A 56,791-nucleotide genomic window follows, 5' to 3' on the forward strand; every position below is an offset into this window, starting at 1 on the left:
CCGGATGCCGCTCACGCGAGTAGCTGTCGAGCAGATCCGCCGGTGCGTCGCCGCGGATCGTGGCCGCGAGCTTCCAGCCGAGGTTCATCGCATCGCCAAGCCCGAGATTGAGCCCCTGGCCGCCGAGCGGAGAATGAATGTGCGCGGCATCGCCCGCGAGCAGCACGCGCCCCTTGCGGTAATCCGTCGCCTGACAGGCGCGATCGGTCCAGGTGGTGGCAAGCCGGAGCGCCGTCAACGTGATGTCCGTGCCGGAGACGCGGCGCAGCACCGCCTGCACATGCTCGCGCGTGATCGGCCGGGTTCGGTGGAAGGCGCCGCCGTCGAACTCCACCATCGCGATCGTGCCGGGCCGCGCGTAGGTATACATGCCCGTCGGCGTGTAGTGACGGCCCGCGCGGAGCTGGTCCGGATCTGATATCTCGACCTCGACCGAATAGCCGGTGAACTCGGGATCGGTGCCGACGAATTCAAAGCCGCCGGCCTTGCGCACCATGCTGCGGCCGCCGTCACAGCCGACCAGCCAGCGTCCGTGGAAAGTCGCGCCCCCGGCGCGAACGGTGACGCCGTCGTCCGACTGATCCAGCGCCTCGACGCCGAGGCCGCGCCTGATCTCGACCCCCATCGCGGTTGCGCGCGCGGCGAGGGCGGATTCGAGCGCCTCCATGTCGACCGCCATGCTGGTGGCTGCCGGGCTCGGCAAGCGAAATGGCCAGTTCGACGTGTCGATATCGTCGTGAAAGAACTGGATGCCGGCAAAATGGCCGGCCGGGCGGCGCGGCCGTTGCGTCCAATGCGCGCCATTCGATGCGCTGCTGCCCGAGCCATCTCTTGTGTGTTGCCGTGCCGCGATGTCGTCCAGCATCCCGCGACGATAGAACGCCTCGATGCTGGGTGCCGAAAGGCCGCGCATGCCGAAGGGCAGCCGCTTCAATGACGAGCATGGCTCCGCGGCCTGCTCCAGCACCAGGACCGAGAGGTTTGCGCGCCGCAGCTCGCAGGCAAGCAGCAGGCCGACCGGGCCGGCACCGGCAATCACGACATCATGGGGAAGGGGGCGGCTGGTATGCATGAACTGCTCCTTTGTCGGTGTTCGACCGGAGCGGTTCGTCGGGTTGAGAACCACACGGACGAACATTGGGCGCCTGGATGGCGTCCGGTGTTCGTCGTGGGGATCTCATGCACGAGGCAGGAGACCAGAGCTTTCGTTTTCGAAAGGACTTCGTTTCCGAAAGGACTTTCGTTTTCGAAAGGACTTGGGCTTACCAAACCAAGTCTGCCTTTTCCGACGCGGCGTATATAGCTGCGTGGCGTTCGATCCGCAATGGAAGATGCGCGGCTGCGGATTACTGGAACAATGCGCTGCCGCGATGTCGCGGCGCGACCGCATCGGCGGTGCCCGGTTCGTCGACGCGACGCGAGCCCGGGCGCGGCGCAAGATTGTCTGGCGTCTTGATGTTGCTCGCGAGCCCTGCGGCTTCGAATGCCTTGATCAACCACCAGCCGAGGTCGATCTGACCCGGCAGCAGCCCGAGCTTCGCGGAGCCGGGATAGGCGTGGTGATTGTTGTGCCAGCTTTCGCCCATACTGATCAGGCCCGCGATGCCGACATTGTAGCCCTGGGCCGCGACGCCTTCGATGATCCAGGTCTGTCCGCCCTTGCGATGCGAGTAGTGACCGATCAGCCAGTGACCGGTGACGCAGACGGCGACACGGACGCAGATGCCCCAGACCAGCCAGCTCCACGAGCCGATCGCGAGGAACAGGATCGCCCAGGGCAATTGCTGCCACATCCAGGTTCGCTCGACGAAGGCGTAGAAGCGGTCATCGGCGAGCCGCCGTTCGAGCCGGAATTCGGGCGGGTGTTTCAGCACCAGCGTGCAGTGCAGCTGCCACCACGCATCGCGCCAGAAGCCGGCGCGGTGGCAGGAGTAGTCGTGGCACGCGGTCTGGCGCTGCGCCCAGTCGCGGAAATCGTGCAGCCGCACCATGCCGTAGGGGCCGGCCATCCCGACCAGCGTGCCGAGATAGACGCAGAGCCGCTCCAGCCACAGCGGGCAGTCGAAGCTCGCATGGATCAGGCGGCGGTGCATGCCGACCGAATGCCCGAAGCACAGCGTGATCGCGCTGGTGACGATGAATAATGCGAACGCGCTCCACGTGAACAGCAGCGGCCCAAGGACGATCGCGACCGCGGTCATGCCGCCAAGCCACAGCGACTTCGCCGGCGCCCATCGCACGCGCCCGTCCAGCGGATCGGTGCTGGCGTCCACGAAGATTCGCTCCGAGCCGGGCTGCGGCTTCATTCCGTCACCTGAGGTTGCATCGCAGGTTGCGGTGAAGCGGTCGTCGCTGTCAATCGGCCGCCCACGTCCGTCATGTCGCGGCCCATATTGACGTCTGCGGCGACTTCAGCCAGGCGGCGCCCGGCCGATCCGAAGCGCGCGAAAGCGATGCGGTGAGGTTATTTGTCCTCGGCGTCCATTTCCGGTTCGACAGCCGTTTCCGGTTCGACAGCCGCCGCTGGTGGTTCGACAGTCACGGCTTTCAGCACCTTTCGCTTCGCCGCGCGGACCTCAATCTGCAGCGGCGGCTGATAGGAGCCGCTTGGCGGCACGAAGACGAAGGCATGGTGTCCATCGCCCTTGTTGAGCTTCAGGAGATCGTTGCGGAACTCATCGGCGACGACTTCGCCGACGAGGTTGTTGTTGAAGTAGATATCGATCGCAACCCTTTTGTCGGGGTGCTGGTTGTACAGGGCCCAGCCGGCAATCCTCTTCTCGTTGACCACGTCGACATGGCCGGTGATCTCGCCAAACAGACTCTCGATACCGGCCTCGATCACCTCGAGGTCGCTCCTGTAGATCGATCTCGTCACATCGAAGCTGAAATTCGCGGTATCGACGCATTGGTCGAGCAAACCCTGTCGATGCTCCTTCATTCGTTGCAGCGTGTCCAGTTCGCCCAACTTGACGTACATGCCGACGATACCTTCGATACCAGGATTCATGGTGTCGTTCCCCGCAATGCTACCAGCCAATTCGCCCTCGGCTGCCTTCACAATCGATGCCTCCTTGCGGACAATACTCCGCCAGGACTTGAAGCGCCTCGTTCCGCCAAGGGATGTCATGAAGACCTTCATGACAGGCCTTCATGACATCCCAATCGTCCTGACCTAAAGTCGGCTCGGCCGAACCCGGCCCAACGACAAGGACAGGGAGAGCGAACCGATGGAGCAGATCCGCGTCTGCACGCATGATGGACCTGGAGCCAAGCCGGTAATCCGGACAGTGCCATGGCCGGAAATCGGCAAAAAGGCGGCCTTGATCAAGGTGGGCGCCTGTGGCGTTTGCGGAACCGATCTGCACATCTTGAAGGGACATTGGCCGAAGCCGTTGCCGTGGCCGTTCACGCTCGGCCATGAGCTCGGCGGCGTGATCGTCGAATGCGGCGCGGAGTTCACCGAGGATTTCATGAGCAAGCCGCTGCAGGTGGGATCGAAGGTGATGATCCCGCCCTTGATGCCCTGCGGCCGCTGCTACTACTGCATCCATTATCCCGAGAGCGCCAACAAATGCCTGACGCCGGTCTATTACGGCCGCTATCTCGGCTTCGACAAGGCGCCGCATATGTGGGGCGGCTGGGCTGAATATGTCTATGTCGATCTCGACATGCTGCCCGGCACTAAGATCTACAAATTGCCTGACGACATGTCGCTGCGGCTCGGCGCGCTCTTCGAGCCTCTGACCTCCTGCATCCGCGCCTTCAACCGCGCCACCCGCGCCGGCGGCTTCAGATGGGGCGACACCGTGGTGATCCAGGGTTCGGGGCCGATCGGCATCCTCGCGGTCGCCGCCGCGCAGGAAATGGGCGCGGGGCGCGTGATCTGCGTCGGCGCGCCGGAGACGCCGCGCCTTGCGCTGGCGCGCAAGTTCGGCGCCGAGGCGACTGTCGATATCGAGCAGCTCAAGACGCCGGAACAGCGCATCAAGGCGGTGCGCGACATCGTCGGCGGTTTCGGCGCCGACCTCGTCATGGACTGCTCGGGCCATCCGACCGCCGGCCCCGAGGGCATCGAGATGCTGCGCGACGGCGGCACCTATGTCGAGATGGGGCAGTTCACCGATGCCGGCTCGATCAATACGTCGTGGCACCGCATCTGCACCAAGGACCTCAACGTGCTCGGCTCCTGGGGCTTTACCGGCAACGACCTGCCGCTCGGCGTCGACATGCTCTACCGCACGCGGAACAAATATCCCTGGCTCGACATGCAGACGATCTATCCGTTCACCGAAGATGGCGTCGCCCGCGCGGTTGCCGACGCAATGGCGATGAAGACGGTGAAGTCGACCATCGTGCCGTGGCCGGAACTGGTCGGGTGAAGCTGATGGCGGATGCTGCAAATCCTGCTGCAGTGCTCCCAAGGATTTGTAGCCAGGGTGCGGCCGATTGAGCCGTGATATCGCTCGCCGGGACGACGGCCCGGCGCTAACATCGGAGCATGCATTCGAACCGTGTGCCGCCGAGCGCGACGTTTGCGTGGGGAAACGTGTCCGAGGACTTCGCGCTGTTCAGAACCCTGAGCGCGGAGCAGCGGCTGATTGCCTTTGGCGCAATGACCCGGCGCGACCTCGTGCGCGGCGAGCTGCTGGTCGAGCAGGGCGGTGCCTCCGACGCGCTATTTCTGGTGCTGCACGGCGCGCTCGCGGTGTACCGGACCAGTCATCCCGAACCGATCGCGGAGCTTCGCGCCGGGGAACTGGTCGGCGAGATCGGCTTCTTTGCCAATATCCCGCGCACGGCCAATGTGATTGCGATCCGCGACACCAGCGTGCTGGTGCTGACGCGCGCCGCCTATACGACGCTGGCGCGGGAAACGCCCGAGATCGTCGAGGCGCTGCTGGCTGCGCTCGCGCGGCGGTTTGCCACCGAGACCGCGCGTCTGTTGCCGCTCCGGGCGTCACCGAAGGCGCGCACCGTCGCGCTGATCCCGGGCGGACGGGAACCGGTGCCTGCCGCCTTTGAGCACAGGTTGCGTGAAGGCCTTGCCGCTGCGGGTGCCGAGATCGTCGACCTCGCGCGGGTCCAGGCGATGTTTCCCGGTCGCGCGCTGGATGCATCCGAAGTCGCCGACTGGCTCAACAGGATCGAGTACGACGCGCCGCTGGTGGCCTATTTCGGTGGTCCTGACGCATCGGATTGGGCGCGGAAAACCATCCGCCAGGCCGACCTTGTCGTGTTCGCCTGCCGTGGCCATGCGCCGACGCCCGATCTGACGGAGATCGAACGCTTCGCCTGCGGAGTGCATCCGGCGTCGACGCGACGCCTCGTTCGGGTTCATGACATCAGGCGCCACGAGGTCAGCGGCACCGCGGCGTGGCTGGCGCGGCTGCCCTGCTTCATGCACCATCATGTCGCGCTCGAGGACCAGCTCGACATCGACAGCCTGGTTCGCTTCCTGTGCGGTCGCGCCGTCGGATTTGTCGCCGGCGGCGGCGGCAGTCTCGGCACCGCGCATGTCGGCGTCTACAAGGCGTTTCGCGAGCGCGGCGCGATGTTCGATATCTTTGTTGGAACCAGCGTCGGCTCGGCGATGGCGGCGGGCTTTGCCAAGAACTACGACGCCGAGCATCTCGAGCGCGGCACGCATGAGATTTTCGTCTCCAGCCGCAGCTTCCGCCGCCCGACCTGGCCGCGCTACGCCTTGCTGGACCACAAGGCGTTCGATGCCGCGCTCGCCGATCAGTACGGCCACAATTGCCGGATCGAGGACTGCTGGCGGCCGTTCGCGGCGATCGCGACCAATCTGTCGACGCACAGCCTCGAATTGATCCGCACCGGTCTGCTGTGGCAGGCGGTGCGGGCATCGAGCGCCATCCCCGGTCTGCTGCCGCCGTTCTATACAAGGGAGGGTTCGATGCTGGTCGACGGATGCCTCGTCGACAACGTTCCGCTGGCGCAGATGCACCAGATGAAGAGCGGACCGAATCTGGTGGTCCATTTCGGCGACCCGGCCACCGAGATGTTCGACGTCGACTATGCCGCGCTGCCGGGGCGGCTTGAGCTGCTTGCATCGCTGCTGACGCCGTTCCGCAAGAAATTGCTTCCAGCCGCACCGAGCGCCGTCAACGTGCTGTGGCGAAGCCTCGTCGCGCATCAGCGCTATGATACGCTGCCGACCACGCCGCTCGACATGGTGATGCGTCCGCCGACGCCCGACGGCATCGACGTCACCGATTTCGACCGCCATCAGGAAATCTTCGAATCCTCGTACCGCTGGGCCCGCGAGACCATTGCTGCCTCGGAGGCGGCGCATCACCCGGCCATTGCGGCCATCGTTGCGTCGGCCAATGGAGCGGACAAGGCAACGGACATGGTTGCTGACAAGCGCGCGGATCGCGCGACAGCGACCGCGCCGGTTTCCCAACAGGCCCGTGTCGGTTGAGCGGCTTGCAGGCGCCGGCGAAGTCGACCATCGTGCCGGACCGAATCCGGAGAACACGATGCCTTTCGATTTGATCCTGCGCGGCGGACGGGTGATCGACCCGTCGCAAAAGCTCGATGCCGTGACCGATGTCGGCTTTGCCGCGGGCAAGGTCGCTGCGCTCGGCCGCGAGTTGCAAGCCGATCCCGCCACCGAGGTCCGCGACGTCTCGGGGCTGATCGTCTCACCCGGCATCATCGACCTGCACACCCATGTCTATTGGGGCGGCACCTCGCTCGGCATCGACGCCGAGGAATTTTGCCGCAACTCCGGCGTCACCACCTCGGTCGACACCGGCAGCGCCGGCCCGGGCAACTTTGCCGGCTTCCGCAAGCATGTGATCGAGCCGAGCCAGGTCCGCATCCTCGCCTATCTGCACGTTTCGCACGCCGGCATCTTCGGCTTCTCGGATCGCGTGATGGTCGGCGAGAGCGAGGAGCTGCGGCTGATGAATCCGATCGACGCCGCGCGCGTCGCCGACGAGAACCGCGACCTGATCGTCGGCATCAAGGTGCGGGTCGGCCTGTTCGCCTCGGGCACCTCGGGGCTGGTGCCGCTCGAGATCGCGCTCGAGGTCGCCGAGCAGGTCGGCATGCCCCTGATGGCGCATATCGACCATCCGCCGCCGAGCTATGAGGAGGTGCTCGCGCGCCTGCGTCCGGGCGATGTGCTGACCCATGCGTTCCGTCCGTTCCCCAACACGCCCGCGACCGCGCAGGGCACGGTGAAGAAGGTGGTGCTGGAGGCGCGCGAGCGCGGCGTGCTGTTCGACATCGGCCACGGCAAGGGCTCGTTCGCCTTCAAGACGGCGCGCGCGATGCTCGCCAACGGCTTCTACCCCGACACCATCTCCTCCGACATCCATCAACTCTGCATCGACGGCCCGGCATTCGACCAGGTGACGACGATGTCGAAATTCCTCTGCATGGGGATGCCGCTGCCGGACGTGATCGCGGCGTCCACCGTCAACGCCGCGATGGCGTTGCGGCGGCCGGAGCTCGGCAGCCTGAAGCCGGGCAGCGTCGGCGACGCCACGCTGATCTCGGTCAGGGAAGGGCAGTTCGACTATGTCGATGTGGTCGGCGAGCATCTGACGGGCGATCGCAAGATCGCATCCGAAGGCGTCGTGATCGGCGGACGCTGGTGGCATCCGCGTTAGAATTCATGGACGCGCCGCCAAGGGCATCGAGGTGACTGAGATGGTCTTCTGGATCGCGGGTGTGGCTGGACTGGCGATTGCCTATCTGCTCGGTTCGACGCCGACGGGGTATCTGGCGGGGAAGCTGCTCAGGGGCATCGATATCCGCCAGCATGGCTCCAAATCCACCGGGGCAACGAACGTATTGCGAACCCTCGGGAAGTGGCCCGCATTGGCGGTGCTCGTGGTCGACGTGCTGAAAGGCATGGCGGCCATCCTGTTCGCCCGCTGGTTTTATCCCTGGCTGTACACCTTGCCATCCGTCACGCCGCCGGCAGCGCTTGATCCGCAAACGTGCGTGTCCTGGGCTGTCTGCCTGGCCGGGCTTGCTGCGTTGTTGGGGCACGGCCGTTCGATCTGGCTGAATTTCACCGGCGGCAAATCCGCGGCGACCGGGCTCGGCGTGTTGCTGGCGATGTCGTGGCCGGTAGGGCTCGGCGCTGCGGCGGCCTTTGGCGCTGTGGTGGCCGTCTTTCGGATCGTTTCCCTCGGCTCGATGCTGGCGGCATTGACCGCGATCGTCCTCGTCTGCGGTCTGGGGCAACCATTGCCCTATCGCTTGCTGGTGATCGCCGGCGGCATCTACGTGATCGTGCGTCATCGTGCCAACATTCAGCGGCTGCTGGCCGGCACGGAGGCGCGGCTCGGGCATTGATAAAAGAAAACGCGTTTGAAGCATGGATATGGAATCCCGTTCCGATTCCATCGGAACGGCGCTCGGTCAATTTTGCTTGCTGCGTCCAGTGAGTGACGCCCGTCCAAATACGCTGGTGAACTTATTCTACCTTTTGCCAAACGACAGTGAAGCGCACGACTTTCCCAAAGTCCGGACTCATCACGGGCGCGGTCTCAACGATCAGCCTGTCTCGATCGAGTCTGAAATAGCGCACTTGATCCGTCATGTATCCTTCGTTCCACGCGACATCGGGCTTGGTTGTCCATTTATCGCCTTCGACAGTAAACCTGCCAGCGTAGGCTACCATAGAACGATATGCAGCGGCTCTCTCCTCATCAGTTTGAGCCAATTTACGGCCCTCACTCACGAGAAGCGCCATCATCCGTCCACTTGGGAGCAGTATCAGGTAGCCCTTCGGGTGCTCTCCATAAAGAGGCGCTTTCTCCTTGGTTTGCACGTCTTCCACGACGGCGGAGAGAACCTTCCAAGTGCCGTAGAGCTTGTCTGCTTCATCGGCAAACACGGGCTGCGCAAACGCCACCGATGCACTAAGGACGAGCCACGCAGCGCGCATAGTTGCCTCCAATAGCATCTTGAGTGCCAACAATCGGCTCAACGAGACGAACACTTGAGGTGTCACTAATGCTTCTTCATGAAGGCAAGAACAGCCTGATCGTAGGCGTCGGGGTTCTCCCACTGAACGGAATGTCCGCTTGCAGGGATTGCAACCCGCTCGCGATTGGGCAGGCAGCGCTCCAGCTGATCTATGACCAGATGAAACACAGGAGGGCTTCGTTCGGCGTTGGACAAAAGCGTAGGTGCCGTGATCTTCCTGGCCATGTCGCAGGTGAAAACCGGTCGCGGCCGTTTCGTGGTCGCATCCGCCTGATACGCGCAACGTCGTCGAGGTTCATCTTCTGGTGAGCGTCCGACCGGCGCTCGTAGGCTCCCGGACCGCCGATGGCATTTACGATCATAGGAATGCCCTGGTGCACATCGCCGGCCTTGAGAGCCTCTCTGGCGGGTGCCTGCGTGTTAACGAACTCCTTCAAAATCTCCATGCTGTTTGGTACGCCGTTTAGCAAGCCCATTGCAGGCGGTTCATTCAGCGCGAGGCTAACGACCATATCCGGGTGTGTCGCGGCGAAGAAAAGAGCCGCGTGCGCGCCTGATGAATGCGCCACGACCCTGATCTTGGACAAACCGAGTGCGCGCACGAAGGCGGCGATATCTTCCCCGTGCAGATCCGCCGCGCTATCCGGCATTCCTTCCGGGCTCACTACATTTGGATAGTCGTTCCGGCGACTGTACGCTATGGCACGATAGTGGACCGCAAATTTCGGAAGCTGCTCGCTCCACATGCGATAATCCTGCAAGCCACCGTGAACAAAGATGACCGGCTCACCCTGCCCCTGCTCGACATAGGCAAACTCGTAGCCGTTGACAGATACTTGCTTGACTTCATCGGCCATGGTGGTCGCGTTGCCAATAGTCAAGAATATGATCAAAGCAAAAAACGAACAGACAAAGGTTTTGCAAATCGACATTGCGGCCTCATCGAAAAGTCGATGTGTGTTTCCTGCCTAATTCTGAGATTACCCGATCTCGCGGTACTTGTCTGCTATGGGGCGGTCATTTTGATTGTCGGCTGGTTGATGTCCGCTTCTGCTTGTAAGCGTCCAAGCGAGGCTTGGCCGGAAGTGTTGCGTCTGGTCAGACCCTTATGACTCGAGCTTCCAAACTGGGACTCGAATCATGCGCTACGAACTCGCCGACAATGAATGGATCGCCATAAAGCCCATGCTGCCGAACAAGCCCGTGGCGTCCCCCGGGTGAACGACCGTCGCGTCCTCAATGGCATCTTCTGGGTCTTGCGCTCCGGAGCACCTTGGCGTGATCTGCCCGAGACGTTTGGTCCGTACACTGCTTGCTACAACCGCTTCGTCCGCTGGCGGCGGGCCGGTGTCTGGGGCCGCATCATCGACGCACTTGCCGCTGCCAGTGATGCCGTTGTCCAGATGATCGATACCTCGATTGTCCGCGTGCATCAGCATGGGGCCTGCATTACAAGAAACCAGCGCCAATCGATGGGAAGGTCACGCGGCGGCTTGACCAGCAAAATCCACGCGGTGGTCGATAGCAATGGTCTGCCGGTACGGCTGGCGTTAAGCCCCGGCGAGGCACACGACGTCCGGCTTGCCGGAAAACTGCTGTCTCGTCTGAAGTCCAGGGCAATGCTGCTTGCCGACCGTGGCCATGACGCGGACTGGATCAGGGAGCTTGCCATGACGAAGGGCGCTTGGGCCAATGTTCCGCCGAAAAGCAATCGCAACGATCCGATTTGCTTTAGCCCTTATCTCTACCGCGCTCGCAACCAGGTCGAGCGGTTCTTCAACAGGATCAAACAGTGTCGTCGGGTGGCGACGCGTTACGACAGGCTCGCCGCCAACTACCTTGCCTTCATCCAACTCGCATCTATCCGGCTATGGCTGGCTGCGCGTTATGAGTCCGCGCCCTTAGATCAGCGAATGCAAAGCCATGACCGCGGCCTCACGGCTCTCCACCGGAACAAAGAAGCTTACCGAATGCGATGACAAGACATACTTGTCGGCGATGATTCCGTGACGTTGCAGAATCTGCACCGCCTTGTATGGCAGGTCCGAGGAAATGCCGCCGAAGCAAGTGAGGCTCACCGAACTCAGCGTCTCGCGCTGTTTGCGCAGGTCTTTGCTCCGTTCCAGTGTGCGCAGCAACGCGTCGAGTGTCTCGGAATCGCAAGTCATCATGATGCGGGTTTTTTTGGCGGTGAAAGCCGAGGCGAGGAGCTGCGGCCAAGGCAAGCCATTTTGCTGGAGATGCTGTGCGAACTTCTCAAAGCCTTGATTGAGGTCCGCCGAATCGATCTCCACATGCTCAATGCGAGCCATCGAGTTGACGGCCAGGACTTTTCCGTTCTCCATGTCTGCGACCTCCTTCATCACTTGCGTGCTGTGTCGAGCGCCGCCCCACTGTCTCAGGACCAAAGGCACGTTTTGGCTGTGGGCCAGCTCCACGCTGCGAAAGTGCAGGACTTTGGCGCCCCAGAAGCACATTTCGGATAGGGATGCGAAATCCAGCTGACGCAAGGGTTTTGCGTCCGCGACGATGCGCGGGTCAGCCGAGCAAACTCCGTCGACCTCCTTGATAATCTCGCAGCACTCCGCCTTGAGCGCCGCGGCCATGGCGACCGCGGTGGTATCGCTGCCACCCCGGCCAAGCGTGGTGATTTCCTTGGTCAGCGGGTTCACGCCCTGAAAGCCCGCCAAAACCACGATGCGTCCACGATCGAGTTCTTCGCGCACGCGAATGGGCCGCACGTCCAGAATGCGTGCGGAGGAATGGGACCCGTCGGTCATGACACCGGCCTGACTGCCGGTAAAGCTGATCGCCGGCACGCCGAGATCGGACAGCGCCATGCTCATCAAGGACATGCTGATGCGCTCGCCGGTGGTCAATAGCATATCGAGTTCGCGGCGATTGGGATGCGGGCTGACCTGATAGGCCATCCTGACGAGTTCATCGGTGGTCTTGCCCATCGCTGAAACGATCGCCACGACACGATGACCACGGCCATGCAGATCGGCGACACTGCTCGCGGCCGCGCGGATTTTTGCCGGTGTTTCGAGACAGACGCCGCCGTATTTTTGTACGATGATGGGATTGCTAGGCATTCTTGCCCGCGTCGTGTTGGAAGGCGCAGCCGAACCCGATCAGATCGTTCTCCCCTTCGACGCTTTTGCGGTCTTTGATCGTTTTGCCACGACCCGCACAGCGCCCCGGTCGCGCTTCTTGCGATCCGCGTCCGCGTGCTGAGGTTTCGTCCCGCCGCGGTGAGCGGCGTATTCCTTGCCGTCTATCGGCGCGACATGCGGTGGATCTCGATCGAGATACGGTCGCCCGATTCCAAAATCCGGTCCACGCGCATCGATCCATTTCCAAAGGGCCTCGGTTGTGACCCAACGCTCCGCCCGCGTCGCGCCCTTGACGCTCACGACATCGACGGCAAGCCCGTGGCCATAGCCGCCACGGAAGCTCCCTCCATGGTATGACTTGTCGGACGCCGCCTTCAGGCCGCTCGCGATCGATTGACGATAGTCATCCCGGAACGCGCTGGTGATGCCGGGCGCCAACCCGGCCTGTTCCGCCGCGTAAAGCGCGTGAAACAGCTTGAGCTTGAAGTTCCGATCCACCCCTCCAATCACGTAGTCGATCATCGGCATGCCCATTCGCTCCGCCGCCTTCGGATCCTTCCACGTGAAATCGTTATCGACGCGCCTGGTGAACGTCCTGGTGACAGTCACCGTCTTGCGCTTCTTCTTGACGGTCACTTTCCGCTGCTCTTGTACGCTAATCGTGTCTTGCTTCGGCGTCCGTTCGTAGAGCGCCCACAGGTACCGGTCGATGCAGACATCGACGACGAGGCACTCCTCGAAAATATCCAGGGGTTTCGCGGCCGCCTCGGTGTCGCTCGACACGGGAGGCGGGCTCGCTATCGCCGCTTGCACCGGCGATGTTTCGGCTGGCAGCGTCTGCGACGAATCGGGCAACGCAGCCACGACGATTGGCTTCGGCTCGCTCGAGCTCACCGTCGCATCAGGGGCCGTCGCCGGCACCGATTCAACCGCCATCGCTGCATCGGCGTTAGCGACAGCGTTAACCATGACGCCTGCCTGCGGGGTGGCCATCGTGTCGGACGCCGTCTCCGTTACGGGTTCCGCAGCCATCGCCGCTTCAGCATTCACTTTGGCGGCGTCGCCGACTGCGGTGGCCTGTCGCGTATCAGCCGGTTCGGCGTTGGCGGCGAGAGATGGTGCGAGGTCCTCGATGGACACTGCGCCGCGGTTCCCGATGCCGGCAGAGCCGGCAAGCCAGGCAAGGAGCCAACCTGCGAGAATGACCGTCCCGCACAACTCCGGAGTCGCAATTCGCCGCGGGTTCATCACCCCGTAGCCTCCAAAGGCTCGATCCGAGCCCTGTTGCACCGCCCAGCACGCGACGGCATCGATCATTCGGATCAAAATGGAAATGCGCAATGGGCGGAAGCAGTTGGCGCCACGCTTTTCCAGAAAGTGTTGCCCGACCGCAACGCGCGGCCGCGACCAACCCGGCACGGCGCGTGCTGCTGCGTTCGGTGATTTTCACCAGCGATCGAGCTCTGATTTCCGCTCTGGGTCAAAAGCCGCCCATGGCGACCGAGCCGGGTGACTTCCGGTTCACCTCGAAGAGCCGACGTTCGCGATCGTCATGCAGACCGTCAGCTATGGGCGGCCAGAAGCGGCTCTCGCTTCACTGCGAAATCAAGTCCGCGAGCAATCGACCCATCCGTGTCCGAGTCAGCGGCCAGCTGCAAATCCGACCGCTTATTCTTCATGAGTTGCCTGTGCAGACCCAGCCTGCTTTTCGGCAAAGGAATCCAAGAGCGAACGAAATCGCTTCCTTATCTCGTCGGCCTGGTAGACGTATTTGCGGCTGAAATCCAATGTGAGAACGCCCCATCCGGCTCCGGTCCGACGGGCCGGGTGACTTCCGGTTCACCTCGAAGAGCCGACGTTCGCGATCGTCATGCAACGTCAGCTATGGGCCAGGTCCGGACATCTTGCCGGGGGTTCGGCTACGATCCGAGCGGCGCAAGGGCGTTGCGCAGCGGTGTGCTAGAAATCTGCATCAGTCCGACAAATGGCTGGCTCAACTCCAGGATCAAGAAAAGCGCTGCGGACGCGGAAGTGGCAAACACCAACATTGCAACGATGTTTATCGGGGTAAGGCGCGAGAATAAACTGAAACTCATGAAGATGATTGCCAGCCAGAAGACCAGTATCGCCAGAAAAGGCATGGGAATCGAGGTGTCAGCGTGTTCAAACAGGAGCAGGCGCGTTTGCACCAAGTCAGTGGCTAGCTGTATTGCCCGTTCCTTGAACGAGCGCTGCGCGTCTGTTTTTGGCGAGAGGTTCTGAATCTTTCCATAAGCATCCACCGACAAGGCGGTCCCCCGAAAGGGCGTTCCCTTCGCGGACTCCAAGCTGTCCTCTCGCCAAATCCTCTTAATCAAGGGCTCGACAGCGCCGCGCAGAGTGTCGCGGGCATCGCGGGACTCGGGCCCATATTGCTCAAGGAGATTGTCGAGCAGTATGATGTTGGCGGTCAAATGCCGAACTTGAGTGTTCTGAGCGTCATACGAGCTATTCGCCGAGCCAACCAGCAGACCAAGCACAAGCGCGGCGAGCGTCGTGATGAGCCCGATCCCTAACCGTATGTAATCTTTTGAATCGTCTGCCAGATAGTGGCCCGGCAGGGTGTTGCGAAGCAAAGTGCCGAGGAGCGCGGCAGCTATGATGATCGCTAACGCAATCAAGGACACTGCAATTGGGCTCATTGTAGCTAAGCTCCTGGCGCAGCCGCCTCCCGCTTAGTTGACGATGAGCGAGGACCGGCTGTCTTTCCCGATGTTGCAGCCACGGGAACCCTTTAATTGATCCTCTCCACCGGCGGTGGCTCCCAAGACCCATCTAGGATGGAAGGGGCTTTCTCGTCTGGCCAGTACAGTCGCATAAAGAGCAGGAAGCTATCCTCAGCGAATAGCTGGTGTGGATGTAGTCGATCAGGTCACGCAACGGCCGGGCTGCAGGAGCCTTGCGACTTCCGTGAGCGTGCTGACCATGGGCTCGCAGGCCACTGTCGGCTTACGGCTCTGATTCCACAGCGGCGTCTTGGTGATGCGCGCTTGCGCAGATGGAATACGGATCAGGACCGATGTATCGGCTTGATCGTTCAAGCGCAGAGAAACCGTTTTCGTCTGGACTGCGAACGGCTTGGGGGCAGCAAGATGATCTGCCTTGCCGGCGCGATTGACGATGTCACTTGGTTGTTCAGAGCTCGCCTGCCAGCGGTCTCCGAGGTCGTGACCTGAAGCGAATTGCACGGCACCGATCGTCAATGCGGTCGCGAGAGCGCCTAAAAAAGTTTTGCGAATCTGTGACATGGCCTCGCTCCCCGCCCCACGGCGATCGTTGTTCTTTATGCAGTTCCCCTTTGCCCATCGATTCCAATGCCATTTTTAACCGTCCGACTGTTTCACCATGCCTTCGTGAAGGCCGGAAAATGGTTTCGTCCCGGCGGATTGTGTTTCGTCACCCCGCGAACCGCACTCGGCGGCGGCTATTCCAGAGGTAGCGGCGATCGTCGGCTGAGGTCCGCAACGGGTCAAAAGCAGTCGACGACGATCCGGCACGGCAATTACTGCGTCGCCGTCAGAAGCGGACCTTTGTGAGTCCACGCCCTCGTTATCGGCAAGGCTGGGGTGCTGCGAATGATGCGCAACCGCAGCCATTGGTTCGCGCCGGAGGGGGAGGCGGATTTCGGAATATTGGAAATGTATTCCTGATTTGCCCGACGTGTCAAGTTGCCCGGTCGAACGCCGGCGGCCGTCGGCTCCTTTGCATGGGGTTGTTTTCGATATTTTGCAGCGCCCGCAAGCGAGAGCGGTGAAGCGCCTCGGCGGCTGAAACGATGAACCTTCCGACGTGCCTCAGCTGGTCCAACGTTGATCAGCGGCGCGCGTCGCTCGCGCCGCCGGCCTTATTCGGTCTTGTCGACGTTCCAGAACACCGGCGGCGCCGGGCCTTCCAGCACGCCGGTGAGCGATTTGCGCCAGGCGCTCGGCAAGCGGAACTGGCCGAGCGGGATATAGATCACCTGCTCGTAGGCTTGCTTTTGAATCTCGACCGCAACCTTCTTCTGCTCCTCAGGCGAGGTGGCGCGCGCATAGGCGTCGCGCATCTGCTCGAGCTTGGCGTCTTCGGGCCAGCCGAACCAGGCCCGCTTGCCGTTCGCGGCGATCTGGTTGTTGACGATCGGGTTCATCACCTCGGTCGCGCCGGTGAAGGTGAAGAACAGGTTCCAGCCGCCTTCCTTGGGCGGCTTCTGGCTGGCGCGGCGGCTCACCACGGTCTGCCAGTCCGTCACCTGCGCGTCGACGTTGAAGCCGGCCGCGCGCAACAGCTGCGCCGCGACCGTCGGCGGCCCCTTCAGCGTCTGCACGTCGCCGGGGATCATGATCACGACGGGCGTGCCGTCATAGCCCGAGGCGGCGAGCGCCTTCTTCGCCTCGGCCATGCCGTTGCCCTTGATCAGCGTCTCCGCGCCGGCGTCGCTGGCGAGCGGCGTGTCGCAGGCGAAATAGGAGCCGCAGATCTCGTAATATTTCGCGTTGCCGACGGTAGCGTCAAGCACGTCCTTCTGGTTCATCGCCAGGAATGCGGCGCGGCGGATTTTGGCGTTGTCGAATGGCGGGTGCAGGAAATTCATCCGGCCCTCGATCTGGAAGCCGAACTTGTTCAGCACGGCCACGGTGAGATCGGAGTTCGCCTCCAGCACCGGCAGCAGGTCGACCGACGGCTGTTCCAGGAAGTCGATCTCGCCGGATTGCAGTGCGTTGATCGCGGTCTGCGCGTCGGGCATCGTGACCCATTCCACGCGATCGACCTTCGCGACCTTGCCGCCCGACAGCCAATCCGGCTTGTCCTTGCGCGGCACGTAGTCGGCGTTGCGCTCATAGACGGCCTTCACGCCCGGCTGGAATTCCGCGCTCACGAACTTGAACGGCCCGCAACCGATCTGCTCGCCGATCTGCTTGCCCGGCGGCGTCTCCGCGAGCCGCTTCGGCATCATGAAGGCGACGTAGGAGGATGGCTTTGCCAGCGACTCCAGCACGAGGCCGTACGGCTCCTTGAGCTTGAGCACGATCGTCTTCGGCCCGCTCGCCTCGAGGGAAGCGGTGAATTCGGCCAGCTTCTGCGCCATGCCGTCGACGGCGGTCCAGCGCTTCAGCGAGGCGATGCAGTCCTCCGCGGTGACGGGCGCGCCGTCATGCCATTTCAGGCCGTCGCGCAGCGTGAAGGTGTAGGTGAGCTTGTCGTCCGAGATCGTCCAGTCCGCCATTTGCGGGCGGACCTTGAAGCTCGAATCGATGCCGAGCAGCGTGTCGTAGACCATGTAGCCATGGTCGCGGGTGATGTAGGCGGTGGTGAAACCGGGATCGATGATGCGCAGGTCCGAATGCATCACTGCGGTGATGGTCTTGCCCTTGCCGGCGGCAAAGGCGCGCGATGACAGGATGGCCGGCGTCGCAATCGCCGGCGGCACGCCGGCCGCAAGCTTGAGGAGCGTTCTGCGCGAAACTTCGACCATTCGCCGTCTCCCGATCTGTCATTGCGCCGGCATGCTTCACCAATCCGTTGTTGAAAGCAAGCAAGAGCCGCGCCATCGCGTTCGGTCCGGTTGCGAGGTTGCGCAGCCGTGTGCGCTCACTGCTTGAGCACGTCGCCGAGCAGGCGTTGGTTCCGGGCTTCACGTCTTGACGAGGTTGAGGAGGACTTAACCGGCTGCCGACACTTGTATTGCCTGGGTTAGCCGGGGTTGGACATCTTTCCGGTAGCTTGCTTGACGAGTGTTCGGCGGTCGAACCGCCGCGTCCCCTTGAGAGGCAAGTCGCCATGCGCCGCGGTCTGCTCGTTCTTCTCGTGTTCGTCGGCTTGGCGGTGTCCGGTCAGGACGTGCGCGCCGCGGAGTTCGGCACGCGATACAGCTACCAGCAGCTGCAGGACCTGACCGAGAAGGGTCCCAAAGGCGGAGCCCTCGCGCTTGGCTATGTGAGCCTCACGCACTCCTTCATCCTGCCCTACAAGATGACGGGATACTATGCCCTCATGGTCAAGGGCTCCGGCAAAGACCTCAACGGCCGCCCGCTCAACGTTTACCACGAGCTCTCGCCGGAGAAGATCGAGCAGATGCAGCGTGCAGGCACGCTGCCCAATCCGCTTCCCCCTTACCGGCGCACGATCTTCGAATACATGTTCGGCTATGTGTTGTGGTGGTGCATCCCGGCGGCGCTTCTCATCATCGGAATGTTCTCGATGCTTGGGATCGGCTCCGGCAAGCGCGGTCAGGCCTGACCGGTCTGGTTGACGGCCTCGTCGCGGCGGGTCGCGAGCGCGCCCCAAAGCAAGGGCCGCGCGCCGCCGCCGGCACCGCACAAGTCCGCATCCTGCATAGGAGCCTGCGCTTCCTGCCGCACCTCGCAGGCTGTTCGGACCCCGATCCGCCGTGTAGGCTCGCGATCTGCCGGCCAGCAATCAATAAGGCCACATCCCGCAAATCTTAAGGGAACAAGCAGTCGAGGGAGACCGAAAGAACCGTCATGACCGATATCCGATACGTAGCACCGCGCACGCTTGACGAAGCGATTGGCGCATTTGCTGCCGCCGGGAGTGCCGCCCGCATTATGGCAGGGGGCACCGACTTATTGGTGCAAATGCGCTCCGGCCTGGTGCGGCCGGGACTGATCGTCGACATCAAGAAGATCGGCGAGATGACCGAAATCAGCGAAACCGCCGATGGCGGTTTCCGCGTGGGTGCCGCCGTCTCCGGCGTGGAGCTCGCCGAGCATGCGCGCTTCGGCAAGGTGTGGCCCGGCGTGCTCGAGGCCGTGAACCTGATCGGCTCCAAGCAGGTGCAAGGCCGCGCCTCCGCCGGCGGCAATCTCTGCAACGGCTCGCCGGCCGGCGACAGCGTGCCGGCGATGATCGCGGCGGGCGCCGTCGTCACCCTGCAGGGTCCGAACGGCCGGCGCGACATGAAGGTTGAGGATGTGCCGGCCGGACCTGGCCGCACCAACCTCAAGCCGGGCGAGATTCTGGTCAGCTTCACGTTGCCGCCGCGGCCGAAAGGCTCGAGCGATGCGTACCTGCGGATGATCCCGCGCACCGAGATGGACATCGCGGTGGTCGGCATCGGCGTCAGCCTGACCTTGAAGGACGGCGTCTGTACCGCGGCCCGTGTCGGCCTCGGCGCGGTGGCGCCGATTGCGCTGCTGGTCGCGCCGGCGGCGAAGGCGCTGATCGGCTCGAAGCTCGACGATGTCGCGCTCGAAGCCGCCGCTGCCGCGTGCCGCGCCGCCTGTCGTCCGATCGACGACAAGCGCGGCACCATCGCTTACCGGACCAAAACAGCCGGCGTGCTGCTCAAGCGCACCGCCGCGATCGCCGCCCAGCGCGCGGGAGGACACTAGCACCATGGCGAAACTGCACGTCACCACCTCAGTCAATGGCGAGCCGGTCGAATTCCTGTGCGAGCCGTACGAGACCATGCTCGACGCGCTGCGCGGGCAATTGGGGCTCACCGGCTCCAAGGAAGGCTGCGCGTCCGGCGATTGCGGCGCCTGCTCGATCACGCTCGACGGCCGCCTGGTCTGCTCCTGCCTGATGCTCGCGGCCGAAGCCGAGGGCCACGAGATCCGCACCATCGAGGGCATGGCCAGGGGCGAGAAGCTGCATCCGTTGCAGCAGAAGTTCCTTGAGCATGCCGCGCTTCAGTGCGGCATCTGCACCTCGGGCATGCTGGTCGCCTCCGAGGCGCTGCTCGCCAAAAATTCCAATCCGACCGAAGAGGAAGTCCGCTTCTGGCTCGCCGGCAATCTCTGCCGGTGCACCGGTTACGACAAGATCGTCCGCGCGGTGATGGAGACCGCGGCTGAAATGCGGGAGATGCGCCCATGAACGTCGTCAACAACAAATGGATCGGCCAGCGCACCATCAGGCCCGATGGCGTCGACAAGGTGACCGGCCGCGCGGCGTTTGCCGCCGACACCACCATGCCCGGCATGATCTGGGGCAAGGTGCTGCGCAGCCCGCATCCGCACGCCCGCATCAAGTCGATCAACACCGCCAAGGCCGAGGCGCTGCCCGGCGTTAAGGCGGTGGTCACCTCGCGCGACATCGTCGACTTCACGATCGAGAAGGGTGCCGTGATGCTCGGCATCCAGGACATGCGCTGGATGTGCCGCAACGTGATGGCGCGCGACAAGGCGCTGTTCCCCGGCCATCCCGTCGCCGCCGTGGCCGCGACCACGGAGGCGATCGCGGCCGAGGCCTGCAAGCTGATCGAGGTCGACTACGAGGTGCTGCCCTGGGCGATCGAGATCGACGACGCCTTGAGGCCTGATGCGCCGATCCTGCACGAGTTCAACAGATTCGACGGCAAGCCCTCGAACATCATGGGCCGCATCGAATCCAAGAAGGGCGACATCGCGCAGGGCTTCAAGGATGCTGAAGTCGTCATCGAGCGCTCCTTCACCACGCGCCCGGTGCACCAGGGCTATATCGAGCCGCATGCCTGCCTGATCTCGGTCGCGGCCGACGGCAAGACCACGATCTGGTCGTCGAGCCAGGGCCAGTTCATGGTGCGCGCGATGACCTCGATGCTGACCGGCATCCAGCAGAGCGACATCCGCGCCATCCCCGCCGAGATCGGCGGCGGCTTTGGCGGCAAGACCATCGTCTATCTCGAGCCGCTGGCGACCTTGCTCGCCAAAAAATCCGGCCGCCCGGTCAAGATGGTGATGACCCGCGAGGAGGTGATGCGCGCCACCGGGCCGACCTCGGGCTCGAAGAGCACGGTGAAGATCGGCGCGAAGAAAGACGGCACCATCGTCGCCGCCCATGGCAGCTTCTATCTGCAGGCCGGCGCCTTCCCGGGCTCGCCGATCCGCGGCGCGGTCGGGTGCAGCTTCGCGCCCTACGACATTCCGCATGTGCTGTCGGAGGGGTTCGACGTCTGCTCCAACCGCTCCAAGGTCGCGGCCTATCGCGCGCCGGGCGCGCCGATCGGCGCCTATGCGGTCGAATGCGTGCTCGACGAACTCGCCGAGGCGCTCAAGATGGATCCGCTGGCGCTGCGGCTGAAGAACGCGGCGAAGGAAGGCACCAAGGCCGCCCACGGCCCGGTGTTCCCGCGCATCGGCTATATCGAGACGCTGGAAGCCGCGAAGAACCATCCGCATTATGCCGCGTCGCTCGGCAAGCTGCAGGGCAGGGGCGTCGCTTCCGGCTTCTGGTTCAATGCCGGCGGTGAATCCTCCGCGCAGGTCAACATCACCGAGGACGGCAACGTCGTCGTCACGACAGGGCATCCCGATATCGGCGGCTCGCGCGCCGGCATTGCCAATATCTGCGCCGAGCTGCTCGGCATCGATTACAAGCGCGTCTCCGTCATCATCGGCGACACCCAGACCGTCGGCTTCTCCAACCTCACCGGCGGCAGCCGCGTGCTGTTCGCCTCCTCGATGGTGGTGACGCAGGCGGCCGATAAGGTGATCGCGACCTTGCGCGAGCGCGCGGCGAAGATCTGGGAGATCGACCCGGAAGCCGTGAAGTGGGAGAACGGCGCCGCGCATCCGGTGAGCCCGAACGCCGGCCAGTTCGAGCCGTTGACGCTCGCCGATCTCGCCGAGAAGGCGCCGTCGCAGGGCGGCCCGATCGGCGCCAGCGTGCAGCTCAACACCCAGGGCGCCGAGGGCGGCTTCGGCACCCATATCTGCGACGTCGAGGTCGATGTCGATCTCGGCATCGTCCGCGTCATTCGCTACACCGCGGTGCAGGACGTCGGCCGTGCCGTGCATCCGAGCTATGTCGAAGGCCAGCTGCAAGGCGGCGTCGCGCAGGGCATCGGCTGGGCGCTGAACGAGGAATACATCTACAACAAGGACGGCAAGGTCGATAATCCGGGCTTCCTCGATTATCGGATGCCGGTCTGTTCCGACCTGCCGATGCTCGATTGCGCGCTGGTCGAGGTGCCGAACCCGAAACATCCGCAGGGCGTCAAGGGCGTCGGCGAGGTGCCGCTGGTGCCCGTGATGGCCGCGGTCGCCAACGCCGTCCACAACGCGCTCGGCAAACGCTTCTACAGCCTGCCGATGTCGCCGCCGAAGGTGTCGGAGGTGCTGGATGCACCGACGCAGCAGGCTGCGGAGTAGGGAGCGAGGGGCGGGTTGCGGTTCGCAAGCCGCCCTGCGGTTCTACAGCGGTTGCCGTGTCGCCCGGATGAGCGAAGCGATATCCGGGGAGAGAGCTTCCCGCATGTCGCGGAGCCCGTCATCGGGCGCACGTTCGTGCGACCCGTTGGCTCATGCGGGCTACTCGCCGCATCAGGCTCACCGTGAACGGATGAGGATGACCCACCCCGACGAGCTGTCCGCCTACATGATCTTCGGCCGCGGCGATTGGGCGGCCTTGCGCGCCAGCACGTCGCTGACGCTCTCGGACGCCGATCTCACGGCGTTGCGCGGATTGAACGAGCCGATCAATTCTGCCGAAGTCAGCGACGTGTATCTGCCGCTGACGCGCTTGTTGAACCTGCATTTCGCGGCGGCGCGCAACCTCGCGCATGTCAAGGCGGAGTTTCTCGGCCGGCCGGCACGTCGTTCGCCCTACATCGTTGCATTGGCCGGCAGCGTCGGCGTTGGCAAGAGCACCTTCGCCCGCGTGCTGTGCGCGCTGCTGGCCCGCTGGACGGATCATCCGCGGGTCGAGCTGGTGACGACCGACGGCTTCCTGCATGCCAACGGCGTTCTCGAAGAGCGCGGTCTGATGCGGCGCAAGGGTTTTCCCGAGAGCTATGATCTGCCGCGCATGTTGCGATTTCTGGCGGCGGCGAAGGCGGGCGAACGCGAGCTCGAGCTGCCGGTCTATTCGCACCTGATCGGCGATATCGTGCCGTCGGAACGCCAGGTCATCCAGCAGCCTGACATCCTGGTCTTCGAGGGCCTCAACGTGCTGCTGGCGCGCGGCACGGCGCCGGTGGTGGTGTCGGATTTCTTCGACTTCTCGATCTATCTCGATGCCGACGAGGCCGACATCCAGTCCTGGTATGTCGAACGCTTCCTCAGATTACAGCCGACGGCGTTCCGGAATCCCGCCTCCTATTTCCACCACTACAGGGACCTGCCGCCCAGCGATGCGCGCGAGGTCGCGGAGCGGCTGTGGCGTGAGCATCATCGCGCCAATCTCAGGGAGAACATCTTGCCGACGCGGACGCGGGCCGACGTCGTGCTGCGCAAGCGCTTCGACCACTCGATCGGTGAAGTCTGGCTGCGGGAGACGTAGCAGCGATGATGTAGCCCGGATGGGCCAACGGGTCGCGCGAACGCGCCCGATGACAGGCTCCGCGATATGCGGGACAGGTTTTCCCGCATGTCGCTGCGCTCATGCGGGCTACTTATCGACCGCCCGGTCGTTGCATTAGTTCGTGGAACGAGCCGCGATCCTCGCGCTTCCTATGGCGCTCTCAACTCCTCGGAGTTCAGAACTAAGAACCCTAATCTTATTTGATAGATCATCGATCTCTGCCGGACTTATGGGCTTCGTTTGATAGGGTAGCTTCCCCGCCTCAGGCGTCGCCGTCCTAAGCATAATATAAACTTGGTTTTCCAGGCTTCGGCCAATCGGATTATGCAGCAACTCATTTCGACCTTCTGCCAACCGACGATAATTCTTCAGCGCACTGCGAAGACTCGCTTGCAGGTCCTCGGTCATAAACGGCGCTATCTTCGCGAGCTTGTTCAGCACGTCACATTGGGTACGAGTTGCCTTAAAGAAGCTGAAAACGGTCACCGCGATAGTCAAATTCGTATCCGTGAGGTGACTGAACGTCCAGGCAAGAATCGACTCCACATGGGTCCAATTATTAGAGCATCGTCCTATTGCTGATGCCATGACTGGATCGTCATCTACGGGATGAGACATGAAATTGGCTCGATGAGTTTCAACACTCCGCACTACAAACTAGCGCCGACAATTCTCGGTAAGCAAGCAGCAATGGCAGCGCTAGCGCGGGCTACCCGTTACCGCAACTCCTTCCCCAGCTGCGCAAGCACCGTCTCGCAGGTCATCAGATCGAGATGCCCGCCGCCGGCGTTCTTGAAGAAGGTGATGTCGTCTGCTGACAGCCGGCCGGCGACCTTGCCGCCGGCGAGGTCGTAGTGGTCGCCGAGCACGTCGCTCTCCTTGATCGCGCCGCTGGCGATCGGCTGCAAAATGTCGCCGACGCCGTCGAAGGCGGATTCGCGGCGGTCGACGAAGATGCGCGAACGCCGTGCCGCCTCGTCGTCAGACTCGCGGGTCTCCGGGGTGAAGCCGCCGACCAGATCGAGATGGGTGCCGGGTCGCAAATTGGCGCCCTTGACCAGCGGCTCGCGCGAGCGGGTGCAGGTGGTAATGATATCGGCCTCGCGTGTCGCGGCGTCGAGATCGGTGACGGCTTCCGTGGCGATACCATCGCCTTCCAGCAGCGCGGCGAACTCCTGGGCGCGCTCGACCGTCCGGTTCCAGACCCGCACCCGCTTCAGCTGCGGCCGCACGGTGCGGTGGCCGCGCACCAGCCAGCGCGCCATCTCGCCGGCGCCGACCACCAGCAGCGTCTCGGCATCCGGCCGCGCCAGGTGCTTGGCGCCGAGCGCGGAATCCGCGGCGGTCTTCCAATGGGTGATTTCGGCGGCGTCCATCACCGCGAGCGGACGCCCGTCATTGCCGTCGAACAGCACGCAGACCGCCTGCACCGCCGGCAGCATGCCGTGGGCGAGGTTGCCCGGAAAGCTGGTGTAGAGCTTGGTCATCATGAAGCGGCCGGCGTCGACCGCGCTGCGCGTCACCAGCTGCTGGCCCTTGTCGTCGCCGAGATAGCCGTCGTGCACCGCGATCTTCGGCCGCCGGTGTGCGGTTTCGATCGCCTCGATCAAAACCGGAAAGCTCAGGACGCGGTTGACCTCGCTGTCGTCGACGATATGCACGTGGTTCTCTCCTCAGGCGCCCTTGCGCTGCTCCCAGAACGCGCCAAAGCCTGTCCGGACTGGATAGCGCGTGGGGACGGCTAGTCAACCGGACATGCACCATTGGGCGTCCCTTGCTATCCTGCGGACCTGATTCTCTCGCAGGTTTTCGCAAGCCGTGGTTGCATTCATCGTCGCCGTCCTGATCTTCATCCTGCTCGGCGGCGCCGCGCTTGCGACCATGGCGATCCATGCCCGGCTCGCCGATCATCACCGCAGCGACGAGACCAACACCTCGGTGCGCCTGGTCGCGACGCTGTTCGTCACCATGCCGTCGCTGCTGCTAGGACTGATGATGAACAGTGCCGCCAACACCTATGTGGCGGTCGACCGCAATTTGCATGTCTTCGCCACCGACCTCATCCTGCTCGATCGCGGCCTGCGGCCGCTCGGTCCGAGCGCCGACGAGCCGCGCAAGCGGCTGCTCGCCTATGTCGAGCAGGTGCTCAAGGATGTCCCGATCTCACGAGCGAACGAGGTGTCCGAACGCCTGCTCGACGAGGTCGGCACCAGCCTGCGCGAGCTGCGGTTCGACGACGAGCAGAAGGTCGCGCTATGGAACGACGCCCGCTCGGTCTACCGGCAGGCGGTGCAGCAGCGCTGGACCTTTGTCGAGCAGTCCGACGGTTCGTTTCCGTCGCCGCTGATCTGCATCCTGGTCGGGTGGCTGACGCTGATGTTCGCAACCCTCGGCTTTCGCGCGCCGCGCAACGCGGTGGTGATCTCGACCACCGTCGCCGCCGCGGCGCTGATCTCGGCCGCGATCTACCTGATCCTCGAAATGAGCACGCCGTTCTCCGGCCCGATCCAGCTCTCCGATCGGCCGCTGGTGCGCGCGGTCGAGGAAATCAAACGGTAGCACATTCGGTGTTGTAGCCCGGATGAGCCAACGGGTCGCGCGAACGCGCGCCCGATGACAGGCTCCGCGATATCCGGGGCGGCTCCCGCATGTCGCTCCGCTCATGCGGGCTACGCGACGGTATCGGCACGCGCCTCCGGCTTTATTCCCCTGGCATTGATCGCCGTCCCGAAAATTCTTCGCGCGCCATCAGCGGAATAGTGCGTACCCTCCGGCGTCCTTACGCATGCAAGCCATTTGCATTCGAAAAGGAGACATCATGAAGACATCGATCTCGCTCGCGCTCACCACCGCCATGTCGCTTGCGCTCGCCTCGACCGCCTTTGCCGCGCCACCGACCAAGACCGGAACCACCGCGAAGGGTTCCGTCCTCACCGACACCAAGGGGATGACGCTCTACACCTTCGACAAGGATTCGGAAGGCAAGTCGGCCTGCAACGGCCCGTGCGCGACGAACTGGCCGGTCTTGAAGGCGGATGCCAGCGACAAGGCCGAAGGCGGCTACACCATCATCTCGCGTGACGACGGCTCCAAGCAGTGGGCCTACAAGGGTAAGCCGCTCTATACCTTCGCCAAGGACCAGAAGGCCGGCGACATCACCGGCGACGGTTTCCTCAACGGCGCCTGGCACCTCGCGCAGCCCTGAGCGCTTGCAGGCGGATTGAGCGTAGGGCGGGCTAGCGCAAGCGCAACCCGCCGTCTCTCCGCACGCATACATGCGGCGGGTTACGCGGAACCTGCCATCGGGCCGCCCTGGGGGCGAACCCGTTGGCTAACCCGCCCTGCGAACCTGCCTGAAGCGACGATCGCGCCTCACGCCCTGCGCTTCAGCGCCATGCCCATGCTGATCCAGCTCACGCCGGCGCAGATCAGATCGACGCTGAGGAAGATGCCGAGCACGTAGAGGCTCGACACCGGCCAGCGCGCCAGGATCATGGCGCCGAGCACCAGCGTGATCAGGCCGGAGACCGCAACCATTCCCCACGGCGCTTCCGAGTTCATGCCGAAGGCGAGGAAGATGCGGACGATGCCGGAGACCACGAGCGCGATGCCGAGGAACAGCGTCAGCGTCGCCGCGGCGAGCAGCGGGTTCTCGAAGGTGATGAAGCCCGCCACGACATAGAGCGCGCCGAGCAGCAGCCAGAACAGGAATTTGCCCCAGGTCTTGAACTGGAACGCGTTGATGATCTCGGCGACGCCGGCGACGATCATCATGGCGCCGACGAACAGCACGCTGACGACGGTGGCGAAGAAGACGCTGCCGAAGGCGAGCACGCCGGCGATCAGGTAGATCACGCCGAGGGCGACGATCCAGCCCCACTTGGCGCGGAGGTTGGAAAGCCCGGATCCGAGGCTGTGAGGAGGTGTGGCGGGTGAGCTGGACGCAGTGGACATCGTATCGCTCCCGAATACTTGATGAAACCATGCTACCATAGGTCAAGGCACGGACAAGGGCGGGTGCGCAGCTGGCACGAACTGCATGCTGGCACCAAAGGCGCCGCGACACGTTGATTCAATTCGTCCGGCGTGTTGCCGCGCAGCATTCGTCGGTTTGACGACGGCCGGCCCGCATCGGACGATGGACTGTCCGGACCGCAGCGCAAGCGGTCCGGATCGCGCATCCACAGAGGAGGTCGACATGCCCGCCACGCACGACAAGGATCACGTTTACAAAATCCTGGAACTGGTCGGATCATCGGACAAGAGCATCGAGGCGGCGATCGAGAACGCCGTCAGCCGCGCGTCAAAGACGATCCGGGAAATGAAGTGGTTCGAGGTGGTGCAGACGCGGGGCCATATCGAAGACGGCAAGATCCGGCACTACCAGGTGGCGCTGCGGGTCGGCTTTACGCTGGAGTAGGGCGGCCTCGGTTCGTCACCCACGACAACTGTCATCGCCCGGCTTGACCGGGCGATCCAGTACGCCGCGGCCTCTCGGTTCAAGCGCGGCCGTCTCTGGAATACTGGATCACCCGCTTTCGCGGGTGATGACACCGCGCTGTTTGACGTCCTGAATTGCGACGCATCCTCATCGTCGTCCCGGCGAAGGCCGGGACCCATTACCACCGACGGTGATTGTTGCGCGACGCTGGGGCCGCAGCTTTCCTCACCAACTCAACCCTGTGGTTATGGGTCCCGGCCTTCGCCGGGACGACCAATGGAAAGAGCCCCGATCACCGTCGCGACAGCGGCGCGGGTGGCGGCGGGGCGGTGGCGCCGGCGGCGAGCGAGCGCTGCACCATCACGGTGTCGGACCAGCGGCCATAGCGATAGGCGACGCCGGGCAAATGCCCGACGCGGGCGAAGCCGAAGCGTTCGTGCAGCGCGAGCGAGGCGGCGTTGTCGCTGTCGATGTAGCCGATCATCTGGCGGAAGCCGGCGGCGGCGCAGGTGTCGATCAACTCCTGCAGCAGCCGGCCGCCGACGCGCTGGCCGGTGAAGCGGTGATGCACATAGATCGAATGCTTCACCGTGTAGCGGTAGGCCGGACGCTTGCGGAACAGCACGACATAGGCATAGCCGACCACCTCGCCGTCACAGATCGCGACGAGATGGGGCAGGCGGGTGTTGCGCAGATTCTTGCGGCGGTCGCGCAGATCGTCGGGCTCCGGCGTGCCGCTGTCGTCGACGCTTTCCTCGACGCCGCGGCGGATGTGGTGGCGGTAGATCGACAGCATGGCGTCGACGTCGCTGTCGCGGGACGGGCGGACGGTGATCTTGTGATCATTCTCCATCGTGTTGCGCCCGTTCGCCTATTCGGACACGACATAGGTGTAGAAGCGGACGCGGCCGGAGTCGTCGATCTCCTTGTAGATGCCCTGGACTTCGACCTCGAAGCCCGGGAACGCATTGAAGCTCGCCTCGAACATCTTCAGATAATCGATCATCGGCTTGCTGCGTTCCGACAGCCGCTCGCCGGGCACGATGGTGGCGATGCCGGGCGGGTAGACCACGAACGGCGTCGCGGCGACGCGGCCGAAGATCTGGTCGATCGGCAGGTAGTCGACATCGTTGCGGATGAGATATTGTGCGGCCTGGCGCGGCGACATCGCGATCTCCGGCAGGTGCTCGGGCAGGAATTGCCTGGCCTGCAGCGTGCTGACGCCGCCGTCGCGGAAGAACCGGTGCATGTCGCCGCAGAGGTCGCGCAGCCGCACCCCGCTATAGCGTTGCGGGCGGCGGCGGAAGAATTCGGGGATGACGTCCTCGATCAGCGCGTTGTCGTCGTGCAGCTTCTTGAAGGCGACGAGCCCCGACACCAGCGTGCCGGCCTTGCTTGCCTCGACGCCGGGCGTCAGCAGGAACAGCAGGGAGTTGAGGTCGTTCTTCTCGGCGACGATCTGGTTCTCGCGGAGATATTGCGCCACCACCGGGGCGGGGATGCCGTGATCGGCGTAGGCGCCGGTCGCGTGATCGAAGCCCGGCGTCAGCAATGTGAGCTTGTTCGGGTCGGTCATGGCGAAGCCCGCGGTCAGCTCGGGGAAGCCGTGCCAGGTTTCGCCCGGACTGAGCTGCCAGTAGGACGGATTGGTCGCGAGCTGGTCGGTCGAGATGGTCTCCCAGGCGACATTGTGCACGCCGTTCTCGCGCGCGACGTCGGAAATCTTCACACGGTCCGGCACGAACGGCTCGAAGAACCAGCGCCGCTCGGCCCGCGTCTCCTTCTCCTCGAACTCGCGCTTCACGGCGCGGATCTTCTTGCGCAGCTCGATGCCGAGCCGGATCGTGTCGTCCCACAAGACTTCGCCGGAGCGGCCCTTCATCATCTGCGCGCCGACATCGAGCGAGGCGAAGATCGGATAGAACGGCGAGGTCGAGGCGTGCTGCATGAAGCTTTCGTTGAAGCGGCGGTGCTCGACCCGGCGCTTCTGGCCCTTGATGTGACGGTCGCGGATGTGGATCTGCGAGGCCTGCGAGAAGCTCGCGAGCTGCTTGTGGGTGGATTGGGTCGCAATGATGCCGGGGGCCTCGGGGCCGAGATCGGACAGTCCCATGGCGAAGCGGCCGGCATAGATCGGGTGGAATTTCATGAAGCCGGCCCAGGCCTCGTCGAACAGGATGTAGTCGCAGAGATGGCCGATCCGCTTGAGGATCATCTCGGCCGAGTGGATGGTGCCGTCATACGTGCACTGCTCGACCACGGCGACGCGGAACGGACGCTCCTTCTTCCAGGCGTTCTCGTGCTTGACCAGCGGGTGCTTGCGGATGTGGTCGCGCAGCGTGCCCTCGTCGAGCAGGTCCCAGCGCATCGGGCCGATCAGGCCCCAGGCGTTGCGCACCGTCGGCACGTAGACCGGGATGCCGCCGCCGATCAAAAGCGCGCCGTGATGCGCGGCCTTGTGGTTGTTGCGGTCGAACAGCACGAGGTCGCCGTCGGTGACCAGCGAGCCGAGCGCGACCTTGTTGGAAGTCGAGGTGCCGTTGAGAACGAAATAGGTCTTCTCGGCGCCGAAGATCCGGGCCGCCTCCTTTTGCGCCCGCAGCGCCGGCCCCTCATGGGTGAGGAGGTCGCCGAGGTCGAGCACGGAATTGTCGAGGTCGTCGCGGAACACCGCTTCGCCGAGATGTTCGACGAACACCCGGCCGATCGGACTCCGGCTGTAGAACACGCCGCCATTGTGGCCCGGACAGGTCCAGAGCTGGTTGCCTTCCTCGGCATAGTCGACCAGCGCGCCGAAGAACGGCGTCTTCAAATTCTCGGCATATTGCTTCAGCCTGGAGATCAGGTTCTTGGCGATGAAGGGCGGGGTTTCCTCGGACAGGAACACGTAGCCGTCGATGAAGTCGAGCACCTCGACCGGCAGGTCCTCGAACCGCTTGCGCCGGATCAACAGGATGATCGGGAAGTCGAGGCCGCGCCGGCGCATCAGGTTGATCAGTGCCGCGGTCTTGCCCTCAAGCCCCTTCTTGCCCCAATCGACCACCATGCAGCCGATCGCGGCATCGGTCTGCACCGCGATCTCGGCATCCTCCAGCTTGCGGGCGCGAACCACCTCGAAGCCGGAGCGCTCGATCTCGGCGATGATCTGGTTGAAGCGGATGCCCTCGAGGTCGTCGGCCTCGAACACCGGCGCAGCGAACAGGAAGTTGAAGCGTTTGAAATAGTCCATGCGTGTCCCCGAACTGGTCCGGCGCTGACGTGTCGGCACAATTCATGACAGGCAGATGACAATGGGGTGGATCGAGGATCGAATACCTTGTTGGGGACGCAATCCCTCACTGCACGGCGTCAGCCCTTGGATATTCCAGCTGCATGGCGACGAAATCCGCCGTGCCGCGGCCATAGCGTGTCTCGATCCCGGCGAGCGCCCGGTCGAGTGCCTGCGCGGGCGGCGCGGTGCCGACCGCGGGCAGCAGACCATCTGCGGACCAGGCCGACGCCACAACCTGCGGATAGACGCGCAGGCCGTTGCGGGTCGTCACGACGCCGCCGGTCGCGGCGAAGGTCACGGCGTGCGCGCGGTAGGTGCGCGACCAGCTGTCGGCGACCAGCGCGAGCGAGACCTCGTCGACGCCGGGAGCAACCGCGAGGCCGAGCTGTTCCCGGTTCCAGAACGCCAGCGTGTTCCGGATCGCGGTCAGCGCGAAAGGACGTGTGAACTTGAAGGCGTTGCTGTCATGCCGCGCGTCCCAGCCGGGCAGGCCGATCTCGCGCGCGACGGCCTCGGCCTTGGCGCGGCCGGCGATCGCCTCGATCAGGGTCAGCGACATCGGCATCGACGCCGAAATCCCGGTCGTCGTCGCGACGCCGTGGTCGACCACGATGCGGCGGTCGGCGACGTACCGGATCTCGGGATGCTTGTTGCGCCAGTTCTTCAGATAGAACCAGTGCGTGGTGGCGCGCCTGCCGTCGAGCAGGCCGGTCGAGGCGAGCACCTTGGCGCCGGCGCAGACGGCGACGATCACGGCGCCTTTCTCCGCCTGCTGCCGGATCCATTGCATGACTGTGGGATCGTCGTCGCGGCTCATCGCCGGCACGATGACGTAGTCGGCGCCGTCGGGATGTGCGGCATCGAATGCGGCGATGGTCGCATCGGGCTCGACCTTCAGCACCGGGAACAGCGCGACCGGACCGGGTCCCGTCGCCAGCGTGACGACATCGGCAACATCGGCGCGCTTGAGGATGCCGTAGGGCATCAGATAGTCGGTGGTCTCGGTCATGTCGTTGATGCCGAGGATCGCGATCAACGGTCGCGCCCGCTTCGGCGGCTTCAGCGCCGCGAGCGTTGCATCCTGCTCGGCCTTGGCGATCGGAGGCGGAACCCGGAACGCCGATGCGGCGGGCAGGGTGAAGAGCCAGATGCCGCCGATGATTGGAACCAGCGCGGCAACGGCGATGCCGCTCCACACGAGAAGCCGCCAGGTCATGATGATCGATCTCAACGTATCCGCGTGCGTCGCCCGGCACGCAAGCTACTCGCCGGTCACGTCGACCAAAACGGCGAAATTCCCGCAAAAACGGACACGCCAACAACGCGGCTCAAACGCGTAGCCCGGATGAGCGACAGCGACATCCGGGGCCGGTCGGTCCCCGCGTGCCGCTCCGCTCACGCGGGCTACGCGACGCGCTCAGTAGACGAGGTTCGTACCCGGCGGTTTTTCCAGTGCCGCCGCCAGCGTCCGATACTCCTCGCAGCCGGTGCCACAGATCTCGGCGATCCGCTGCAGATGATACTGCGCCTGGTCGCGGTTTCCCTGTTCGATCTGCCACAGGCCGTAGTAGTTCCACGTCAGCACGTGGTTCGGATCGGCCTTGAGCGCACGTTCGTACCAGACTTGCGATTGCTTGTAGTCGCCGAGCTTGCGATAGGAATAGCCGATCAGGTTCGCGACGTTCGGATGATCGTCGCGGCCGAGTGCGTGCAACTGATCGATCGCGGTGGCGTAGTCGTTGTGTTCGTAGATTGTCGCATAGGCCGCGCGATAGCCGTCGCGGAATGCCGGGTCTTCGAAGCCGGACTGCTTGACGGGTTTCTTGACCTTGTGCGTGGTCTTTCTGTCCTTCTGCTGGGGATAGGACGGCGCGGGAGTGCCGTAGCTCGACCCGTATGGGTCGCCACCACCGCCGCCGCCGCCACCTCCGCCAGCCGCGATGGCAGTCGTCTGCGGTGGGAACAGAATGATCGGCGCTGTCAGAAATGCCGCAAGCATCATCGGTGACTTGATCATGGACACCTCCCGATTTGATAAGGACAGCCATCGGCCTGAAGCAATAACTCCCGATCGCAGGAGACATTCCGCGCGTTCTGAGAAATTGTTTGCCGAAGCGGCAATCGCACTGTCTTTTCGGGACGTCGCGCTTTCACGTGCACGCTGGCTGAGTGTTTTGTTGGCGCCATCGGACATCGGAGTCGAAACTAACATCGGTGTTAGAAACGCACTCAATGCTCAATGTCCATCTGGACCCGCGGCAAGGAGAACGATCGATGATGAAAACGGACCTCGCCGAGATCTACCGGAACTACATTGCCTGTTTGAATCGCTAGGACTGGCCGCAACTCGGCCGGTTCGTTGACGAGGATGTGTGCCACAACGGCCGGCGGCTCGGATTATCCGGCTATCGCGAGATGCTGGTAGGGGACTTTCGCGACATCCCGGACCTTCGCTTCAACATCGAACTGCTGGTGTCGGATGCGTCCCATGTCGCGAGCCGGCTGGCGTTCGATTGTTCGCCGAAGGGACGATTTCTGGGTCTCGCTATCGACGGCAGACGCGTCTCCTTCGCCGAGAACGTGTTCTACGAATTCCGCGACGGGAGGATCGTGCAGGTCTGGTCGGTGATCGACAAGGCTGCGATCGAGGCCCAGCTGTAGCGGCGGGGCCTGGATGCGGGTGACGCCGCTATTTCTGCTCCGGATGCCAGGCGCCGTCCCAATCCGCCGCCGGCGGGTTCTGCTGAAAGGCTGCGACGCGCGCCTTCATGGCGATCGACGGGCCGTCGCCGGGCGCCGCCGCCAGCGCCGCGGTGAAGGCTTGCTCGGCGTCATCCCAGCGGCGGTCGCGATAGGCGGCGAGACCGTCCGCGTAACGCTGCCGCAATTCGGTCTGCGCCGGCGTCAGTTCGTCCTTCTTGCCGAGGATTTCGAACACCGCGACCGGCTGGGTCTGCCCCATCACGACGAGACGATCGATCTCGCGGAGCTCGATCGTCGCCGCGCAAGCGGCAGCAGTGGCTTCCGAGATCAGGCTGCGGCTGCCGTAAAACTTGTTGGCGCCCTCCAGCCGCGAGGCGAGGTTCACGGTGTCGCCGAGCACGGTGTAGCTCATCATGAACTCGGAGCCGATGCTGCCGACGAGGGCCTCGCCGGTGGCGATCCCGATCCGGATGTCGCAATCCGCCGGGATCACGCGCACGCCGAGCAGTTCGGGCAGATCCTTGCGCAGCTGGTTGACCTGGCCGATCATGTCGATGGCGGCAAGCGCGGCCAGATGGGTCTGCTCGGCTTCCTCGACGAAGGGCGCGCCCCAATAGGCCATGATGGCGTCGCCGATATATTTGTCGATGATGCCGCGATGCGCATGGACCGGCGCCGACATCGTCGACAGATAGAGGTTCATGATCTTGACGAGGCCGCTCGGCGTCACGCCCTCGCTCAGGCTGGTGAAGCCCTTCATGTCGCAGAACATCACCGTCATGACGCGGCGCTGTCCTTCGGTCGCGGCGATCGCCGGCTGTTCGAGCAGGCCCTCGGCGATCCGCGGATTGATGTAGCGGCCGAACGTCTCGCGGATGCGCTGGTTGTGGCGGAGCGTCTCGATCATGCGGTTGAAGGCGGCCGACAGCTGGCCGATCTCGTCCTGGGTCGTGATGGTGATGGCGCCGTCGAGGCGGCCGGCCTCGACCTCGCGGGTGCTTTCGAGCAGGCGCATCACCGGACGCGTGATGCCGCTGCCGACCAGCATCGCGAACACGAAGCCGAGGATCGCGGCAATGGCGGTCACGACGCCGGAGATGATGATCGCCCGCTGCTGGGCACTCATCACCTTCGCAGCGGCCGAAGCAACCTGCGCCAGCATGTCGGAACGGATGGCCTCGATCCTGGTGTTGAAGTCGTCGCGCAGGGCATCGGCGCGGAGCGTGGTCGCTTTCGCCGCCGCAAATTCCTTGGCGTCGATCTGCTCGAGCAGCGTCTTGTTCTCTGCGTTCAGACGCATCAGGAGGTCGTTGACGGCATTGTCGATGCGGTCGTCGAGGCGTCCGAGCGCGGCGTTGTCGGATGGCGTCGAGGGATCGGCGATGATCGCATCGATTAGCGTGCGCGCCGCGTCGGCCTCGTGCTTGATCAGGGGCTCGATCTCGTTGAAGGCCTTGCGCGCGCTTTCGTAGCCGGAATCTTCGCCCGGCGCCTGCATCTTCGCCATCATCATCCGGCGCATGGCGAGCGACCGCTCCAGCGCGCGGATGTTGACGCGGGCGAGGTGGCCATAGGCGGGGATGTAGCGGTTGGTGAGCTCGTCGAGGAGATGGCCGACCTGGCCCGCCATCACCATCGACAGCAGGGAGGTGATCACCGCGAGGATGATGAGTCCCGCGGCAATACCGACGATCTTCTGCCTGATCGAATTTCGAAACATGCCCAGCCTGGCCGCAGCTGCAATGAGCGGGTCCACCCCGCCGTGGCGGCCAGACAGCTAATAGAGTTCCGCGGGGCGCGGTGCAAGCGACCGACGCTTGCCATCCCGTCCCAAGGCGGGCGCCGGCGGCTAGCGCAGGCCTTCGTAGACCATCAGGCCGCGCGCGATGGCGAGCTTGCGCAGGGTCCGCGGCACGAACCGCTCCTGGGGATGCAGGTAACGCCACGAGGTCAGCACCAGGTCGTGCAGCCGGCTGACGTCGTCCTCGAACGGGGCGAGCAGGCCGGTGAGGCTCGCCGGCATATGGACGCGGGCGGTGAAGGGGAGCAGCAGCAATTCGAGATGCGCCTTGGCGCCGGCCTCGGTCGTGGCGGTGATGCCGGCGATGGCCGGCAGGGTCTCTTCGACGACGCAGGTGATGATGTCTTCGATCTCGCCGCGGCTCTCGTCGGTGAACAGGGCGGAAAAGCTCCGGTTCTTGAGATCGCAGCCGAGCAGGGCGGAGGTGCGGGTGCCGGCGACGCGGAACGGAAAGCGGGTCTCGCCGTCATAGGATAGCACGAAGATGTCGGACAGGAGGTCGCGGACCGCGGACGGCTCGAACTCACTCCTGTCAGGTGCACGTGCGTTGCCGCGCTTCGCATTCCAATACGCGAAGAACGCGCGGCTCGAGCTGTGTTTCATCTAAACCTTGCCCGGCGCCTGTCTCAGCGGGACACATCTGTCCCGGTTTTGCTCAGGCGCCTTCCCTTCTCTGTTGTGCAGGGAAGGCTGTGCAGCGTCCATGCCGTGGCCGCGCTTTGGGCGGCTTATCGGCAGCTTTGTGTTGTTAACGTAAATTTAACCATGTCCTTGGCGCCCGTGGAACCTGTGGGTAGGGTCCGTGCGTTCCCGTTCGTGCCGGCTGCCCCAAGCGCCGGCGCCGTTGGTACACAGGTGGCGTCAAACAGTTTGGTCACCGTGCGGGGAGGGGTGGGGATGTTCTCCCGATCCCTCCGGGGCACGAGAAGACCAGCCGATCAGGGAGGGCGTTCTCAGCGCCCTCCCTTTTCTTTTGTCCCGTCTTTTGTCCCGATTTCGCGCTGCGCGACACCCGGTGTCCGATTTCGGGATTGTGCACTTGCACAGGGGTGCGAAAGCCGCCTATCTCTGATCCACCGCCGCATTGAGGTCGCCGACCCCTTGGACTCCCATCCCGAATCCCCGCTCGCGCCGCCGCCGGAGGCGCCGCGCGAGCCGATCCTGACACTGCCGCCGGCGCTCACCGCCTACATCCTCCTGATCGCGGCGATCCATCTGCGGGTGCTGTTGCCGCCGGAGCTGGAGAACTGGACCATCGACGTCTTCGGCTTCATCCCGAAGCGCTACGATTCGACGCTGCTCGACATCACCTTTCCGGGCGGCGAAGGCGCCAAGGTCTGGACCTTCGTCACCTATTCGCTGCTGCACGCCAACCTCACCCATATCGGCTTCAACGTGCTGTGGCTGCTGCCGTTCGGCAGCGCGCTGGCGCGGCGCTTCGGCGCGCTGCGTTTCTTTGTCTTCATGGCGGTGACGGCGGCCGCCGGCGCGCTCGCGCATCTGTTGACCCATGAGCACGCGATTGCGCCGATGATCGGAGCATCGGCTTCGGTGTCGGGGACGATGGCGGCGGCGATCCGCTTTGCCTTCGTGAAGGGCAGCTTCCTGTCGTTCAGCCGTGGCGATGCCGAGGCGGCGGCCAAGGTGCCTGCGCTGTCGCTGTGGCGGGCGCTGCGCAACGGACGGGTGCTTGCCTTCCTGGCGATCTGGTTCGGCGTCAACATCCTGTTCGGCGCCACCTCGCTCTCGCTCGGCGGCGAGGGCGCGAGCGTCGCCTGGCAGGCGCATATCGGCGGCTTCCTCGCCGGGCTGCTGCTGTTCTCGTTGTTCGATCCGGTGCCGCGCACGCGGGACGATGCTGCAGATGCGTCGTCGGTGGATCAGTCGGGGCGCGTCTGATCGCCGCTTGCGGCCTGGATCGAATTCCTCCATCATCTTTGCGAAGCAGAAACAAAGCGGGCCGACAAATCGAGCCCTGCTACTCACCGCGCCCCGGAACCGAAATCGGCGCGGAACTGTTGATTGAAGACTCTGGCGAACAGGCTCGACCCCGCCCAAGGCGGGGCACGAGCGGATTCAGGGAGGCCGACAATGACGGTACGTTCCATTCTCGATGCAAAAGGCCATCAGGTCATGAGCGTCGCGCCCGGCGCGAAGCTCTCGGCCGCGGTCAAGCTGCTCGGCGAGCGCAAGATCGGCGCGGTGCTTGTGATGGAGCAGAGCCGCATGGAGGGCATCCTGTCGGAGCGCGACATCGTGCGCGTGCTCTCTGAGCGCGGCGCGGGCGCGCTGGACGAACCGGTCAGCGCTGTCATGACCAAGAAAGTCGTGAGCTGCCGCGAGTCCGATACGGTCAGCGGCATCATGGAGATGATGACCACGGGAAAATTCCGCCATCTTCCTGTCGTCGAGGACGGCAAGGTGGTCGGGCTGATCTCGATCGGCGACATCGTCAAGCGGCGCGTGGAGGAATATGAGCGCGAGCAGGAGGCGCTTCGCGACTACATCAAGACCGCCTGAGTGCTACTTCCCGGTGCTGCCCGCGCCGCTCGACGGCGGCACCAGGATGTCGATCGCTTCCTCGATTGCGCTGATGGAGCGTTCGGCGGCCCGGATCCCGTGCGCGATCAGGTCGTCGGCGCGGTGGAAGTCGAACCAGCCGATCTGACCGACCCGCGGCGAGATCAGCATGTCCGGCGGATCGCCGGCAAGGCGTGCGCGGGTGATGCGGTCCTGCATGATGTTGAAGGCGTCGACCATGACGCTCGAGATGCCGGGCCGGCTGGCGCTGCCGAAAAACTCCCGCTTCACGGTACGTTCGGCGGAGAAGAAGCGGCCAAACCGGCGCTTCGGCGGCTCCGGCTCGAGCTCGGCGTCGGCGGTCACCGCAACCGTCACCTCAGGCGCGGCCGACGGGCCGTGATTGTAGATCGTGGTCGAGTGCGCGAATACGTCGCTGGAGAGGTTCGCCGCAATGACGATCTCGGCGCCGAGCGCGCGCGCGGCCGAGACCGGCACCGGATTGACCAGCGCGCCGTCGACCAGCCAGCGGTCGCCGATCAGGACCGGCGCGAAGATGCCGGGCAGGGCGTAGGAGGCGCGCATGGCGTCGACCACGCGGCCCTGGGTCAGCCAGATCTCGTGCCCGGTGCGCACTTCGGTGGCGACGCTGGCGAACTTGACCGTGAGGTCCTCGATCATGACCTGGCCCAGCGCGGCCTCGATCTCGGCGGCCAATTTGGCGCCGCGGATCAGGCCGGAGCCGTTGAGGCGGATGTCGAGGTAGCCGAGCACGCTGCGCGGCTGCAGGCCGCGCGCCCACTGCTCCAGCGTCTCGATATGGCCGGCCGCATAGGCGCCGCCGACGACGGAGCCGATCGAGGTGCCGACCACCACATTGGGGACGATGCCGTGAGCCAGCAGGGTCTTGATGATGCCGATATGGGCAAAGCCGCGCGCGGCGCCGCCGCCGAGCGCAAGCCCGATGACCGGCCGGCGAACCGTACCCAGTCCTACCTTGTCGGGGCCGTCGGAGCTCTTGTGGCCTCGGCCCATCCAGCTGTCCAACACGACAAATCTCCTGCCAGCACGAGACTAGGCCGCGCAGCATGGCTGCGCCAGCGTCGTCCGTCTTCATGGTTATTCCCACAGGCATGATTCATGCCCGGGTGGTCCGCGGTAGGCAGGGAATGTGACTGGACCGCGACGATGGGGCTAACATCGGCTTGATCGCGCGGTTCCAAATGGCGGACGCTGCCCGCCCGGACTGTGACAAAGCCTTGGACGCCGCCTGGATCCCCTTGGACGAAGGCTTGAATTTGCCGCGTTTTCGTTGAAAAGCATGGTGATGACTTCGAGGGGTAACGGCATCGGCGGATGCGGGCGGGGCATGCGGCTCCTACCGCGGTTGACGCTTGCGGCATTTTTGCTGGCCCTGATCCCCGGTTCCGTATCAGCGCAGTTCTTCAGCGACCGGCCGCCGCCGATTCCGCCCGCCTCGGTCCCGGAAGTGCCGTCCGGTCCGGCGCTCAACCTGGCGCCGCCATCGGGCGGCGGTTCAGGGCCCGTTCTGCCCGGCCCGCTGAACCAGCCGACCATCGTCCAGCCCTCGATTGCGACCGTGCCGCCCGTCGTAGCGGCGCCGCCGGCCGGGTCGCCGGCCGCGGGGCAGGCGGTGCTGTCGCTGACGGCGCGGTACGGCAAGGACCTGCCGGTCATCAATGCCGGGCTGGTGTGGCGGGTGTTCGCCGACAAGCCTGACGACAACGGCACCTACAAGCTGGTCCGCGAAGAGCGCGGGGCGACGCCCAACGTGGTGCTGCCGCCCGGCAACTATGTCGTCCATGTCGCGCTCGGCCTCGTCAGCGCGGTGCGCGCCGTCAGCCTGAAGTCGGAGACCGACCGCGAGTCCTTCGTGCTGCCGGCCGGGGGCCTGCGGATCGAGGGCCGGGTCGGCAGCAGCAAGATCCCCGCCAACCAGATCTCGTTTGCGATCTACAAGGGCAGCCAGTTCGACGGTTCGGACCGTGGACCAATGGTGCCGAACGTAGCCGCCGGCGACGTCGCACTGCTGCCCGAGGGCACCTACTACATCGTCTCCAACTATGGCGACGCCAACTCGGTGGTGCGCTCCGACATTCGCGTCGGGGCGGGCAAGCTGACCGACGTCACTGTCACCCATCGCGCCGCCGTCATCACCCTCAAGCTGGTCAGCGAGCGGGGCGGCGAGGCGCTTGCCAACACCGCCTGGTCGGTGATCACGCCGGGCGGCGACGTGATCAAGGAATCGATCGGGGCGTTCCCGCGCGTCGTGCTCTCCGAAGGCGAGTATCGCGCGATCGCCAAGAACGAAGGCAAGGTGTTCGAGCGTCCCTTCAACGTCGTCAACGGCGTCGATGGCGAAGTCGAGGTCGTGGCGCGCTGACGTCCGAGCGGGCCTGCATTTCATGCAGCTGTCATAGTCTCTAATGTGAACTAACCATCGCGCGAATTTGAGCCGTCATAATCGCTCGCGGCGATACCGGGCCTGCCTATTTTTACATGGCGTTAAGTCGCGGCATGACTTGGATGCCGTGGGGATTAGTGTTTGCGTGGGGCGTGCCATGGTCATGGCCAACAAGAAATCAGCAAAGACATCGGCCAAATTCAATTCCGAGATGTTCGCCGACGTACCGGTTCTGCAGCGCAAGTGGCAGGCCGCGGTCCGTCCCGGCGAAAAACTGCCGCACTATGAAGACGTGATGCTCGGCAGTCTCGGCCGGCTCGCCGATCATATCGTGCTGCTGCGGAGCGTCGATGGCATGCTCAGCGTCTCGCACGCCGGCCGCTATGTCCAGACATGGCTGAACGACGAGCGCTGGGACATTCCGCTGAGCGCGCTGCCGCCGGACTGCGCCACCGCCTTGACCGAAGCGGCCGCAAACGCGCGCGAGAACTGCCGGCCCTATCTGGCGTCAGCGCATTGCGTCCGCGACGGGTTGGTGCGGACCTTCGACGTGCTGGCGCTGCCGACGCGGTCGCGCTGGGGCGGTATCCTGGTCGGCGTCTACGTCAACGAGCGCAATGCGCAGTACAATCTGCTCGATACGATTTTCTCGGCCGCCGACGAGGGCGTGCTGTCGCTCGCAGCGATCCGCGATGCGCGCGGCGAGCCGGCCGACTTCCAGATCGTGCATCTCAACCAGGGCGCCGCAAGGCTGCTGATGCAGCCTGCGACCGAATTGCTGTGGCGCCGGCTCAGCGCCGGCGGCAATCCGCTTGCGGCGCCGGCGGTGATGAACCGTCTGCGTGGATTCGTCGGCGGCGGCCCGGGCGGGCAGTTCGAGATCGACAGCGGCGATCGCTGCCTGCGGCTCGGCGTCACGGCGTTCGGCGACATGCTGTCGCTGACCGTCTCCGACGTTACCGCGCTGAAGCAGCGCGAGCTGTCGTTCCGCCTGCTGTTCGAGAACAACCCGATGCCGATGTGGGTGTTCGACGCCGGCACGATGGAATTCCTCAGCGTCAACGACGCCGCCGTTCAGCACTATGGATACAGCCGGGAAAAGTTTCTCGGCATGACGCTGCGCCAGATCTGGCCGGTGGACGAGTGGAGCGTGCACAGCGCCGCCTTGCGCGAGATCGGCGACGTCTATCAATCGAGCCGCGACTGGCGGCACATCAGGGCCGACGGCAGCGAGATCCATGTGCTGACCTTCGGGCGCAAGGTGGCGTTCGAGGGCCGCGACGGCTATCTGGTCGCGGTGGTCGACATCACCGAGCGCCGCGCCGCCGAAGCGCGGATCGCGCATATGGCGCACCATGACGGGCTCACCAATTTGCCGAACCGCGATTTCTACCAGGAGCGCCTGCGCGAGGCGCTGGAGCGCGGCCGGAGCGGCAACAAGCGCGTCGCGGTGATGTGCATCGACCTCGACCTGTTCAAGAACGTCAACGACTCCTTCGGGCATCCGATGGGCGACCGGCTGCTGAAGCTGGTGGCGGAGCGGCTGCGCGAGGTGGTCCGCGACGACAACGTGGCGGCCCGCCTCGGCGGCGACGAGTTCGCGATCGTGCTTGCGGCCGACGTTTCGCCGAACGAGGCGAGCGCTTTCGCCGAACGGCTGATCGATGCGCTGAGCGCGCCCTACAACATCGACGGGCTCGAGGTCGTGGTCGGCGCCAGCGTCGGCATCGCGCTGTCACCGGGCGACGGCACGACGTCGGAAGAGCTGATGCGCAATGCCGACATGGCGCTGTACCGCGCCAAGTCCGAGGGCGGCGGCGTGCATCACTTCTTCGAACCGGAGATGGATCAGCAGGCGCAGAAGCGCCGCGACATGGAGCGCGATCTGCGCGCGGCGTTCAGCAACGGCGAGTTCGAGCTGTACTACCAGCCGCTGGTCGATATCGCGGCCGACCGCATCTCTGGTTTCGAGTCGCTGCTGCGCTGGCGGCACCCGCAGAAGGGCATGGTCTCGCCTGCGGAGTTCATCCCGGTTGCCGAAGACATCGGCCTGATCGTCGCGCTCGGCGAATGGGTGCTGCGCGAAGCCTGCTCCGAGGCGATCAAGTGGCCCGCCGACGTGAAGGTGGCCGTCAATCTGTCGCCGGTGCAGTTCCGCAGCCGCAATCTGGTCCAGGCCGTGATCTCGGCGCTGGCGCATTCCGGCCTGCCGGCGCGGCGGCTCGAGCTCGAGATCACCGAGTCGGTGTTTCTGGCGGAGACCGAGGCCAACCTCGCGATCCTGCATCAGCTGCGCGAACTGGGCGTCAGCATCTCGATGGACGATTTCGGCACCGGCTATTCCTCGCTGAGCTATCTGCGCAGCTTCCCGTTCGACAAGATCAAGATCGACCGCTCCTTTGTGAAGGATCTGGCGCGGCGCTCCGATTGCCTCGCGATCGTGCGCGCGATCTCGGGGCTCGGCCGCAGCCTCAGGATCACCACGACGGCGGAAGGGGTCGAGACCACGGACCAGCTCGACTGGCTGCGCGCCGAGGGTTGCAACGAGGTGCAGGGATTTCTGTTCAGCGCGGCGCGGCCGGCCGGCGAGATCGCGGCGCTGCTGAGCGGTTTTGCGGAGCGTGCGTCGAAGGCTGCGTAGTCGTCATGCCCGACAATGGCGAGGGCTTTTGTAGCCCCGGGTGAGCGAAGCGACACCCGGGACGAGTGTCCCGCATATCGCTCCGCTCATGCGGGCTACAAAGCTATAACCCTAGAACCGCGTCACGATATCGGACAGCGCCGGGCGCGGGCGGTCCTCGCTCGGCTTGGTCGGGGTGCCGATGTGAATGAACCCGACAAGCTTCTCGTCCGGCTTGAGGCCGAGGCCGTCGAGCACGTCGCGGTCGAAGACGAACCAGCCGGTCAGCCAGCAGGCGCCGTAGCCGAGCGCGGTCGCCGCGGTGACGATGTTCATCGCGCTGGCGCCCGCCGACAATTCCTGCTCCCACGGCGGCACCTTCGGGTGCGGCTTGGTGAAGGAGACCACGCCGATGACCAGCGGCGCGTCGGTCAGGCGCTTCTTCTCGACCTCGATGTCGGAGGCCGGCGCCCCGGGATTCTTGCGGGCGAAGACCTTTGCGATCACGTCGCCGGCCCGCGCGCGGGCATCGCCCTCGAACACGATGAAGCGCCAGGGCGCCAGCTTGCCGTGGTCGGGCACGCGCGCGCCGATCGTCAAAATGGTCTCGAGCTCGGCCGCGGACGGGCCCGGGCCGGTCATCTCGCGCGGTTTCATCGAGCGGCGCGTCTTCAGGAGTTCAATGGCATCGGGCACGGAAATGTCCTTCAAGGGGAGTCGTGCCCTCAAGATGGGGGCACGACCAGGCCAACGAAAGCCAGTTTAGACCGATTGTGAAGATCAGGCGACGGTTCGCGCCCGCTTCACGTCGGGCGGCGTCGCCTCATCCACCAGCGCGGCGATCGCCTCATCGGTCGGCATCACGGTCTGCCGCTCGCTGCCGAGGCGGCGGACCGAGACCGAGTGGGTCTCGGCTTCCTTCTTGCCGACGACGAGCAGGGCCGGGATCTTGGCCAGCGAGTGCTCGCGGACCTTGTAGTTGATCTTCTCGTTGCGCAGGTCGATCTCGACCCGGAGCCCGGCGCGGCGCGCGGCGGCCGCCACCACCTTGGCGTACTCGTCGCCTTCGGAGGTGATGGTCGTGACCACGAGCTGGGTCGGCGCCAGCCAGAGCGGGAAGTTGCCGGCATAGTGCTCGATCAGGATGCCGATGAAGCGCTCCATCGAACCGCAGATCGCGCGGTGCACCATGACGGGTGCCTTCTTCGAGCCGTCATGATCGATGTAGAATGCGCCGAACCGCTCCGGCAGGTTGAAGTCGACCTGGGTCGTGCCGCACTGCCAGTCGCGGCCGATGGCGTCGCGCAGCACATACTCGAACTTCGGTCCGTAGAACGCGCCTTCGCCCGGATTGATCTCGGTCCGGATCCGGTTGCTGCCCTTGGCCTTGATCTCCGACAGCACCGTCGCCATCACGCGCTCGGCATGATCCCACATCTCGTCGGTGCCGACCCGCTTCTCCGGCCGCGTCGAGAGCTTGACCGTGAGCTCGCCGTCGAAGCCGAAATCGGCGTAGGTCGACAGGATCAGGTCGTTGATCTTGAGGCACTCGTCGGCGAGCTGCTGCTCGGTGCAGAACACATGGGCGTCGTCCTGGGTGAAGCCGCGCACCCGCATCAGGCCGTGCATCGCGCCCGACGGCTCGTAGCGATGCACGACGCCGAACTCGGCGAGCCGCAGCGGCAGGTCGCGGTAGCTCTTCAGCCCGTGCTTGAAGATCTGAACATGGCCCGGGCAGTTCATCGGCTTCAGCGCGAACCAGCGTTTGTCCTCGGCCTCGTCGCCGGCGGACTGTGCCGCGAACATGTTCTCGCGGTACCAGTCCCAATGGCCCGAGGTCTCCCACAGCGCCTTGTCGAGGATCTGCGGGGCGTTGACCTCGTTGTAGTCGCCGAGCAGCCGGCGCCGCATATAGGCGATCAGCTGCTGGAAGATGGTCCAGCCCTTAGGGTGCCAGAACACCACGCCCGGGCCTTCCTCCTGGAAGTGGAACAGGTCGAGCTCGCGGCCGAGCTTGCGGTGGTCGCGCTTCTCGGCTTCCTCGATCTGCTTGAGATAGGCGTCGAGGTCTTCCTGCTTGGCGAATGCCGTGCCGTAGATGCGGGTCAGCATCGGATTGTTGGAATCGCCGCGCCAATACGCGCCCGCCACCTTCATCAGCTTGAAGGCGTTGCCGATCTTGCCGGTCGAGGTCATGTGCGGGCCGCGGCAGAGATCGAACCAGTCGCCTTGGAAGTAGATCTTGATCGGCTCGTTGCCGGGAATGGTGTCGACCAGTTCGACCTTGAAGGCCTCGCCCTTGTCGCGGAATACCTGCTTGGTCTTCTCGCGATCCCAGACTTCCTTGGTGAACGGCTTGTCGCGCGCGACGATCTCGCGCATCCGCTTCTCGATCGCGGCAAAATCTTCCGGGGTGAACGGCTCGTTGCGGAAGAAGTCGTAGTAGAAGCCGTTCTCGATCACCGGGCCGATCGTGACCTGGGTGCCCGGCCACAGCGACTGCACGGCTTCCGCCAGCACATGCGCGGCATCGTGCCGGATCAGTTCCAGCGCGCGCGGGTCTTCGCGGCCGATCAGCTCGATCTTGGCGTCGGCCTCGATCGGATCATTGAGGTCGGCAAGCGTGCCGTCGAGCGCCATCGCGACGGTGCGCTTGGCGAGCGAGGGCGAAATGCCTTTGGCGATGTCGAGACCGGTGGTCCCTCTCGGGAAATCGCGCCTCGCTCCGTCAGGGAAGGTGAGGACGATCTTGTTCACGGGTTCTGCGGGTTTGAGGTTAGAGAGGCTGTACTGGAATCCGGATTCGGATTTGGGCGGCGTATCGGCCATGGTGTCTCCTGTAGCTCACTCCTGCGAACGAGCGCAGGTAAGCGGAAAGCAGCGGTATAGCAGGGGATTTGACGCCTGCAATCCGGCAATATCAAGAAAATGGGCCTCCGGCCGCACCGAATCGAGGGAGGCTTGCCTGCACCTGACGCGTTGCGACGCCGCCGATCATCGTCTAACGTCCGGCGTCCATTTTTCCGCTATCGCGCGATCCGCAAGGTTCATGTTTTCCCGTCTCCTGTTTTTCGTGGCGTTGCTTCTGATCCCGGGCGTGTTGCGGGCGGAAGAAACACCGGTCCAGAAGGCCGGATTTGCGAAAAAGCTGACCATCTATCTCGCCCATGGGCCAGCGAATGCCTGCGGCGCCGGCTGCGATCGCTGGATTGCGATCGAGGGCGAGATCGATCGGGAAGCCGCGCAGCGGATTCGCACCTTCCTCTTTCCGATCAAGGATCGGCAGCTTCCGATCTACCTGCATTCGCCGGGCGGCAATGTCGAGCAGTCCTATGGGATCGCGCGGTTCCTGCGCGCGCGCAAGGCAATCGCCCGGGTCGGCCGCACCATCGTGCCGGCCTGTTCCTCAGGCACGCAGATCGACGCCGCCTGCCTGAAGATCAAGGCTGCCAAAGGCGAGGTCGAGGCCGAGCTCACCACGCGCAACGCGATGTGCGTCTCGGCCTGCGCCTATCTGTTCCTGGGCGCGACCAGCCGCGAAGTGGCGCCCGACTCGGTGCTCGCGGTGCATAATTCCAAGCTGATGTTCGTCGTCCACGGGCATCCGCCCGCGCAAGTCGTCGCCGACTTCAGGCGGCGCGAGATGGTGAACGCCGACCGCGACCGCAATGTATTCCTCGCGGCGATGGGCATCAGCCACGAGCTCAGCGACCTCATCAAGTCAGTGAAGTTCGAGGACCTGCACGTGCTGACGCGGCCGGAGCTCTATCGATTTGGGATCGATACGCGGCCGCTGCCGGAAACCCTGTGGGCGGTGGAGAAGGAGACACGGCCCTATGTTCGCAAGATCGTGCAGCAGAAAAGGGCCGACGGCAGCGCGTTCCGCATGATGGAGTGGCGGCTGTTCTGCGAGAGCAAGGATCGCGGGCGGCTGATGTTCGTCCGCGAGTTCGAGGAGGGGGCAGCCGGCAAGAGCACGGTGGCGATGATGGCCGGCGCGTCCAGGACCGTCGCATTCGGCCGGTCGGCGCGGTTCGGCAAATACGAGGTTTGGAGCGAGGCGGTGACCTCGGACACCGTCAAGGCGATGCTCGCGGCCCCGCATCTGCAGATCGGCGAAAGCGCGCCGGCAACCGACGGCAAGTCTGATACCAAGCCTGACGGCAAGTCCGGCTTGGCGACATTCGATATCGATACCACCGGGCTGGAGCAGGGGTGGACGCAGCTTCTGGCGTCATGCCCGGCAGCGACCGCCGGTCCGAAGCCTGCGAGCCCGTTGCCGGCCGCCGTGTCGCCGAGTGTCAGCGCCGTGCCGGCGGCATCGCCGTCGCCATGAGAAGAGGCGCGTTCGACCAGGTGTCATGCATTTAGATGCAGTTGCATTGATTTTGGAGTCTGCTAACAACGCGGCGTGAAACGCTTCGCTCCCACCGCATTGATGCTCGGCAATATCGTCACTGGCTGCTCGGTGTTGGCCCCGGCCGGCATGCTGGCGGAGCTGTCCAACGGACTCGGCGTCACGATCCACACCGCGGGTCTCCTGATCACCTTCGGCGCGATCGTGCTGTGCGTGGGCTCGCCGGTGACGGCGTGGCTGACCAGCCGGATCGAGCGGCGGGCGCTGCTGACGGCGACGCTGCTGGTGCTGACGCTGACCAATGCGGCCTCCGCCTTCGCGCCGAACTACGATAGCCTGCTGATCATTCGGCTGGTGATGCTCGCGGTCGGCGTGCTCTACACGCCGCAGGCGGCGGGCACCGCGGCACTGATCGTGCCGGTGGAGAAGCGCGGCAGCACGATTGCCTACATCTTCCTCGGCTGGTCGCTCGCCGCCGCGATCGGGCTGCCGCTGATCACCTTCATCGCAAGCCGCTACGGCTTTCGCGTGACCTATGGCGCGATCGCGCTGACAGGGCTTGTGAGCTCCCTGCTGCTGTGGTGGCGGTTACCAGGCGGGCTGCACGGCGCGCCGGTTGACCTCAGAACCTGGGTCGATCTCGGCCGCAATCCGATGGTCATTCTGCTGCTGTCGATCACGACGCTGCAGATGTCCGGCCAGTTCGTGGTGTTCACCTTCATGGGGCCGCTGCTCGCCAAACTGACCGGCGCCAATGCGGACGCCGTCGGGATCGTGTTCGCGCTCTACGGCATCTTCGGGTTCGTCGGCATCGTGATCGCAACGCGCGTGGTGGACTCGTGGGGCGCCTGGAAAACCTCGGTCCTGTTCACCGTGCTGCTGCTCGCGGGCGTAGCCGGCTGGGCGCTGAGCGCCGGCGCCTACGTCCTGATGGCCGCCTCCGTCGCGGTGTGGGGCCTCGGCTTTGCATCGACCAATTCGATGCAGCAGGTGCGCCTGGTCGGTGCGGCGCCGGCGCTCGCTTCGGCGTCGGTCTCGCTCAATACCTCGGTGCTGTATATAGGCCAGGCCATCGGCTCCGCGATCGGTGGCCTGCTGTTCGCCCGCGAATGGCTGCACAGCGCGGGCTACGTGGCCACGGCCTTCGTCGCGGCGGCCCTCGCGGTCGTGGTCATCACGCGGCCGCGACGGACAGCCGCCACCGCCGCAGCCGAGTGAACGGTTGGCTTTCACGCTTGTGTTCGCGAGAGCATCCCAAGCAACGATCCGCGTGCGGAACATCAGGGAGCTCGGCTGCGCGTCACCACCTCACGCTTTGGCTGGGCACGATGAACGCCGTCGTGCTCGGCTTGTTCGGATTGTGGGTGAAGTAACCGTAGGCGGCGACGATCACGACGAGCAAGGCAAGCACCGCCAGCAAGTCGATCTGCCGGGGATCATGACCGTTGTGGCTGATTTTCCAGCGCATTGTTGTTTCCTCCCCAAGGGGGCAACGAAACAATGCGCCAACTATCGCCACAGTTCCGCCGGGCAGCAATGCGCGCCGCGGTTGGACCTGCCGCAGCAACCGATCAATTCTCGTTGACGCCGCGTCAACCGTCGTTGACGCCGCGCCAGCGGCCATAGCGCCAGGGCAAGTACCAGCGTGCCCCGGGCGGCTTCGTCAGCGGGACATTATCGATCCCGGATGTTCCCCAGGGCTGGCAGCGCAGCAGCCGTGCCAGCGTCATCCAGCCGCCGCCCCACAAGCCGAAGCGTTCGATCGCCTCGTCGCCATAGACCGAGCAGGTCGGCAGATGCCGGCAGTTATAGCCGACCAGCGGCGACAGCGTGTGCCTGTAGATCCAGATCAGGGCGCGGCCGAGGTTGCGCGGCAAGCGGCGCATGGTGCTGGCACATTCCATGCATTGTGGATGGTGTGTCGTTGAATGGTCTGTCGGCGGCATACGCAAGTATGTACGTAGTCTTGCGGGGGTTCCAAGCCAAGGAACTGTTTTGTTGCAGATATTTACGCCACAGTTCGTTATTATTGCACAGCACCGATGGCGCTGCAGCAAGGGCTCTATGGACGGTCCGGGTCAGCAACGCTACCGTTCCCATAACGCGCCGCTGACAGAATCGTGGCGCATTGCCATGGGGCCATTGCCACCGCTCGCATCACCAAGGGCTTGGGGGAAGGAACCAAATTGAGGCTCGTCAAGTCGCTCTCGTTGCGCAGTTGGGTGCTTACCGGCGCCGTTGCTCTTTGCTTCGCAGCTTCCGGCACCGCCGCCATGGCGGGCGGTTCCGCGCAGGCCAATTCGACCCTCGAAGAGCGCAAGCTGCCGATGAAGTTCAGCTGGATCGCCTGCCAGCCGAATTGCCGCGGCTGGGTGTCCGCGGTCGGCATCATCACGGCCGATAGTCCGAGGGAATTCGACGAGTTCGCGCGCGGCCGCCAGCTTAACGGCGCCACCATCGTGCTCGATTCCAGCGGCGGCTCGGTCAACGACGCGATCGCGCTCGGCCGCCGCTTCCGCGGTCTCGGCGTGCTGACCACGGTCGGCACCAGCGTCGTCAATCAGGTCGCGCAGGGCGGCCGCGCGAGCGTTCTGCCGGATGCCTATTGCGAGTCGATGTGCGTGTTCCTGCTGCTGTCGGGCAAGACGCGCTACGTTCCGCCGGCCGCCCATGTCCGCGTGCATCAGATCTGGATGGGCGATCGCGCCGACGACGCCAAGGCCGCGAGCTACACCGCGCAGGACCTGATGATCGTCGAGCGCGATATCGGCCGTCTTGCCAAGTACACCTTCGACATGGGCGGCGCCGGTGACCTGCTGGCGCTCTCGCTCAGCGTGCCGCCGTGGGAAGACCTGCACGAATTGTCGGCGGCCGAATTGCGGCTGACCAATCTCATCACTACGGATGCGGTTGCCGACGTGCTGCCGCGGCAGGACAACAGCAAGGACAACGCAATTCCCGTCGCCGAGGCGAAACCGAAGAACAACGATCGCTTCGTCAGCAACACGATGGAGGGTGAGGCGCCACAGGCGGCGAGGGCAACCAAGACCGCCGAGGCCGTGGTGCCGACCGGCGGCAGCGCAGCCCCGGCGCCGGCGCCGGTCCAGCCCGCGCAGTAAGCACGGACATTGTCGCGTCGTTCCGGGACGCGTAAGCGGACCACAAATGCGCAATTGCGCATCGGGGAACCTCGAGATTCCGGGTTCGATGCTCCGCATCGCCCCGGAATGACCTAACATGGAATCTTACGCCGGCTGCTTCGCCTTGGCCTCGATCTGGCCGATCGCATCGACCACGGCATCGAAGGTCAGCAGGGTCGAGGCATGGCGGGCCTTGTAGTCGCGCACCGGCTCGAGCAGCGCGATATCGGCCCATTTGCCGCCCTGCGGGGGCTGCCCGTTTTCCTTCAGCATCTTGCGGACCGTCTCGCGCAATTCGCGCAGCTCGTCCGCGGTCGAGCCCACCACCTGGCTCGCCATGATCGAGGAGGAGGCCTGGCCGAGCGCACAGGCCTTCACGTCATGGGCGAAGTCCGTCACCACGGGACCGTCCATCTTGAGGTCGACCTTGACGGTCGAACCGCACAATTTGGAGTGGGCGGTGGCGCTGGCGTCCGGGTCGGCCAGCCGTCCGAGGCGCGGAATATTGCCGGCCAACTCGATGATCCGCTTGTTGTAAATGTCGTTCAGCATGGGGACAGATGCCTTGTTCCGGCCGTGCCGGGCGCTCTTGGCGGCTGGGTTGCACCGTCCTATATATGGACGGCAACGCCGGAAACATAGCCCGGCCATGCAGCCACCGCGGCCCGCCTCCGCCGCGGCGGTGCTACAATAATGGGACTCAGGCGCCCGGCGGTCGAACCATCCGCCCCGTCTGCCCGGTGACACATCCGGACCAAGGTCAAATCCGAGGGCCGGTCGAACGGAGAAGACATGGACGCCTTGATCAAGTCGATTCGCCCCAGCAAGCCGGCCGACGCCAAGCCCGGCGAGCTCGACCCCTCAGAATTCATGACGGCGGCCGTTCGTGCCGATCAGCCGCGCCCGTCGCGGGCAGAGGCGGAGGACGCCGTCAAGACGCTGCTCGCCTATATCGGCGAGAACACCGGCCGCGAGGGTCTGCTCGACACGCCGCGCCGGGTCGTCGAGGCCTATGACGAGCTCTATCAGGGCTACCACCAGTGCCCGGCCGAGGTGCTGAACCGCACCTTCGGCGAGACCGCCGGCTACGACGATTTCGTCCTTGTCCGCGACATCGAGTTCACCTCGCAGTGCGAGCATCACATGATGCCGTTCTACGGCAAGGCGCATATCGCCTATACGCCGGTGGAGCGCGTCGTCGGCCTCTCTAAGCTGGCGCGGCTGACCGACATCTTCGCCCGCCGTCTGCAGACCCAGGAGCATCTCACCGCGCAGGTCGCGGCTGCGATCGACGAGGTGCTGAAGCCGCGCGGCGTTGCAGTGCTGATCGAGGCGGAGCATACCTGCATGTCGGTGCGCGGCGTCGCCAAGCATGGTGCATCGACCTTCACCAGCCGCTTCACCGGCATGTTCCGCGACAATCCGGCGGAGCAGCAGCGTTTCCTGTCCCTGGTGCGAGGACCGAACCGGTAACCTCGCATTTCCTGAGCGAGGTCTTCCGTGTCCGCAGCGACCCACGATCACGACCGCGAGGAGGGGCTGGCCTTCCAGCCCAAATTCGACGCGGCAGGTCTTGTGACCTGCGTCGCGACCGATGCCGCGACCGGCGATGTGCTGATGGTCGCGCACATGAACGATGAAGCCCTGCGCAAGACGATCGCGACCGGCGAAGGCTGGTACTTCAGCCGCTCGCGCAATGCGCTGTGGCGCAAGGGCGAGAGCTCGGGCCAGACCCAGCGCGTGGTCGAGATCCGGATGGATTGCGATCAGGACGCGGTGTGGATCAAGGTCGAGCAGATCGGCGCTGCCTGCCACACCGGACGGCGTTCCTGCTTCTATCGCGCGGTGAAGGACGAGGGCGGTGACATTCGTTTGTCATTCGTCGATGCCGATCGGATGTTCGATCCGGCGCAGGTCTATCGCAAATAGTGCGTTGATCTAAATCAAATGCGATGCGTCGAAGTGATGCACTTCGTTGCCTCCTGTTCGGCCGTGTGCAAGTAATTGCACATCGTCGTCGCGCTGGGGGTGAGTTGTGGCGCATCGTCTGATACCGCTTGTTGGGTTTCTTGCCTGGGTTGTGTTGCCGATCGGTGCAGCGCAATCGCAAACAACCGAGCGCGCACCCGACACGATGGCCGCGCGCGTCCTTGCCTGTGCACCTTGTCACGGCGCCGAAGGCGAGGGCACCAGCGACGCCTATTTCCCGCGGCTGGCCGGCAAGCCGGCGGGCTATCTCTACAACCAGCTCATCGCATTCAGGGATGGACGGCGGAAATATCCGCCGATGAACTACCTGCTGGAATTTCAGACCGACGATTACCTGAAGAAGATCGCCGAATATTTCGCCTCGCTCAGGCCGGCATTTCCGCCGCCGGTCCCGCCGGTCGACAGCAAGGAGATCCTGGCGCGTGGCGAGCAGATCGTGAAGAACGGCGATGCGCAGCACGGCATTCCACCCTGTTCGGCCTGCCATGGTCCGACGTTGGGCGGCATGGAGCCCGGCATTCCCGGCCTGCTTGGCCTGCGCGCCGCCTATATCAGCGGCCAGCTCGGCGGCTGGCGCTACGGCACACGGACCGCGTTCGCTCCCGATTGCATGCAGATCGTCGCGAGCCTGCTGACGGAGGACGACGTGAAGGCGGTGGCCGCCTACCTGTCATCGCGTCCGTCGCCGGCGGATCCATCCTTCGCGCCGCGAGGCAGCCTTCCGATGCCGCTCGAATGCGGCAGCGAACCGCATTGAAGGGATCGTGCCGATGTCGCGAACCTTAACAGGACTGCTTGTCGGAGTGATGCTGGCACTGTCGCCCATGGCGGCATCGGCGCAGCAGAAGGCGGCCGATCCGGCCGTCCTCGCCAAGGGCGAGTATCTCGCACGCGCCGGCGATTGCATCGCCTGCCACACCGCGCGCGAAGGCAAGACCTTCGCCGGCGGCCTCCCGATGAAGACGCCATTCGGCACGCTCTACACGTCGAACATCACGCCCGACCCGCAGACCGGGATCGGCACGTGGACGTCGGATCAGTTCTACCAGATGATGCACAATGGCCGCTTCCCCGATGGCGGCCTGGTCTATCCGGCGATGCCGTTCGCCTCCTATACCAAGGTGACGCGCGAGGACAGCGACGCGATCTACGCCTATTTGCGCACGGTGCCGCCGGTGAGGCAGCTCAACAAGGCGCATGACCTGACATTCCCGTTCAACAACCGCTCGCTGATCCTCGGTTGGCGCACGCTGTTCTTCAGGGAAGGCGAGTTCAAGCCGGATCCAACGAAGTCGGCAGAGTGGAATAGAGGTAACTATCTGGTCGAGGGACTGGGTCATTGCGGGATGTGTCACACCCCGATCAATGCGCTCGGCGGCAGCAAGCAGTCGCAGGCCTTCGAGGGCGGCCTGATCCCGATGCAGAACTGGTACGCGCCGTCGCTGACCTCCAACAAGGAGACGGGGCTCGGCGACTGGACGATCGAGGAGATCGTCGACTATCTGCGCAAGGGCGTGTCCGCCAAGGGCGCCGTGTACGGGCCGATGGCCGAGGTCGTCTACAACAGCCTGCAATATCTCAATGATGATGATGCGCGCGCGATGGCGGTCTACCTGAAGGGCCTTGCGCAGGGCGGTCCTCCGGAAAAGGCGTCGACGTCGCTGCCGTCGGCCGAGAGCAGTCTGCTGCTGTCCTTTGGCAAGTCGATCTATGACCGCGACTGCGCAAGCTGTCATGGCGCGACCGGGCAGGGCATGCCGCCGGATTATCCGCCGCTGGCCGGCAATCAGTCGATCCAGATGGTCTCCGCAGTGAACCCGATCCGGATGGTGCTCAATGGCGGGTATCCGCCGGGCACGTCGGGCAATCCGATGCCCCACGGCATGCCGCCGTTCGCGCAGAAGCTGTCGGATGACGAGGTCGCGGCTGTCGTGACCTACATTCGAACGGCCTGGGGCAATCGCGGCGAGCCGGTGTCGGCGCGGCAGGCCAACGAACTGCGGGCAGCAACGCTGAACTAAAGCATGATCCGGAAAAGTGCGAAGCGGTTTTCCGAAACGATCATGCTCAAACAAGGAGCTAAAGCGCGATGACTAGTCAATCTCGTCTCGTCGCGCGCTAAGGGGAGCGCGATCATGATCAACTCGTCTTCGCCGCAACCGCCGGCATCGGGCTCGGAAGACGATGATGTCGAGACCATCGTACGCGCCGGTCCAGGTGGCGCGGTCGCAGTCGCGGGCATTGCGACGGCCGTCGTGGTCGGATTGTGGTTTGCATTCTATCTGCTGGTCTTCCTGCCGCGGAGCGTTCCCTGATGGCGAGCGAGACTGACCACAGCCTCGGCGAGGCCGTTGCCGCACGGATCGAGCGGCGCTGGGCGACGCTGTCGATCGTCATTGTCGGCGTCCTGGTCGGCATGGCGACCTATATCGGCATCCATCAGGCGACGATGCCGCAGGGCCGGGTCGAAACCGCCGATCCCAAGACGCTGCATCTGTCGGGCGAATTCGTCGAGAGCAATCTCGGCAGCGAAATGCAGGCCGACGGATCGGTCACCGTGCGCGCGATTGGCCAGCAATATTCCTTCACACCGCAATGCATCGTGGTGCCCGCGGAGACGCCGATCACCTTCCGCGCCACCAGCGCCGATGTCGTCCACGGTTTCCTGATCGAGGGCACCAACATCAACACGATGCTGGTGCCGGGCTACGTCACGGACCTGCCGGTGCGCTTCAAGGCGCCGGGCGATCACGTGATGCCGTGCCAGGAATTCTGCGGCATCGGCCACCAGGGTATGTGGGGCAAGGTCAAGGTGGTCGACAAGGCTGCGTTCCGTGACATGGCGGCAGCGAAGCGGAGGCTGACCTGTGTTGATTAACAAGCGGCTGATCGCGGCGCATTTCTGGCTTGCCTTCATCGTGTTCGGTGTCGCGCTGGTGCTCGGCGCCTGGCAGATGTTCGTGCGCAGCCCGTTGAACGCCTGGCATTTCAATCCCGAGTTCTATTATCGCTCGGTCACCGCCCATGGCTCGGCGATGGGATACGTCTTCCCGACGCTGATCGCGATGGGATTCGGCTACGCGATCACCGAAGCCTCACTCGAGAAGGAGCTGGTTGGACGGCGCTGGGCCTGGGTGGGCTTCTTCCTGGTCGCCGTCGGCGCCATTGTCGCGATGATCCCGGTGTCGCTCGGGCTCGCCTCGGTGCTCTACACCTTCTATCCGCCGATGGTCGGTAATCCCTTCTACTACATCGGCGTCGTCATGGTCGTGGTCGGCTCATGGATCTGGGTCGCGCTGATGGTGACCAATTTCGTGATCTGGAAGCGCGAGAACCCGGGCAAGCCGGTGCCGCTTGCGATGTACGCCAATGTCGCGGGCTCATTGCTCTGGGGCTGGACCGCGGTCGGCGCGGCGCTCGAGATCCTGTTCCAGATCCTGCCCGTGGCGCTTGGGCTGAAGTCGACGATCGATGCGGGGCTGGCCCGCGTCTTCTTCTCCTGGACGCTGCACGCCATCGTTTATTTCTGGCTGATCCCGACCTACATCGCCTACTACACGATCTTCCCGCGCGCGATCGGCGGCCGGCTCTTCAGCGACGCGATGGCGCGGATTTCGTTCATCCTGTTCGTCGTGGTGGCGATGCCGATCGGCGTGCATCATCTGTTTGCCGATCCGCAGGTCGGCGCCGGATTCAAGTTCATGCACTCGGTGTTCACCGGCCTGGTCGCGCTGCCGACGCTGCTCACGGTGTTCACGATCTGCGCGTCGGCTGAGATCGCCAGCCGCCTGCGCGGCGGGCGCGGCGCCTTCGGCTGGGTCGGCGCGTTGCCGTGGTCCAATCCGATCATGCTGGCGACGGCGCTGTCGCTGGTCATGCTCGGCTTCGGAGGCGCCGGCGGCCTGATCAACATGAGCTATCAGCTCGACGCCACCGTGCACAACACGCAGTGGATCACCGGCCATTTCCACCTGATCTTCGGTGGCGCCATCGTCATCATGTATTTTGCCATCGCCTATGATCTGTGGCCGCATCTGACCGACCGGGCGCTGGACAGTTTTGGCCTGATGCGCACGCAGCTCTGGCTGTGGTTCATCGGCATGATCGTGACCACCTTCCCGTGGCACTATGTCGGTATTCTCGGCATGCCGCGCCGCATGGCCTATTATG

50 protein-coding genes and 2 pseudogenes (2 of these 52 only partly in view) are annotated in these 56,791 nt (G+C 64.4%); 28 read left to right on the forward strand and 24 right to left on the reverse strand.

The window, feature by feature from the left end; translation table 11 throughout:
* The 3 genes from IF803_RS05180 to IF803_RS05190 all read right to left on the reverse strand — a co-directional run.
* Window positions 1-1,072: the 5' portion of an FAD-dependent monooxygenase gene (locus IF803_RS05180; RefSeq protein WP_461191482.1), read on the reverse strand. 482 nt of this gene lie to the left of the window's left edge; 1,072 of the gene's 1,554 nt are visible here — the first part of the coding sequence; the start codon lies at window positions 1,070-1,072; its stop codon lies beyond the left edge, outside the window.
* Window positions 1,073-1,346: 274 nt separating this feature from the next.
* A complete protein-coding gene (locus IF803_RS05185) occupies window positions 1,347-2,306 on the reverse strand; it encodes an acyl-CoA desaturase (RefSeq protein WP_461191483.1) in 960 nt (319 codons plus the stop codon).
* A gap of 158 nt (window positions 2,307-2,464) precedes the next feature.
* Window positions 2,465-3,142: a hypothetical protein gene (locus tag IF803_RS05190; protein WP_155258670.1), complete on the reverse strand. Its 678-nt coding sequence runs from the start codon at window positions 3,140-3,142 to the stop codon at window positions 2,465-2,467.
* A gap of 88 nt (window positions 3,143-3,230) precedes the next feature.
* On the opposite strand from IF803_RS05190, the gene IF803_RS05195 reads away from it, so the two are divergent.
* From IF803_RS05195 to plsY, 4 genes are all read left to right on the forward strand, one after another.
* Window positions 3,231-4,382 (forward strand): zinc-binding dehydrogenase, encoded by a 1,152-nt coding sequence (locus tag IF803_RS05195; protein ID WP_461191484.1) that lies wholly within the window; start codon window positions 3,231-3,233, stop codon window positions 4,380-4,382.
* Window positions 4,383-4,501: 119 nt separating this feature from the next.
* The gene (locus IF803_RS05200; protein WP_461191485.1) at window positions 4,502-6,445 is read left to right on the forward strand and encodes a patatin-like phospholipase family protein; all 1,944 of its coding nucleotides are present in this window, start codon (window positions 4,502-4,504) and stop codon (window positions 6,443-6,445) included.
* 58 nt (window positions 6,446-6,503) lie between these two features.
* Window positions 6,504-7,643, forward strand: a complete 1,140-nt coding sequence (locus tag IF803_RS05205) for an amidohydrolase/deacetylase family metallohydrolase (RefSeq protein ID WP_461191486.1) — start codon at window positions 6,504-6,506, stop codon at window positions 7,641-7,643.
* Between the two features lie 40 nt (window positions 7,644-7,683).
* Entirely contained in the window at window positions 7,684-8,337 is a 654-nt protein-coding gene (gene plsY / locus IF803_RS05210; RefSeq protein ID WP_461191487.1) for a glycerol-3-phosphate 1-O-acyltransferase PlsY, read from the forward strand.
* Window positions 8,338-8,458: 121 nt separating this feature from the next.
* Here the strand turns inward: plsY and IF803_RS05215 are convergent, their stop codons facing one another.
* Together IF803_RS05215 and IF803_RS05220 are read right to left on the reverse strand one after the other, a co-directional pair.
* Window positions 8,459-8,962, reverse strand: a complete 504-nt coding sequence (locus IF803_RS05215; protein ID WP_461191488.1) for a lipocalin-like domain-containing protein — start codon at window positions 8,960-8,962, stop codon at window positions 8,459-8,461.
* 160 nt (window positions 8,963-9,122) lie between these two features.
* Window positions 9,123-9,905 carry an alpha/beta fold hydrolase gene (locus IF803_RS05220; RefSeq protein WP_461191489.1) on the reverse strand — a complete coding sequence of 261 codons (783 nt, stop codon included), beginning with the start codon at window positions 9,903-9,905 and terminating at the stop codon, window positions 9,123-9,125.
* A 208-nt stretch (window positions 9,906-10,113) separates the two neighbouring features.
* On the opposite strand from IF803_RS05220, the pseudogene IF803_RS05225 reads away from it, so the two are divergent.
* A pseudogene (locus IF803_RS05225) lies at window positions 10,114-10,871 on the forward strand (IS5 family transposase); the annotation flags it as partial.
* A gap of 3 nt (window positions 10,872-10,874) precedes the next feature.
* Here IF803_RS05225 and IF803_RS05230 read toward each other — a convergent pair.
* The 5 genes from IF803_RS05230 to IF803_RS05250 all read right to left on the reverse strand — a co-directional run bounded on the left by IF803_RS05230 (window position 10,875) and on the right by IF803_RS05250 (window position 17,583).
* A complete protein-coding gene (locus IF803_RS05230; RefSeq protein WP_411780575.1) occupies window positions 10,875-12,068 on the reverse strand; it encodes an aspartate kinase in 1,194 nt (397 codons plus the stop codon).
* 39 nt (window positions 12,069-12,107) lie between these two features.
* On the reverse strand, window positions 12,108-13,406 hold the full coding sequence (locus IF803_RS05235; protein ID WP_461191490.1) for a peptidase M15: 1,299 nt from the start codon (window positions 13,404-13,406) through the stop codon (window positions 12,108-12,110).
* 602 nt (window positions 13,407-14,008) lie between these two features.
* A complete protein-coding gene (locus IF803_RS05240) occupies window positions 14,009-14,770 on the reverse strand; it encodes a bestrophin-like domain (RefSeq protein WP_461191491.1) in 762 nt (253 codons plus the stop codon).
* Window positions 14,771-14,995: 225 nt separating this feature from the next.
* Window positions 14,996-15,376, reverse strand: coding sequence for a hypothetical protein (locus IF803_RS05245; protein WP_461191492.1), 381 nt, complete (start codon window positions 15,374-15,376; stop codon window positions 14,996-14,998).
* Between the two features lie 596 nt (window positions 15,377-15,972).
* Window positions 15,973-17,583: an ABC transporter substrate-binding protein gene (locus IF803_RS05250; RefSeq protein WP_461191493.1), complete on the reverse strand. Its 1,611-nt coding sequence runs from the start codon at window positions 17,581-17,583 to the stop codon at window positions 15,973-15,975.
* Window positions 17,584-17,888: 305 nt separating this feature from the next.
* Here IF803_RS05250 and IF803_RS05255 point away from each other — a divergent pair, with 305 nt between their 5' ends.
* The 5 genes from IF803_RS05255 (at window position 17,889) to coaA (ending at window position 23,333) form a co-directional block, all read left to right on the forward strand.
* Window positions 17,889-18,347 carry a hypothetical protein gene (locus tag IF803_RS05255; protein WP_461191494.1) on the forward strand — a complete coding sequence of 153 codons (459 nt, stop codon included), beginning with the start codon at window positions 17,889-17,891 and terminating at the stop codon, window positions 18,345-18,347.
* Between the two features lie 254 nt (window positions 18,348-18,601).
* Entirely contained in the window at window positions 18,602-19,462 is an 861-nt protein-coding gene (locus tag IF803_RS05260) for an FAD binding domain-containing protein (protein ID WP_461191538.1), read from the forward strand.
* A 4-nt stretch (window positions 19,463-19,466) separates the two neighbouring features.
* On the forward strand, window positions 19,467-19,949 hold the full coding sequence (locus tag IF803_RS05265; protein ID WP_018272305.1) for a (2Fe-2S)-binding protein: 483 nt from the start codon (window positions 19,467-19,469) through the stop codon (window positions 19,947-19,949).
* Window positions 19,946-22,204 (forward strand): xanthine dehydrogenase family protein molybdopterin-binding subunit, encoded by a 2,259-nt coding sequence (locus IF803_RS05270; protein ID WP_461191495.1) that lies wholly within the window; start codon window positions 19,946-19,948, stop codon window positions 22,202-22,204. Before IF803_RS05265 ends, IF803_RS05270 begins: the two co-directional genes overlap by 4 nt.
* A 190-nt stretch (window positions 22,205-22,394) precedes the next feature.
* Entirely contained in the window at window positions 22,395-23,333 is a 939-nt protein-coding gene (gene coaA, locus IF803_RS05275) for a type I pantothenate kinase (RefSeq protein WP_461191496.1), read from the forward strand.
* A gap of 737 nt (window positions 23,334-24,070) precedes the next feature.
* Here coaA and IF803_RS05280 read toward each other — a convergent pair.
* Complete coding sequence (locus IF803_RS05280) at window positions 24,071-25,015, reverse strand: ornithine cyclodeaminase family protein (protein ID WP_461191497.1); 945 nt, start codon at window positions 25,013-25,015, stop codon at window positions 24,071-24,073.
* Between the two features lie 157 nt (window positions 25,016-25,172).
* On the opposite strand from IF803_RS05280, the gene IF803_RS05285 reads away from it, so the two are divergent.
* Both IF803_RS05285 and IF803_RS05290 read left to right on the forward strand, forming a co-directional pair.
* The gene (locus tag IF803_RS05285) at window positions 25,173-25,913 is read left to right on the forward strand and encodes a bestrophin-like domain (RefSeq protein ID WP_461191498.1); all 741 of its coding nucleotides are present in this window, start codon (window positions 25,173-25,175) and stop codon (window positions 25,911-25,913) included.
* 259 nt (window positions 25,914-26,172) lie between these two features.
* Entirely contained in the window at window positions 26,173-26,559 is a 387-nt protein-coding gene (locus IF803_RS05290; RefSeq protein ID WP_461191499.1) for a COG4315 family predicted lipoprotein, read from the forward strand.
* Between the two features lie 167 nt (window positions 26,560-26,726).
* Here IF803_RS05290 and IF803_RS05295 read toward each other — a convergent pair whose 3' ends face one another.
* On the reverse strand, window positions 26,727-27,308 hold the full coding sequence (locus IF803_RS05295; RefSeq protein WP_461191500.1) for an HdeD family acid-resistance protein: 582 nt from the start codon (window positions 27,306-27,308) through the stop codon (window positions 26,727-26,729).
* Window positions 27,309-27,552: 244 nt separating this feature from the next.
* Here IF803_RS05295 and IF803_RS05300 point away from each other — a divergent pair, with 244 nt between their 5' ends.
* On the forward strand, window positions 27,553-27,774 hold the full coding sequence (locus IF803_RS05300) for a dodecin (protein WP_026192947.1): 222 nt from the start codon (window positions 27,553-27,555) through the stop codon (window positions 27,772-27,774).
* Between the two features lie 313 nt (window positions 27,775-28,087).
* Here IF803_RS05300 and IF803_RS05305 read toward each other — a convergent pair whose 3' ends face one another.
* The 4 genes from IF803_RS05305 to IF803_RS05320 all read right to left on the reverse strand — a co-directional run bounded on the left by IF803_RS05305 (window position 28,088) and on the right by IF803_RS05320 (window position 33,083).
* Complete coding sequence (locus IF803_RS05305) at window positions 28,088-28,648, reverse strand: GNAT family N-acetyltransferase (protein ID WP_461191501.1); 561 nt, start codon at window positions 28,646-28,648, stop codon at window positions 28,088-28,090.
* 18 nt (window positions 28,649-28,666) lie between these two features.
* Complete coding sequence (locus IF803_RS05310; RefSeq protein ID WP_461191502.1) at window positions 28,667-31,024, reverse strand: Orn/Lys/Arg family decarboxylase; 2,358 nt, start codon at window positions 31,022-31,024, stop codon at window positions 28,667-28,669.
* Window positions 31,025-31,130: 106 nt separating this feature from the next.
* Window positions 31,131-32,282 carry a DJ-1/PfpI family protein gene (locus IF803_RS05315; protein WP_461191503.1) on the reverse strand — a complete coding sequence of 384 codons (1,152 nt, stop codon included), beginning with the start codon at window positions 32,280-32,282 and terminating at the stop codon, window positions 31,131-31,133.
* Window positions 32,283-32,483: 201 nt separating this feature from the next.
* Entirely contained in the window at window positions 32,484-33,083 is a 600-nt protein-coding gene (locus tag IF803_RS05320) for a tetratricopeptide repeat protein (protein ID WP_461191504.1), read from the reverse strand.
* 257 nt (window positions 33,084-33,340) lie between these two features.
* Between IF803_RS05320 and IF803_RS05325 the strand changes: the two are divergent.
* Window positions 33,341-33,727, forward strand: a pseudogene (locus IF803_RS05325) (ester cyclase).
* A gap of 28 nt (window positions 33,728-33,755) precedes the next feature.
* On the opposite strand, the gene IF803_RS05330 reads toward IF803_RS05325, so the two are convergent.
* Both IF803_RS05330 and IF803_RS05335 read right to left on the reverse strand, forming a co-directional pair.
* Window positions 33,756-35,489, reverse strand: coding sequence for an adenylate/guanylate cyclase domain-containing protein (locus IF803_RS05330; protein WP_461191505.1), 1,734 nt, complete (start codon window positions 35,487-35,489; stop codon window positions 33,756-33,758).
* A gap of 129 nt (window positions 35,490-35,618) precedes the next feature.
* Entirely contained in the window at window positions 35,619-36,173 is a 555-nt protein-coding gene (locus tag IF803_RS05335; RefSeq protein ID WP_461191506.1) for a PAS domain-containing protein, read from the reverse strand.
* 498 nt (window positions 36,174-36,671) lie between these two features.
* On the opposite strand from IF803_RS05335, the gene IF803_RS05340 reads away from it, so the two are divergent.
* Both IF803_RS05340 and IF803_RS05345 read left to right on the forward strand, forming a co-directional pair.
* Window positions 36,672-37,469, forward strand: a complete 798-nt coding sequence (locus IF803_RS05340) for a rhomboid family intramembrane serine protease (RefSeq protein ID WP_168856741.1) — start codon at window positions 36,672-36,674, stop codon at window positions 37,467-37,469.
* Window positions 37,470-37,661: 192 nt separating this feature from the next.
* A complete protein-coding gene (locus IF803_RS05345; protein WP_028336151.1) occupies window positions 37,662-38,090 on the forward strand; it encodes a CBS domain-containing protein in 429 nt (142 codons plus the stop codon).
* A gap of 3 nt (window positions 38,091-38,093) precedes the next feature.
* Here IF803_RS05345 and IF803_RS05350 read toward each other — a convergent pair whose 3' ends face one another.
* Window positions 38,094-39,140 carry a patatin-like phospholipase family protein gene (locus IF803_RS05350; protein ID WP_028342694.1) on the reverse strand — a complete coding sequence of 349 codons (1,047 nt, stop codon included), beginning with the start codon at window positions 39,138-39,140 and terminating at the stop codon, window positions 38,094-38,096.
* 277 nt (window positions 39,141-39,417) lie between these two features.
* Between IF803_RS05350 and IF803_RS05355 the strand changes: the two genes are divergently transcribed.
* A complete protein-coding gene (locus tag IF803_RS05355; protein WP_304495954.1) occupies window positions 39,418-40,494 on the forward strand; it encodes a hypothetical protein in 1,077 nt (358 codons plus the stop codon).
* A 178-nt stretch (window positions 40,495-40,672) separates the two neighbouring features.
* Window positions 40,673-43,156: a putative bifunctional diguanylate cyclase/phosphodiesterase gene (locus IF803_RS05360; protein ID WP_461191507.1), complete on the forward strand. Its 2,484-nt coding sequence runs from the start codon at window positions 40,673-40,675 to the stop codon at window positions 43,154-43,156.
* Between the two features lie 111 nt (window positions 43,157-43,267).
* Here the strand turns inward: IF803_RS05360 and IF803_RS05365 are convergent, their stop codons facing one another.
* Together IF803_RS05365 and thrS are read right to left on the reverse strand one after the other, a co-directional pair.
* Window positions 43,268-43,831, reverse strand: a complete 564-nt coding sequence (locus IF803_RS05365; protein WP_461191508.1) for a nitroreductase family protein — start codon at window positions 43,829-43,831, stop codon at window positions 43,268-43,270.
* Window positions 43,832-43,915: 84 nt separating this feature from the next.
* Window positions 43,916-45,964: a threonine--tRNA ligase gene (gene thrS, locus IF803_RS05370; protein WP_461191509.1), complete on the reverse strand. Its 2,049-nt coding sequence runs from the start codon at window positions 45,962-45,964 to the stop codon at window positions 43,916-43,918.
* A gap of 220 nt (window positions 45,965-46,184) precedes the next feature.
* Here thrS and IF803_RS05375 point away from each other — a divergent pair, with 220 nt between their 5' ends.
* Both IF803_RS05375 and IF803_RS05380 read left to right on the forward strand, forming a co-directional pair.
* Complete coding sequence (locus tag IF803_RS05375) at window positions 46,185-47,471, forward strand: COG3904 family protein (RefSeq protein ID WP_461191510.1); 1,287 nt, start codon at window positions 46,185-46,187, stop codon at window positions 47,469-47,471.
* 102 nt (window positions 47,472-47,573) lie between these two features.
* Window positions 47,574-48,710 (forward strand): MFS transporter, encoded by a 1,137-nt coding sequence (locus IF803_RS05380; protein WP_461191539.1) that lies wholly within the window; start codon window positions 47,574-47,576, stop codon window positions 48,708-48,710.
* An 82-nt stretch (window positions 48,711-48,792) separates the two neighbouring features.
* Here IF803_RS05380 and IF803_RS05385 read toward each other — a convergent pair whose 3' ends face one another.
* Window positions 48,793-48,960: a hypothetical protein gene (locus tag IF803_RS05385; RefSeq protein ID WP_016843922.1), complete on the reverse strand. Its 168-nt coding sequence runs from the start codon at window positions 48,958-48,960 to the stop codon at window positions 48,793-48,795.
* Between the two features lie 124 nt (window positions 48,961-49,084).
* The gene (gene yidD / locus IF803_RS05390) at window positions 49,085-49,396 is read right to left on the reverse strand and encodes a membrane protein insertion efficiency factor YidD (RefSeq protein ID WP_028342687.1); all 312 of its coding nucleotides are present in this window, start codon (window positions 49,394-49,396) and stop codon (window positions 49,085-49,087) included.
* Window positions 49,397-49,678: 282 nt separating this feature from the next.
* Here yidD and IF803_RS05395 point away from each other — a divergent pair, with 282 nt between their 5' ends.
* Window positions 49,679-50,611, forward strand: a complete 933-nt coding sequence (locus tag IF803_RS05395) for a COG3904 family protein (protein ID WP_461191511.1) — start codon at window positions 49,679-49,681, stop codon at window positions 50,609-50,611.
* Window positions 50,612-50,737: 126 nt separating this feature from the next.
* Here the strand turns inward: IF803_RS05395 and IF803_RS05400 are convergent, their stop codons facing one another.
* Window positions 50,738-51,184, reverse strand: a complete 447-nt coding sequence (locus IF803_RS05400; protein ID WP_028342685.1) for an iron-sulfur cluster assembly scaffold protein — start codon at window positions 51,182-51,184, stop codon at window positions 50,738-50,740.
* Window positions 51,185-51,424: 240 nt separating this feature from the next.
* Between IF803_RS05400 and folE the strand changes: the two genes are divergently transcribed.
* From folE to IF803_RS05435, 7 genes are all read left to right on the forward strand, one after another.
* A complete protein-coding gene (folE, locus tag IF803_RS05405; protein ID WP_028336162.1) occupies window positions 51,425-52,105 on the forward strand; it encodes a GTP cyclohydrolase I FolE in 681 nt (226 codons plus the stop codon).
* Window positions 52,106-52,132: 27 nt separating this feature from the next.
* Window positions 52,133-52,561: a phosphoribosyl-AMP cyclohydrolase gene (gene hisI, locus IF803_RS05410; protein WP_028342684.1), complete on the forward strand. Its 429-nt coding sequence runs from the start codon at window positions 52,133-52,135 to the stop codon at window positions 52,559-52,561.
* Window positions 52,562-52,766: 205 nt separating this feature from the next.
* The gene (locus IF803_RS05415) at window positions 52,767-53,378 is read left to right on the forward strand and encodes a c-type cytochrome (protein ID WP_461191512.1); all 612 of its coding nucleotides are present in this window, start codon (window positions 52,767-52,769) and stop codon (window positions 53,376-53,378) included.
* 49 nt (window positions 53,379-53,427) lie between these two features.
* Window positions 53,428-54,642, forward strand: a complete 1,215-nt coding sequence (locus tag IF803_RS05420) for a c-type cytochrome (protein WP_461191540.1) — start codon at window positions 53,428-53,430, stop codon at window positions 54,640-54,642.
* 114 nt (window positions 54,643-54,756) lie between these two features.
* On the forward strand, window positions 54,757-54,936 hold the full coding sequence (locus tag IF803_RS05425; protein WP_016843914.1) for a hypothetical protein: 180 nt from the start codon (window positions 54,757-54,759) through the stop codon (window positions 54,934-54,936).
* Window positions 54,936-55,499: a cupredoxin domain-containing protein gene (locus tag IF803_RS05430; protein WP_225644891.1), complete on the forward strand. Its 564-nt coding sequence runs from the start codon at window positions 54,936-54,938 to the stop codon at window positions 55,497-55,499. Before IF803_RS05425 ends, IF803_RS05430 begins: the two co-directional genes overlap by 1 nt.
* Window positions 55,489-56,791: the 5' portion of a b(o/a)3-type cytochrome-c oxidase subunit 1 gene (locus IF803_RS05435; RefSeq protein ID WP_461191513.1), read on the forward strand. The gene runs 323 nt beyond the window's last position; the window shows 1,303 of its 1,626 coding nt (coding positions 1-1,303); its start codon is at window positions 55,489-55,491; its stop codon lies off the right edge, out of view. Before IF803_RS05430 ends, IF803_RS05435 begins: the two co-directional genes overlap by 11 nt.

It is taken from the genome of Bradyrhizobium sp. UFLA06-06, from assembly GCF_054820065.1.

What these genes read in the sequence shown, in the direction of transcription:
- IF803_RS05310 (WP_461191502.1), bottom strand. Translation starts at nt 31,024, where the DNA reads ATGGACTATTTCAAACGCTTCAACTTCCTGTTCGCTGCGCCGGTGTTC.
- IF803_RS05185 (WP_461191483.1), bottom strand. Translation starts at nt 2,306, where the DNA reads ATGAAGCCGCAGCCCGGCTCGGAGCGAATCTTCGTGGACGCCAGCACC.
- IF803_RS05195 (WP_461191484.1), top strand. Translation starts at nt 3,231, where the DNA reads ATGGAGCAGATCCGCGTCTGCACGCATGATGGACCTGGAGCCAAGCCG.
- IF803_RS05190 (WP_155258670.1), bottom strand. Translation starts at nt 3,142, where the DNA reads ATGAAGGTCTTCATGACATCCCTTGGCGGAACGAGGCGCTTCAAGTCC.
- IF803_RS05315 (WP_461191503.1), bottom strand. Translation starts at nt 32,282, where the DNA reads ATGACCTGGCGGCTTCTCGTGTGGAGCGGCATCGCCGTTGCCGCGCTG.
- IF803_RS05255 (WP_461191494.1), top strand. Translation starts at nt 17,889, where the DNA reads ATGCGCCGCGGTCTGCTCGTTCTTCTCGTGTTCGTCGGCTTGGCGGTG.
- IF803_RS05235 (WP_461191490.1), bottom strand. Translation starts at nt 13,406, where the DNA reads ATGATCGATGCCGTCGCGTGCTGGGCGGTGCAACAGGGCTCGGATCGA.
- IF803_RS05380 (WP_461191539.1), top strand. Translation starts at nt 47,574, where the DNA reads ATGCTCGGCAATATCGTCACTGGCTGCTCGGTGTTGGCCCCGGCCGGC.
- IF803_RS05320 (WP_461191504.1), bottom strand. Translation starts at nt 33,083, where the DNA reads ATGATCAAGTCACCGATGATGCTTGCGGCATTTCTGACAGCGCCGATC.
- IF803_RS05290 (WP_461191499.1), top strand. Translation starts at nt 26,173, where the DNA reads ATGAAGACATCGATCTCGCTCGCGCTCACCACCGCCATGTCGCTTGCG.
- IF803_RS05295 (WP_461191500.1), bottom strand. Translation starts at nt 27,308, where the DNA reads ATGTCCACTGCGTCCAGCTCACCCGCCACACCTCCTCACAGCCTCGGA.
- IF803_RS05230 (WP_411780575.1), bottom strand. Translation starts at nt 12,068, where the DNA reads ATGCCTAGCAATCCCATCATCGTACAAAAATACGGCGGCGTCTGTCTC.
- IF803_RS05305 (WP_461191501.1), bottom strand. Translation starts at nt 28,648, where the DNA reads ATGGAGAATGATCACAAGATCACCGTCCGCCCGTCCCGCGACAGCGAC.
- plsY (WP_461191487.1), top strand. Translation starts at nt 7,684, where the DNA reads ATGGTCTTCTGGATCGCGGGTGTGGCTGGACTGGCGATTGCCTATCTG.
- IF803_RS05240 (WP_461191491.1), bottom strand. Translation starts at nt 14,770, where the DNA reads ATGAGCCCAATTGCAGTGTCCTTGATTGCGTTAGCGATCATCATAGCT.
- IF803_RS05420 (WP_461191540.1), top strand. Translation starts at nt 53,428, where the DNA reads ATGCTGGCACTGTCGCCCATGGCGGCATCGGCGCAGCAGAAGGCGGCC.
- IF803_RS05330 (WP_461191505.1), bottom strand. Translation starts at nt 35,489, where the DNA reads ATGTTTCGAAATTCGATCAGGCAGAAGATCGTCGGTATTGCCGCGGGA.
- IF803_RS05205 (WP_461191486.1), top strand. Translation starts at nt 6,504, where the DNA reads ATGCCTTTCGATTTGATCCTGCGCGGCGGACGGGTGATCGACCCGTCG.
- IF803_RS05200 (WP_461191485.1), top strand. Translation starts at nt 4,502, where the DNA reads ATGCATTCGAACCGTGTGCCGCCGAGCGCGACGTTTGCGTGGGGAAAC.
- IF803_RS05425 (WP_016843914.1), top strand. Translation starts at nt 54,757, where the DNA reads ATGATCAACTCGTCTTCGCCGCAACCGCCGGCATCGGGCTCGGAAGAC.
- IF803_RS05345 (WP_028336151.1), top strand. Translation starts at nt 37,662, where the DNA reads ATGACGGTACGTTCCATTCTCGATGCAAAAGGCCATCAGGTCATGAGC.
- IF803_RS05415 (WP_461191512.1), top strand. Translation starts at nt 52,767, where the DNA reads ATGGCCGCGCGCGTCCTTGCCTGTGCACCTTGTCACGGCGCCGAAGGC.
- coaA (WP_461191496.1), top strand. Translation starts at nt 22,395, where the DNA reads ATGAGGATGACCCACCCCGACGAGCTGTCCGCCTACATGATCTTCGGC.
- IF803_RS05385 (WP_016843922.1), bottom strand. Translation starts at nt 48,960, where the DNA reads ATGCGCTGGAAAATCAGCCACAACGGTCATGATCCCCGGCAGATCGAC.
- IF803_RS05430 (WP_225644891.1), top strand. Translation starts at nt 54,936, where the DNA reads ATGGCGAGCGAGACTGACCACAGCCTCGGCGAGGCCGTTGCCGCACGG.
- IF803_RS05300 (WP_026192947.1), top strand. Translation starts at nt 27,553, where the DNA reads ATGCCCGCCACGCACGACAAGGATCACGTTTACAAAATCCTGGAACTG.
- folE (WP_028336162.1), top strand. Translation starts at nt 51,425, where the DNA reads ATGGACGCCTTGATCAAGTCGATTCGCCCCAGCAAGCCGGCCGACGCC.
- IF803_RS05245 (WP_461191492.1), bottom strand. Translation starts at nt 15,376, where the DNA reads ATGTCACAGATTCGCAAAACTTTTTTAGGCGCTCTCGCGACCGCATTG.
- IF803_RS05355 (WP_304495954.1), top strand. Translation starts at nt 39,418, where the DNA reads ATGACTTCGAGGGGTAACGGCATCGGCGGATGCGGGCGGGGCATGCGG.
- IF803_RS05335 (WP_461191506.1), bottom strand. Translation starts at nt 36,173, where the DNA reads ATGAAACACAGCTCGAGCCGCGCGTTCTTCGCGTATTGGAATGCGAAG.
- IF803_RS05250 (WP_461191493.1), bottom strand. Translation starts at nt 17,583, where the DNA reads ATGGTCGAAGTTTCGCGCAGAACGCTCCTCAAGCTTGCGGCCGGCGTG.
- IF803_RS05220 (WP_461191489.1), bottom strand. Translation starts at nt 9,905, where the DNA reads ATGTCGATTTGCAAAACCTTTGTCTGTTCGTTTTTTGCTTTGATCATA.
- IF803_RS05360 (WP_461191507.1), top strand. Translation starts at nt 40,673, where the DNA reads ATGGTCATGGCCAACAAGAAATCAGCAAAGACATCGGCCAAATTCAAT.
- yidD (WP_028342687.1), bottom strand. Translation starts at nt 49,396, where the DNA reads ATGGAATGTGCCAGCACCATGCGCCGCTTGCCGCGCAACCTCGGCCGC.
- IF803_RS05375 (WP_461191510.1), top strand. Translation starts at nt 46,185, where the DNA reads ATGTTTTCCCGTCTCCTGTTTTTCGTGGCGTTGCTTCTGATCCCGGGC.
- IF803_RS05265 (WP_018272305.1), top strand. Translation starts at nt 19,467, where the DNA reads ATGGCGAAACTGCACGTCACCACCTCAGTCAATGGCGAGCCGGTCGAA.
- IF803_RS05270 (WP_461191495.1), top strand. Translation starts at nt 19,946, where the DNA reads ATGAACGTCGTCAACAACAAATGGATCGGCCAGCGCACCATCAGGCCC.
- IF803_RS05400 (WP_028342685.1), bottom strand. Translation starts at nt 51,184, where the DNA reads ATGCTGAACGACATTTACAACAAGCGGATCATCGAGTTGGCCGGCAAT.
- thrS (WP_461191509.1), bottom strand. Translation starts at nt 45,964, where the DNA reads ATGGCCGATACGCCGCCCAAATCCGAATCCGGATTCCAGTACAGCCTC.